At 43.0% G+C, this 57,671-nt stretch carries 48 protein-coding genes and 2 CRISPR repeat arrays (1 of these 50 running past the window's edge); of the genes, 11 read left to right on the forward strand and 37 right to left on the reverse strand.

The window, feature by feature from the left end:
* The 4 genes from FN815_RS06565 to rpsL all read right to left on the reverse strand — a co-directional run.
* Positions 1 to 197, reverse strand: a 197-nt coding sequence (locus FN815_RS06565; RefSeq protein ID WP_246075175.1) for a GTP-binding protein, incomplete at its 3' end; no start/stop codon positions are given.
* A 33-nt stretch (positions 198 to 230) separates the two neighbouring features.
* Positions 231 to 2,372, reverse strand: coding sequence for an elongation factor G (fusA, locus tag FN815_RS06570; protein ID WP_142453833.1), 2,142 nt, complete (start codon positions 2,370 to 2,372; stop codon positions 231 to 233).
* A 20-nt stretch (positions 2,373 to 2,392) separates the two neighbouring features.
* A complete protein-coding gene (gene rpsG, locus FN815_RS06575) occupies positions 2,393 to 2,860 on the reverse strand; it encodes a 30S ribosomal protein S7 (RefSeq protein WP_142453834.1) in 468 nt (155 codons plus the stop codon).
* Between the two features lie 26 nt (positions 2,861 to 2,886).
* Positions 2,887 to 3,261: a 30S ribosomal protein S12 gene (gene rpsL / locus FN815_RS06580; RefSeq protein ID WP_142453835.1), complete on the reverse strand. Its 375-nt coding sequence runs from the start codon at positions 3,259 to 3,261 to the stop codon at positions 2,887 to 2,889.
* Between the two features lie 192 nt (positions 3,262 to 3,453).
* On the opposite strand from rpsL, the gene recG reads away from it, so the two are divergent.
* The 3 genes from recG to FN815_RS06595 all read left to right on the forward strand — a co-directional run bounded on the left by recG (position 3,454) and on the right by FN815_RS06595 (position 8,808).
* On the forward strand, positions 3,454 to 5,523 hold the full coding sequence (gene recG / locus FN815_RS06585; protein WP_142453836.1) for an ATP-dependent DNA helicase RecG: 2,070 nt from the start codon (positions 3,454 to 3,456) through the stop codon (positions 5,521 to 5,523).
* A 386-nt stretch (positions 5,524 to 5,909) separates the two neighbouring features.
* Complete coding sequence (locus FN815_RS06590) at positions 5,910 to 8,558, forward strand: T9SS type A sorting domain-containing protein (RefSeq protein WP_185957199.1); 2,649 nt, start codon at positions 5,910 to 5,912, stop codon at positions 8,556 to 8,558.
* Between the two features lie 55 nt (positions 8,559 to 8,613).
* Positions 8,614 to 8,808: a PID-CTERM protein-sorting domain-containing protein gene (locus tag FN815_RS06595; RefSeq protein WP_142453838.1), complete on the forward strand. Its 195-nt coding sequence runs from the start codon at positions 8,614 to 8,616 to the stop codon at positions 8,806 to 8,808.
* Between the two features lie 70 nt (positions 8,809 to 8,878).
* On the opposite strand, the gene FN815_RS06600 is transcribed toward FN815_RS06595, so the two are convergent.
* A complete protein-coding gene (locus FN815_RS06600; RefSeq protein WP_142453839.1) occupies positions 8,879 to 10,153 on the reverse strand; it encodes a sensor histidine kinase in 1,275 nt (424 codons plus the stop codon).
* 314 nt (positions 10,154 to 10,467) lie between these two features.
* On the opposite strand from FN815_RS06600, the gene FN815_RS06605 reads away from it, so the two are divergent.
* On the forward strand, positions 10,468 to 10,929 hold the full coding sequence (locus FN815_RS06605; RefSeq protein WP_142453840.1) for a MauE/DoxX family redox-associated membrane protein: 462 nt from the start codon (positions 10,468 to 10,470) through the stop codon (positions 10,927 to 10,929).
* Between the two features lie 538 nt (positions 10,930 to 11,467).
* Here FN815_RS06605 and FN815_RS06610 read toward each other — a convergent pair.
* The 10 genes from FN815_RS06610 to FN815_RS06655 all read right to left on the reverse strand — a co-directional run bounded on the left by FN815_RS06610 (position 11,468) and on the right by FN815_RS06655 (position 19,321).
* Complete coding sequence (locus tag FN815_RS06610) at positions 11,468 to 12,499, reverse strand: dipeptide epimerase (RefSeq protein WP_142453841.1); 1,032 nt, start codon at positions 12,497 to 12,499, stop codon at positions 11,468 to 11,470.
* Positions 12,486 to 13,310 (reverse strand): phosphatidate cytidylyltransferase, encoded by an 825-nt coding sequence (locus FN815_RS06615; protein ID WP_142453842.1) that lies wholly within the window; start codon positions 13,308 to 13,310, stop codon positions 12,486 to 12,488. The genes FN815_RS06610 and FN815_RS06615 overlap by 14 nt, the downstream gene beginning before the upstream one ends.
* A gap of 1 nt (position 13,311) precedes the next feature.
* Positions 13,312 to 13,629 carry a putative signal transducing protein gene (locus FN815_RS06620; RefSeq protein WP_142453843.1) on the reverse strand — a complete coding sequence of 106 codons (318 nt, stop codon included), beginning with the start codon at positions 13,627 to 13,629 and terminating at the stop codon, positions 13,312 to 13,314.
* Positions 13,626 to 14,579 carry a CPBP family intramembrane glutamic endopeptidase gene (locus FN815_RS06625; protein ID WP_142453844.1) on the reverse strand — a complete coding sequence of 318 codons (954 nt, stop codon included), beginning with the start codon at positions 14,577 to 14,579 and terminating at the stop codon, positions 13,626 to 13,628. The genes FN815_RS06620 and FN815_RS06625 overlap by 4 nt, the downstream gene beginning before the upstream one ends.
* A 10-nt stretch (positions 14,580 to 14,589) precedes the next feature.
* Positions 14,590 to 15,141 (reverse strand): DUF4199 family protein, encoded by a 552-nt coding sequence (locus FN815_RS06630; RefSeq protein WP_185957200.1) that lies wholly within the window; start codon positions 15,139 to 15,141, stop codon positions 14,590 to 14,592.
* Positions 15,131 to 15,598 carry a DUF2085 domain-containing protein gene (locus FN815_RS06635; protein ID WP_185957201.1) on the reverse strand — a complete coding sequence of 156 codons (468 nt, stop codon included), beginning with the start codon at positions 15,596 to 15,598 and terminating at the stop codon, positions 15,131 to 15,133. Before FN815_RS06635 ends, FN815_RS06630 begins: the two co-directional genes overlap by 11 nt.
* A gap of 17 nt (positions 15,599 to 15,615) precedes the next feature.
* Positions 15,616 to 16,056, reverse strand: a complete 441-nt coding sequence (locus FN815_RS06640) for an acyl-CoA thioesterase (RefSeq protein WP_142453847.1) — start codon at positions 16,054 to 16,056, stop codon at positions 15,616 to 15,618.
* Between the two features lie 112 nt (positions 16,057 to 16,168).
* The gene (locus tag FN815_RS06645; RefSeq protein WP_142453848.1) at positions 16,169 to 17,125 is read right to left on the reverse strand and encodes an acetyl-CoA carboxylase carboxyltransferase subunit alpha; all 957 of its coding nucleotides are present in this window, start codon (positions 17,123 to 17,125) and stop codon (positions 16,169 to 16,171) included.
* 55 nt (positions 17,126 to 17,180) lie between these two features.
* Entirely contained in the window at positions 17,181 to 17,909 is a 729-nt protein-coding gene (locus FN815_RS06650; RefSeq protein WP_142453849.1) for a polyprenol monophosphomannose synthase, read from the reverse strand.
* Positions 17,910 to 17,911: 2 nt separating this feature from the next.
* On the reverse strand, positions 17,912 to 19,321 hold the full coding sequence (locus FN815_RS06655) for a sugar transferase (protein WP_142453850.1): 1,410 nt from the start codon (positions 19,319 to 19,321) through the stop codon (positions 17,912 to 17,914).
* Between the two features lie 95 nt (positions 19,322 to 19,416).
* Here FN815_RS06655 and tgt point away from each other — a divergent pair, with 95 nt between their 5' ends.
* On the forward strand, positions 19,417 to 20,544 hold the full coding sequence (gene tgt / locus FN815_RS06660; protein WP_142453851.1) for a tRNA guanosine(34) transglycosylase Tgt: 1,128 nt from the start codon (positions 19,417 to 19,419) through the stop codon (positions 20,542 to 20,544).
* A gap of 463 nt (positions 20,545 to 21,007) precedes the next feature.
* On the opposite strand, the gene FN815_RS06665 is transcribed toward tgt, so the two are convergent.
* The 4 genes from FN815_RS06665 to FN815_RS06680 form a co-directional block, all read right to left on the reverse strand.
* Positions 21,008 to 21,574 carry a hypothetical protein gene (locus FN815_RS06665; protein ID WP_142453852.1) on the reverse strand — a complete coding sequence of 189 codons (567 nt, stop codon included), beginning with the start codon at positions 21,572 to 21,574 and terminating at the stop codon, positions 21,008 to 21,010.
* Positions 21,567 to 22,481, reverse strand: a complete 915-nt coding sequence (locus tag FN815_RS06670; RefSeq protein WP_185957202.1) for a type I restriction enzyme HsdR N-terminal domain-containing protein — start codon at positions 22,479 to 22,481, stop codon at positions 21,567 to 21,569. Before FN815_RS06670 ends, FN815_RS06665 begins: the two co-directional genes overlap by 8 nt.
* A 354-nt stretch (positions 22,482 to 22,835) precedes the next feature.
* Positions 22,836 to 23,354 carry a SixA phosphatase family protein gene (locus tag FN815_RS06675; RefSeq protein WP_142453854.1) on the reverse strand — a complete coding sequence of 173 codons (519 nt, stop codon included), beginning with the start codon at positions 23,352 to 23,354 and terminating at the stop codon, positions 22,836 to 22,838.
* 31 nt (positions 23,355 to 23,385) lie between these two features.
* The gene (locus FN815_RS06680) at positions 23,386 to 24,270 is read right to left on the reverse strand and encodes a YihY/virulence factor BrkB family protein (RefSeq protein WP_142453855.1); all 885 of its coding nucleotides are present in this window, start codon (positions 24,268 to 24,270) and stop codon (positions 23,386 to 23,388) included.
* A 193-nt stretch (positions 24,271 to 24,463) separates the two neighbouring features.
* Between FN815_RS06680 and FN815_RS06685 the strand changes: the two genes are divergently transcribed.
* Positions 24,464 to 26,311 (forward strand): DUF4153 domain-containing protein, encoded by a 1,848-nt coding sequence (locus FN815_RS06685; RefSeq protein WP_142453856.1) that lies wholly within the window; start codon positions 24,464 to 24,466, stop codon positions 26,309 to 26,311.
* Positions 26,312 to 26,418: 107 nt separating this feature from the next.
* On the opposite strand, the gene FN815_RS06690 is transcribed toward FN815_RS06685, so the two are convergent.
* From FN815_RS06690 to cas6, 12 genes are all read right to left on the reverse strand, one after another.
* A complete protein-coding gene (locus FN815_RS06690; protein WP_142453857.1) occupies positions 26,419 to 27,930 on the reverse strand; it encodes a DUF7282 domain-containing protein in 1,512 nt (503 codons plus the stop codon).
* Between the two features lie 355 nt (positions 27,931 to 28,285).
* Positions 28,286 to 30,421: direct repeats of the CRISPR family, unit length 30 nt; unit sequence CTTTCAATTCCTCTAAGGTTCGATTAAAAC.
* Between the two features lie 258 nt (positions 30,422 to 30,679).
* Positions 30,680 to 30,943: a CRISPR-associated endonuclease Cas2 gene (gene cas2 / locus FN815_RS06695; RefSeq protein ID WP_142453858.1), complete on the reverse strand. Its 264-nt coding sequence runs from the start codon at positions 30,941 to 30,943 to the stop codon at positions 30,680 to 30,682.
* Between the two features lie 67 nt (positions 30,944 to 31,010).
* On the reverse strand, positions 31,011 to 32,105 hold the full coding sequence (gene cas1b / locus FN815_RS06700) for a type I-B CRISPR-associated endonuclease Cas1b (protein ID WP_142453859.1): 1,095 nt from the start codon (positions 32,103 to 32,105) through the stop codon (positions 31,011 to 31,013).
* A 48-nt stretch (positions 32,106 to 32,153) separates the two neighbouring features.
* Positions 32,154 to 32,525: a four helix bundle protein gene (locus tag FN815_RS06705; protein ID WP_142453860.1), complete on the reverse strand. Its 372-nt coding sequence runs from the start codon at positions 32,523 to 32,525 to the stop codon at positions 32,154 to 32,156.
* A gap of 65 nt (positions 32,526 to 32,590) precedes the next feature.
* On the reverse strand, positions 32,591 to 33,148 hold the full coding sequence (gene cas4, locus FN815_RS06710) for a CRISPR-associated protein Cas4 (RefSeq protein WP_142453861.1): 558 nt from the start codon (positions 33,146 to 33,148) through the stop codon (positions 32,591 to 32,593).
* 55 nt (positions 33,149 to 33,203) lie between these two features.
* Positions 33,204 to 33,836, reverse strand: a complete 633-nt coding sequence (locus FN815_RS06715) for a hypothetical protein (protein ID WP_142453862.1) — start codon at positions 33,834 to 33,836, stop codon at positions 33,204 to 33,206.
* A gap of 188 nt (positions 33,837 to 34,024) precedes the next feature.
* Entirely contained in the window at positions 34,025 to 34,471 is a 447-nt protein-coding gene (locus FN815_RS06720; protein ID WP_142453863.1) for a hypothetical protein, read from the reverse strand.
* Between the two features lie 94 nt (positions 34,472 to 34,565).
* Positions 34,566 to 36,821, reverse strand: coding sequence for a CRISPR-associated helicase Cas3' (gene cas3, locus FN815_RS06725; RefSeq protein WP_142453864.1), 2,256 nt, complete (start codon positions 36,819 to 36,821; stop codon positions 34,566 to 34,568).
* The gene (gene cas7p, locus FN815_RS06730) at positions 36,814 to 37,743 is read right to left on the reverse strand and encodes a type I-PGING CRISPR-associated protein Cas7/Csp1 (protein ID WP_142453865.1); all 930 of its coding nucleotides are present in this window, start codon (positions 37,741 to 37,743) and stop codon (positions 36,814 to 36,816) included. The genes cas3 and cas7p overlap by 8 nt, the downstream gene beginning before the upstream one ends.
* An 18-nt stretch (positions 37,744 to 37,761) precedes the next feature.
* Positions 37,762 to 39,273: a hypothetical protein gene (locus FN815_RS06735; RefSeq protein WP_142453866.1), complete on the reverse strand. Its 1,512-nt coding sequence runs from the start codon at positions 39,271 to 39,273 to the stop codon at positions 37,762 to 37,764.
* Positions 39,270 to 40,058, reverse strand: a complete 789-nt coding sequence (gene cas5p, locus FN815_RS06740) for a type I-PGING CRISPR-associated protein Cas5p (protein ID WP_142453867.1) — start codon at positions 40,056 to 40,058, stop codon at positions 39,270 to 39,272. Before cas5p ends, FN815_RS06735 begins: the two co-directional genes overlap by 4 nt.
* 14 nt (positions 40,059 to 40,072) lie before the next feature.
* The gene (gene cas6, locus FN815_RS06745; RefSeq protein ID WP_142453868.1) at positions 40,073 to 40,741 is read right to left on the reverse strand and encodes a CRISPR-associated endoribonuclease Cas6; all 669 of its coding nucleotides are present in this window, start codon (positions 40,739 to 40,741) and stop codon (positions 40,073 to 40,075) included.
* Positions 40,742 to 41,206: 465 nt separating this feature from the next.
* Here cas6 and FN815_RS06750 point away from each other — a divergent pair, with 465 nt between their 5' ends.
* Positions 41,207 to 41,905: a UPF0158 family protein gene (locus tag FN815_RS06750; RefSeq protein WP_142453869.1), complete on the forward strand. Its 699-nt coding sequence runs from the start codon at positions 41,207 to 41,209 to the stop codon at positions 41,903 to 41,905.
* A gap of 86 nt (positions 41,906 to 41,991) precedes the next feature.
* A complete protein-coding gene (locus tag FN815_RS06755) occupies positions 41,992 to 43,200 on the forward strand; it encodes a hypothetical protein (protein WP_142453870.1) in 1,209 nt (402 codons plus the stop codon).
* 74 nt (positions 43,201 to 43,274) lie between these two features.
* Positions 43,275 to 45,944: direct repeats of the CRISPR family, unit length 30 nt; unit sequence CTTTCAATTCCTCTAAGGTTCGATTAAAAC.
* 248 nt (positions 45,945 to 46,192) lie between these two features.
* Here FN815_RS06755 and FN815_RS06760 read toward each other — a convergent pair.
* The 6 genes from FN815_RS06760 to FN815_RS06785 form a co-directional block, all read right to left on the reverse strand.
* Complete coding sequence (locus FN815_RS06760) at positions 46,193 to 46,789, reverse strand: flavin reductase family protein (RefSeq protein ID WP_142453871.1); 597 nt, start codon at positions 46,787 to 46,789, stop codon at positions 46,193 to 46,195.
* A gap of 73 nt (positions 46,790 to 46,862) precedes the next feature.
* The gene (hslO, locus tag FN815_RS06765; protein ID WP_142453872.1) at positions 46,863 to 47,765 is read right to left on the reverse strand and encodes an Hsp33 family molecular chaperone HslO; all 903 of its coding nucleotides are present in this window, start codon (positions 47,763 to 47,765) and stop codon (positions 46,863 to 46,865) included.
* A 349-nt stretch (positions 47,766 to 48,114) separates the two neighbouring features.
* A complete protein-coding gene (locus tag FN815_RS06770) occupies positions 48,115 to 49,953 on the reverse strand; it encodes an ATP-binding protein (protein ID WP_142453873.1) in 1,839 nt (612 codons plus the stop codon).
* Positions 49,954 to 50,022: 69 nt separating this feature from the next.
* The gene (locus FN815_RS06775; protein ID WP_142453874.1) at positions 50,023 to 50,451 is read right to left on the reverse strand and encodes a SufE family protein; all 429 of its coding nucleotides are present in this window, start codon (positions 50,449 to 50,451) and stop codon (positions 50,023 to 50,025) included.
* Positions 50,452 to 50,574: 123 nt separating this feature from the next.
* Complete coding sequence (locus FN815_RS06780) at positions 50,575 to 51,840, reverse strand: PAS domain-containing protein (RefSeq protein WP_142453875.1); 1,266 nt, start codon at positions 51,838 to 51,840, stop codon at positions 50,575 to 50,577.
* 381 nt (positions 51,841 to 52,221) lie between these two features.
* Entirely contained in the window at positions 52,222 to 53,385 is a 1,164-nt protein-coding gene (locus FN815_RS06785) for an acyl-CoA dehydrogenase (RefSeq protein ID WP_142453876.1), read from the reverse strand.
* A 202-nt stretch (positions 53,386 to 53,587) separates the two neighbouring features.
* Here FN815_RS06785 and FN815_RS06790 point away from each other — a divergent pair, with 202 nt between their 5' ends.
* The 3 genes from FN815_RS06790 to meaB form a co-directional block, all read left to right on the forward strand.
* Entirely contained in the window at positions 53,588 to 54,964 is a 1,377-nt protein-coding gene (locus FN815_RS06790) for a methylmalonyl-CoA mutase subunit beta (RefSeq protein ID WP_142453877.1), read from the forward strand.
* A gap of 2 nt (positions 54,965 to 54,966) precedes the next feature.
* On the forward strand, positions 54,967 to 57,120 hold the full coding sequence (scpA, locus tag FN815_RS06795; protein WP_142453878.1) for a methylmalonyl-CoA mutase: 2,154 nt from the start codon (positions 54,967 to 54,969) through the stop codon (positions 57,118 to 57,120).
* A gap of 174 nt (positions 57,121 to 57,294) precedes the next feature.
* A protein-coding gene (gene meaB / locus FN815_RS06800) for a methylmalonyl Co-A mutase-associated GTPase MeaB (RefSeq protein WP_142453879.1) crosses the window boundary here: on the forward strand, positions 57,295 to 57,671 show its start. 619 nt of this gene lie beyond the right edge of the window; only the first 377 of its 996 coding nucleotides appear in the window; its start codon is at positions 57,295 to 57,297; its stop codon lies beyond the right edge, outside the window.

Here is a 57,671-nt window from a genome sequence, read left to right on the forward strand (position 1 = left end):
GCCGTGGCAATGGTGATACCGCGCTCACGCTCTTCAGGAGCGTTATCGATATCTGCAAATTGCTTGGCCACTCCACCATAGGTCTTAGCCATTACCGTAGTAATAGCTGCTGTCAAAGTAGTCTTCCCATGATCTACGTGTCCAATTGTTCCCACGTTCACGTGAGGTTTATTGCGTTGAAAGGTCTCTTTAGCCATTGTTCGTTCGTTATTTCTTAGTGTTTAATTTCTTTATGATTGCTCTTCAATAATTTCCTGAGCAAGAGTTTCAGGAACTTCAATGTAATCATGGAATTCCATGGAGTATACCGCACGCCCCTGGGTAGCTGAACGCAGATCGGTTGAATATCCGAACATTTCAGACAGAGGTACGTGAGCTTTTACAACAGAGCCCTCTTTGTTAGAGTCCATGCTCTGCATGATTCCACGGCGGCTGTTCAAGTCTCCAATAACATCACCCATATATTCTTCTGGTGTGATAATCTCAACTTTCATTACCGGTTCTAGAATTTTTGGAGAAGCTTTACGTGCAGCATTACGGAAACCGAGTTTAGCACAAAGCTCGAAACTCAACTGATCCGAATCCACATCGTGATATGAACCATCATACAGGCGGAAACCAACGTTCTCTACTGAATAGTTGGCTTGAATACCACCACTCAGTGCCTGCTGAAAGCCTTTCATTACGGATGGAATAAATTCACGAGGAATATTACCACCTACAATTTCATTAATGAAGATAAATCCTTCTTCGCGGGTAATGCGGTCTTCATTGCCATCATAATCCTCAAAGTCTTCAATAGGACCCATTTCAAAAGAAATGTCGGCAAATTTACCACGACCACCCGTTTGCTTCTTGTAGATTTCGCGGTGATCCACTTTCTTGGATACCGTTTCACGATAAGAAACCTGAGGAGCACCTACGTTAGCTTCTACTTTAAATTCACGCTTCAGGCGATCAACAATAATCTCAAGGTGAAGTTCACCCATACCGGCAATAGTAGTCTGACCGGTTTCGTGATCTGTCTTAACCTGGAAGGTCGGATCCTCTTCAGCAAGTTTTTGAAGACCTGTTGACAGCTTCTCACTATCAGCTTTGGTCTTAGGCTCTACAGCCAGCTTAATTACAGGCTCTGGGAACGTAATTTGCTCCAAAATTACCGGGTGATCAGGATCACAAAGGCTATCACCCGTGTGCACTTCCTTAATACCGATAATAGCAGCAATGTCGCCAGCCTGAATATAATCCAAATCTTTTTTGTCGTTGGCGTGCATCTCAAGGAGACGACCAACACGCTCTCTGTTTCCAGTAGAAGCGTTCAGGATGTAAGATCCTTTTTCTAATCGACCAGAGTATACGCGGGCAAACGTCAGCTTACCTACATAAGGATCGGTCATAATTTTGAAAGCCAAGGCAGAGAAAGGCGCGTTTACATCAGGAGCCTTCTTAACCTCTTCTTCTGTTTCAGGATCGATACCTTTTACCGGAGGAATGTCCAACGGATTAGGCATAAAGTCCAGCACGCGGTCGAGCAACACCTGAACACCTTTGTTCTTAAGTGCAGTACCCAACATTACCGGAGTAACATCTTTAGCAATAGTCGCCTCACGAAGAGCTTCAATAATCTCTTCTTCACTAATTTCTTCTTCCATCAGATACTTCTCCATAAGAGAATCATTCTGATCGGCAACCGCTTCAAGCATGATAGCGCGATATTCCTGGGCTTTAGCTTTCAGGTCTTCAGGAATCTCAACCACTTCGTACTTGGCACCAAGTGACTCATCATCCCAAATAATAGCCTGCATATTGATCAAATCAACAACACCCTGAAAATCGGCTTCAGCGCCGATAGGAATCTGAATAGGAATAGGATTGGCGTTGAGCTTTTCATCAAGCTCTTCTACTACATTATAGAAATCTGCTCCTACTTTATCCATCTTGTTTACGAACGCCATACAAGGCACTTCGTATTTATTAGCCTGACGCCATACGGTTTCAGACTGCGGCTGAACAGCACCAACGGAATCCAACACAAAAACAGCTCCATCAAGTACACGCAATGAACGCTCTACCTCTACGGTAAAGTCAACGTGACCAGGAGTATCAATAATGTTAATGCGGTGATCTTTCCATATACAGTGTGTAGCAGCAGATGTAATAGTAATCCCACGCTCCTGCTCTTGCTCCATCCAGTCCATAGTAGCAGCACCATCGTGCACTTCACCTAAGCGGTGACTACGACCGGTATAGAAAAGGATACGCTCGGTTACGGTTGTTTTACCGGCATCAATGTGAGCCATGATACCGATGTTCCGCGTCCGACGGATCTTATCTAAAATTTTTGGATCTGTTTTTGACTTCGTTTCAGACATAAGTATTCAAATAATATTCTTTAGAACCTAAAGTGAGCAAAAGCTTTGTTAGCGTCTGCCATGCGGTGTGTTTCATCTTTTTTACGAACAGCACCACCTTCGTTATTGGAGGCATCCATCAATTCTCGTGAAAGACGAATGGACATTGATTTATCATTCCTGGAGCGCGCAGCCTTAATCAGCCATCTCATGCCGAGAGCTGTACCACGCTCTTGCCGAACTTCAACAGGTACCTGATAAGTGGCACCACCTACTCGTCGTGATTTAACCTCAACAACGGGAGTAGAATTTTGAAGCGCATTGCGGAATACATCAATTCCGGTTTCACCGGTTTTCTCTTCAATTACTTTAAAGGCCTGATATACAATTTTGCGAGCTACATTTTTCTTACCATCTCGCATCAGGTTGTTCACAAACCGAGTTACCAGCTTATCCTCAAAAATAGGATCCGCTTGTACATCTCGTTTTTCTGCTGTCTTTCTACGCATACTCGATTAATCTTAAATTCTTAATGTTACCCTTTTGGCTTCTTGGCGCCATACAAGCTGCGGCTCTGGGTTCTACCCTCAACACCGGCTGTATCAAGCGTTCCTCTAATAATATGGTATCGAACACCCGGTAAATCTTTTACTTTACCGCCACGGATCAATACAATACTATGTTCTTGTAAGTTGTGACCCTCACCCGGAATGTAGGCCGAAACCTCAATACCGTTTGTGAGACGTACACGAGCTACTTTACGCAGAGCCGAGTTCGGCTTCTTTGGCGTAGTTGTATAAACACGAGTACAAACACCTCGCTTCTGCGGGCAATTTTGCAATGCAGGAGCGGTTGTCTTACTTACCTTACTTTTTCTACCTTTTCGTATGAGTTGTTGTATAGTTGGCACAGTTCAAAATGTTTGGTTATTGCCATCGAATCGAGAGCTGACAAATATAGGGGGGTTTGCCACACGAATGCAAAAAATTTATCCAGATTATTTCCTTTTTTCTCTAAAACACCCTAAAAGCCGTGGTTTTTTCTAAATAAACCCACCAAATCAGGGATTTATCTATTAAACCGATATATAACTTTATAACAGTTGAAGCTTACAGATATACCATATTTAAGTACCAAACGACTACAAGCTCTTAGCTCTGAAGGCATCCATTCTGTCCGTGAGCTATTGAACTTTTTCCCCCGCCGCTACCTGGATCGTAGCAACACCCAAAAAATGAAATACCTGGCTGGCTCAGGCGAAGAGGTAACCGTGGCAGGACGTGTCAGTTCTATTAATACGGCCGGTTATGGCAAAAAAAAGCGGCTTGAAGTAACCTTGAATGATGGAACAGGAACGGTAAAAGGTGTTTGGTTCAGAGGTGTGGGTTATTTCAGCAAGTTTTTTAAGGAAGGTGAAACCGTTGCTTTTTTTGGTGCAGCCAAACGCTACGGCAAAAATATCAGTATTGCCCACCCTGAAGTAGATAAGATTTCGTCCGAAGGTGATTTGGATGCGTTCTCTCGAATTGTTCCTATCTATCCGGGAAGTAAAGAATTCGGGAAAGCCCGCATTAATAGTACGCTGGTACAAAAATGGATGAAGGAGATACTGGCTCATTTACAGATAGATGAATTTCTGCCAGAAGCTGTGCGAAAGGAGTTAAACTTTCCTCTACGTTCGGAAGCCTACCGTATGATCCATTTTCCGGAAACCCATAATGAACATAAAAATGCCTTGAACAGGTTTAAGTTTGAAGAGCTGCTGCTATTTCAGCTGAGCATGGAGAAAATCCATCATACCGTCAAGGAGCGGGAAAGCGGACACGTATTTACAGAAACCGGCAATTACACGGCTCGCTTTTTCAATGAGTTGTTACCCTTCACCTTAACTGATGGACAAAAGTCTGCTTTGGCAGAGATTAAGCAGGATGTTCGATCAGGCAAGCAAATGAACCGGTTGATACAGGGAGATGTGGGCGCCGGGAAAACAATCGTTGCCATCGGAGCCATGTTAATGGCCTTGGATAATGGATTTCAGGCTGCATTTTTAGCCCCCACTGAAATTTTGGCTGAACAGCACTACCGCACCCTATCTGAACATCTCAAAAAACTGGATATCAATGTTCGCCTGCTTATTGGCTCCCAAAAGAAAGCCCTGCGCACCGACATCCTTACCGATTTAGCCGGAGGTGGAGCCCAAATTGTGGTAGGAACCCATGCCATTATCCAGGACGAAGTTCGATTTCACAATCTTGGCTTGGCCGTTATTGATGAACAGCACCGTTTTGGAGTGAAACAACGAGCCGACTTATTGAATAAAGGAAGTCACCCACATATGCTGGTAATGAGCGCCACCCCCATCCCTCGCTCGCTGGCCATGACGGTGTATGCTGATTTGGATGTCTCAGTAATTCGTGATTTGCCGGCAGGCCGAAAACCCATCCGAACCGCAATTCGATCACAAAAGAAAAGGGAAGATGTCATGCATTTTGTCCGGCAGGAAGTGGAAGATGGTGGACAAGTGTATGTGGTCTATCCATTGGTAGAAGAATCAGAAGCTTTGGATTTAAAAGATGCCACCGCCGGTTTTGAAAAATTAAAGAAACGATTCCCGGAATTTACCATTGGTCTGTTGCATGGCCGCATGAGTACCGAAGAAAAGGAAGAAGTGATGCGCCGTTTTATTGATCATGAGGTGCAAATCCTGGTTTCAACTACTGTGATTGAAGTGGGTGTGGATGTACCCAATGCATCCATCATGATTATTGAACATGCCGAGCGATTTGGGCTATCGCAACTGCACCAGCTGCGTGGACGTATTGGCCGGGGCGAACGCCAAAGCTACTGCATCCTGATGCCGGATGTGAAGGTGAGCAAAAATGGAGCAGTCCGCCTGAGAACTATGGAAAAAACTACCGACGGATTCCGGATTGCCGAAGCCGACTTGGAATTACGCGGCCCCGGGGACTTCCTGGGAACCAAACAAAGCGGCCTCCCTGACTTTAAGCATGCCGATATTCTCGAAGATCAACACCTACTTGGGCAAGCCAAACAGCAAGCCCACCGTATTCTGAGCAATGACCCTGAGTTGAAGCTTCCCGAGCATACATCCCTCAATAAAATTTTTACTCCATATTTTGAAGAAAAAGTTCGCTTTTACGGTTTAGGATAATCTAATATTAAATCTACTTCCTTCCTTGACAAGAAAAACACATTCATCTATAATTAAAGCGTACAATAAATTATAATTACAGGGTTACGGGCTTCTGTAATGGGATACAATATTTTCGCTTATATATAGCATTTAAAAAAAATATGATATGTTTTTCATTTTGGATGTTTCAGTATTACTGGGATTAATCCGCTTTGAGAAGAAAGGGTACTAAAAATACGGAGTGCAAGAGATACTGACTGCGACTGAATCCTTCTTTCCATTTGCGATAATAATGAAAATATACCCTACACAGCAGCCTTCCTAAAAATACGGGTCAAAAGATGAATAAACGTCTACTTTCATTAAGTGAAATATGCCTCACAGGTAAGATTATCAGGTACTTGATGGGCTGTATAATAGGCTTAACGCTACCTCTTTCCATCCAAGCCCAGACCACCATCAGCGGGGCGACTGGCACATACCCCACCGCTGCCACATTAGATGCAGATGCCAATATTTATACCGTACAGTATGATACAGGAGGAGATCACTATGATGTAGTAAAATACACTTCAACAAGTGGATATTCATCCTCCAGTGTCATTTATAATGGATTATACTACGATGGAGAGTATCCTACCGACATAGAAGTAGCTTCTAATGGAGATGTATATGTCGCAGATGGTTTTGATGAGCCTGCCAGTACTGGGGCTATTCTCCGGCTGGATGCTTCCAATGGCTATAGCTCAACCTCCATTCCTCTTTTGGGAAGTTATCCAACAGCTTTGGGAATCGACTGGAATGATGATATTTATGTTTCCGAATATGATGGATCAAGTACTTATCAAGTTGTAAAATATGATGTATCATCCGGTTATGCCGGCAGTGTTATTTACTCTGGATTAGGTAATGATAACATATATTCAAGAGGATTAACCATAGATCCTGATGGCAATGTGTATGTATCTACAGACTTCAGTGTTGATGGAGCTAATGGGAAAATATTAAAACTCACGGCTCCAGATTATAGCATATCTACTTTAGATCAGGGAGACTATTATGTAGGATTGGCTGCAAATGGAATCGGAGACTTATTTGCTACCGCGTACAACGCGGCTTCCGATAATTACGAAATCGTAAAATATACCGGAGGTACAGGGACACCCACATCAGTAATTACTGGGCTCACCTACACCGGATCCAATTATCCTACAGGTCTTGGCTCAAACCTTGCTTTAGGTGATATAGTGACACCTGACCGCACTTGGGCTAGTAATAACGGACGGCTACTTTACTTAGATCAACCTGAACCATTTTTCCCTCCCACTGTCTCAACTATATCCGCTTCAGGGATTGGCACCAACAGCGCCACCCTTAGCGGAGAAGTGACCGATGACGGCAACGCTTCCGTTTCTGAACACGGTATTGTCTGGTCTACTACCTCTTCCCCGGATGTGAATGACCATAAAATAAGTTTAGGCTCGGGTACCGGAACTTTTAGCACTACCCAAAACTTGTTTCCTTTTGGCACTCAAATATACTTTCGCGCCTACGCTACCAACAGCGAAGGCGCGGCTTACGGCAGTGAAGAAATGTTTACGACCAATAGTGAAATATCCCGGGATTTAACCGGAAATGCAGGATGGCGGTTACTTTCGGTTCCTGCCAATGTAAGTCTCTCTGATTTTCTAAGCCCTATTTGGACCCAAGGCATAAGTACGGGTGCAGATGCTGATTTTGGCAATCCCAATGTCTTCACCTGGGATATAAACTCAACAGGCCATTCTTCTGCTGGTTGGCAAGCCGTTGACGATCTTACGACCACTCTTTCTGCCGGTCAAGGTGTTTTGGTGTATGTGTATGAAGATGCCGACTATAACGGTCCACAATCACCGGGTTTTCCGCAAACCTTAACAATAAATAGCAGCGAGCATATTGCGCCGGTATCACCTGTCGACATGAACACCAATACAGACGGCTGGACACTTTTGGGCAATCCTTTTTCCGTTCCTGTTAGCTGGGATGCTATCAGCCGAACCGATTTAAACGACGCCATTTATGTCTGGGACCCCAATGACGATACGGGTGATGGCGGACAAGCCAATCAAAGCAGCGGAAGCTGGAAAACCAGAGTAAATGGTGTGGGAGACTTTGATGGTACTATTGCTCCCTTCCAGGGCTTTTTTGTACAGGCAGATGGCAGTGGCTCCCCCTCAATAAGTTTTGAGCAAGACGACAAAACAACCGGCAGCGCAACGTTTCTTGGAAAAAGTGGCGAACCGGATGCTTTAGTTCGCCTTGAACTTCGCGGACACTCCATGACTAACTCAACCTGGCTTAAATTTTCCAATGAGGGCAGTATGCAGAAAAACAAAGGGGATGCTTTTCAACTTGAGCCTTTCTCTGCAGATTACGCGCTACTTTCCACAAAAAAAGAAGATGGCAGCTTACTGGATATTGGCCATTACCCAACCGGGCATAATCAGATAAATATTCCACTTACCGCCTCAGCCTCTAAGTCTGGTGAGTATTCATTAACACCTACTAATTGGTCATTGCCTGACGACATGAAATTATTTTTAAATGACCGTGAAAATCAAAAGAGTATCCTCTTGAAAAAAGCTGCAAGCTACTGGTTTTCCATTGAAGCTCCCGCGACCAAGAAAACTCAAAAAATGGCTGTAAAGAACCTGACCTCATACCCGGATTCTACAGAGCGTTTTTCTCTTTCCTTTCAGCCAATATACGCAGATGCCGTTTCGAATGAGCCGAATAAAAGCATTCCTTCCAGCTTTAGTCTGCAGCAGAATTACCCCAATCCGTTTAACCCGGTAACGGAAATAAGCTATAAGCTCCCCAACCAAACTAATGTGCAATTGGAGGTTTTTGATGCCATGGGCCGAAGCGTAAACGTGCTCGTTCACAACAAGACACAAGCGGCCGGCTCCCACTCTGTAACTTTTGATGCCAGTCACCTGTCTTCGGGAGTATACCTGTACCGTCTGAAAGCCGGCGACGTTGTACTCACTAAAAAACTGACTCTCATAAAGTAGAAAGAACTTTTTGAAGCTGGCCTGAATGAAATTCAAAACTCAAATTTATTCTCTCATGAAACTTTTCTATATCACAATTCTTACCGTTATTCTCTTACTATTTACCTCCACTCTCTTACTCGCGCAGCCCCCGGGGCTCCCCGCAACTCCCGATCAGGCTCCTATCGATGGTGGCCTGGGATGGCTGGCATTGTTTGGAGGTGGATACGCCCTTAAAAAGCTAAAGGACCGCCGGAGTGTTTCAGAATGAGGGTTATATTCAATCCCCCTTATACGGGTTGAGTTTACTATATTTTGATGAGCAATCTTTATCTATCTGATTATGTAAACGTACTACTAGGCCCTCTTTGATTACTTTTCTGAAACTGCAGTTGTATGAGATTCATATTCTTATTCTTCGTGACATTTAGCACACCCTGCAGCTGGGAGCATAGCGTTTTAATGATTAACGCACCAAAAGTATCTGAGTGTTCGGGTTTAAGATACATTTCTTTCATACCTCCGCTAAACTTGACCTCAATCTGCACCTCTCGTTCATCTTCTTCAAGATTAATCCCAATTTCAGGATTGTTGCTATCTGTAAGCGACCTCACAAACACCTCCAGTAAAATTTCGTTACACAGTAAGCCCGCCGGCACCGCCTGGTTTATGTTCAGATTCACAGGAGCGACCTGCTTTTTCATTTCTAACCTTCCTATTTCATCTTTAAACGTATGATTTATAAAACTGATTAGCTCATTAAGATATTTACCGAAATCAATATGAGCGCTGTGCTCTTCGGCGGTATACGATTCGTGGATCAGCGCCAGGCATTTAACCCGCATTTGGCTGTCGTTTAATATGGTTTTTACCTTCTGATTTTCAGCAAACAAAGTCTGCAACTCAAACAGTGCTGATATCAACGCTAAATTATTACGCACCCGGTGATGAACTTCCGCCAGCAGTATATTTTTTTCGTTCAGGGATTTTTTCAGGGCAGATTCGGTCTCTTTTTTTTCTGAAATATCCTCAAGCATTATCACCATATGAGAAGGTTTTCGTTCGTGGTCAAACACCACAGACTTCGATAACATCCCGGTGAAGTAAGTACCATCTTTTCTACGACACCTCTTCTCTACCCTGTAAAAACTTTGTTTCCCCTCCATTAGCAGTTCGTCCAGATCTCTTGCGTCCTTTAAATCTTCTGGATGTATAAAATCTTTCAGCCTTAATTTCGTCAGCTCTTCTTTGCTGTATCCCAGCATATTGCAAAAGGTCCTGTTAACCTGTTCCAGCTCTTCATTCGGGGTGTAGCGTGCAATACCCATCGGAGCATATTCAAAAGTAGTTCTAAACTCATCCCTGCTTTTTTTCAGCTTATTAAAGGCTTCATTTAAAACAGTGTTATGCATATTGACCAGCAAATAGATACATGAACCGCTCAGAGCTACAAAAACCCATCCTTGATATGCTTGCACCGTTGACAGTAATTCAGGATCTTGTATGAGAGCTTTTACAGCCTTATCTGAAAATAGTATCCATAATCCCCCCGCCAGCATGTATAGTAAACTCATGACCAACGGGCTATTTTCAAGTATAGCTCTTATTCGTTTCATTTTAACCGACCTGCACGTTCTGGTATTTTAACTTTTGTTGGAGGATAGGCACATATCATCGCCTCAATGTCATGTAAGGCAGTAAGTAAAAAAAAGTATTTATCATTTCAATGATATCAACAATGCAACTTCTTGTGCCACTATTCATTGCCTGCCTTAGTCAAGAGTAACTCAAGGGCTTAATGTTACATTTTAATTTTAATCAATTTCCGCCTTCCTCTCTAAAATAAATCTGCTTCATTCCATAATTCTTGTTACTCTATTGTCGTGACTTCATTGCTTCTTAATAATAAAAAGTCATTTTTTTCGGTGTTATGAATGAAAAAATAAAACGATTTATTCCCAAACTTCCCCGCTACATTATTGGAATAACTTTTGTGCTTTCGGGAATTGGAAAAATGTTGGATCCGGAGGGTGCCAAGTATTTGGTTGAACTGATGGCCTCGGAATTCTACTGGCTGGTGGAGTGGGAAGGGGAAATAGTATTCAGTGTAATACTGGTTGAACTCCTTCTGGCCGGCTTTCTGCTTTTGGGTAAACAAAGCAGCTGGTTGTATGTAATTTCTTTTCTTTTTGTAGGGATGTTCACCTCCATCATAAGCTACTTTTTACTTGCCGGCTTTAATGTGGAATCCTGTGGTTGCTTTGGTGCCTTCGGACTTTCCGGTGGATTAGAAACCACGCTCATCCGTAATATTGTCTTGCTCATTCTGATACTCGCCGGCTTTTTGATACAAATATCACACCATTCTGAATCCAGCCCGCAGCCGGAATGATTGACGACCTAAACCTTCGTCACAGTTCACAAAATGTCGGCTGTAATCATGTACCAGTCAGACATGCATGCACATGCTATCATTTTGTTCCTTTGAATCAACACTTCCACTCATCTTTTGCTTTTGTAAGTCAGGATTGGAAATAAAAGCAACCGCCTTGGCACAGCTTTAGCCATTATTTGGCACACCTTTCAGGGGTACTTCACTTAGGTTGAGGGCGAACCTACAAACGAGTTGAGGGCGAACCTACAAACGAAGTGAATCGCTATGAATATCATGTTGTTTGATCATTCCAAAGTGGTGGCCGTTTGCTTTCTGCTATTCTTTTCGACGACAGGAAGTAGCACACACCATCACACAAAATTTAGTAAAGAAAAGACTTTCTCTTCTGCCATTCCCCCCTCAAAAGAAACTCCAGCTCCGGCCCAGAAGAGTTCCGGGCAATGGGGAAAATACACGTTCTTCGTTGTGAGTTCATAACCGGTTTGAATTGGACGGCACTCAAGCAATTTGTAACCTTAGTATCAAAGGAAGAACTCTAAGCTAATTTCTGAACCCCCAGCCCCGGATTGTCGGAAAGTAATACAGCTCCTTTTTCATTAATCCGCAAGCCGCTGAAGGGGTCGTTATTTATCAATAAATGCCCGTCCTGATCCGCATAATTTGCTTTCAAAGCCAACAAAGAGCCTGCAGCATTCGCAAGCGAACTTTCTATCATACAGCCGATCATTACTTTCAGCCCCAGTTCACGCGCTTGTTCTAACACTTTACGAGCTCGCACCAAGCTGCCTATCTTCATCAGCTTGATATTGATCACATGAAAAGCTTCCGCTATCTCTTCCAGGTTTTCATCGCCTGTAAAACTCTCGTCGGCAACCAGCGGCAAGGGCGACCATTTACTTAATTCTTTCATTTTTTCCAGGTCGGCAGCCGGCATAGGTTGTTCTATAAGCTCCACATTTTGGCTGGCTAAAAAGGCAATTTCTCTTTTGGCCTGTCCCAGTGTCACCCAGCCCTCGTTAGCATCTACCCGTAAAGGTTTGCTGGTTACTTCCCGGATAGCCGTAATAATTTCCCGGTCATCTCCACTGCCCAGTTTAATTTTGTATAAAGAATATTCCGGTGCGTCTAATATCTTCTGCTGCATCTTTTCAGGAGTATCAATCCCAATGGTAAAGGATGTGACCGGCCCTTCGGCACTACCGTAATCCCAAAGCTTCCATAAGGGCTGCTCTTGTGATTTCCCCCACCAATCCAGCCACGCCATTTCCAGCGCAACCCGTGCAGATTGTACCGGTTCGTGTTCTATATCATCAAACTTTTCAAAAAGTTCATCGGGAGTGTGTACATCCTCAAAAAAACCAGCTGGAATGGCTTCAATGTATTCCACCACTTTATCCGATGTTTCCTGGTATCGAATATTTGGCGCCGCCTCCCCGTAACCCGTATAGCCGTTTTTCGACAAGGAAATGAACACATTCCCTACTTCTGATTTTGATCCCCTTGAAATGGTAAAAAGTTCTTTTAGCTGTAATGGAATAATCTGCCAGCTAAGTTTAAAATGTGACATAACCAAACCCAATAATTATACTAATGTAAACATACACAGCCGGAGCGGCCAATATCAGTGCATCAAAACGATCAAAGAAACCGCCATGCCCCGGTAACAGTTTAGAAGAATCCTTGACCCCGGCCTTACGCTTCATTTTGCTTTCAATTAAATCTCCAATAGGCCCAAAAGTACCCACCAACAAGATGAGTGGACATAACATCACAAAAGAAAATGCGCTGTCTAAGGGGATCGCATACATTGCCAGTGCCAAACCAGCTACGCACCCCACGTAACCGCTTAGAAACCCTTCTACCGTCTTATTTGGGCTGATTAGAGGAGCCAACGGGCGCTTACCAAAAGCCTTGCCGCCGAAATACGCAAAAACATCATCCCCCCAAACCATTAAAACCGTTGCAACCGTCAGCAAAAATCCGTTTGGATGACTTCCTGTCTCCCTTATTAACATCAACGCTAACAAACCGACCGGAGCATATAATCCTGCAAAAAAGGTAGTACTCAACTTAGTGATACTATCCCCTGACTGATCAAAAGTTTGCAGGGCAACAAACAGCAACATAATGGCCAGACCTATTTCGAAGGGGAAGGGTAGCACGGGAAACAACATCACCCACAAGCCAATGGTGTAAGGAAACCATGCATCGGTTATTTGTCCCGAACCATCAAGCAACCGGATGACTTCCTGTTGTATAAAGAAGCCAATTAATATGATAAACCCCTTAAAGTACCAGCCCCCCATCCAGGTCACAAAAATGAATAAAATGGCGGCCGGCACGGCAAAAAGCACCCGTTTCGTGAGGTCGCTGGCCATATCAGTCTTCCTTTCCCTGGTCGCCCGTATCGCCGTTATTTTCCTCGTCGTAGCTAAAATCCGGCTCTTCGTGTTCCAATTTTGCTAGTGCCTTTCGGGCTTTTTTCTCAAACTCTACCGGAACATATAGATACACCAGTGCCATCTCCCCCACATTCAGGCTATAGGCAGAGTCCCGCTTGGATAAGATATTGGAAGGAATTTTGAGATTGGAAAGGTAGTTCTGGGCCATTTCCACTTCCAGGTCGGTATTGGCTTCCAGTACGCACACCCAATTATCAATGTCATTCGGGCTTGGAGATCCGGAGAAAAAACTCATGCTGATCCGTTTTCTGTTTTAAAGGTTCTTATCCAATAAAGTAAAATTACCGTTAAACCGATACTTCCAATTACAAGTAATACAGGGATATCCATATCCGGGGTAATACGTTCATCCAGCATTTCCGGATAAAAACTACTGGCTATCACCTGACCTCCATTGTTCACAAAGTGAGCTATCATGGCAGGGACCAAGCTATCTGAAATGTAGGTTACATAGGCCAGAAATACGCCAAGCGTTGCCAGGGGCAAAAAGTTGGTAACCTGCAGGTGATATGCTCCGAAAACTGCTCCGGATATCAGGATAGCGGCTGTAATACCCCAGCTTTTTTCCATGGCCCGCTGCACGTAGCCCCGGTACATAATTTCTTCGCAGATGGCGGGAACCAACCCAATATGAAAAACGCCAATCAACAGGGCGTTATCGGATTTCAGAAAGTTGGAGATCATCTCGGCCATGGTTTCCTGCATCTCGGCCATATAATCAGGAACAGGCACAAAAGAATTCAACCACCCTAAAAACATGATGGTTGGTTGTGCCACTACAAATAAAACAGCGGCCAGTGCGGCTACCTGCCAGGTATTTTTGGTTATCTTGAGCCGAAGAAAATCCTTTCGGCCTTGTTTTGCTACGTGCAGACGAACTACCAAGAAGGTAGCCAGCGCCATTATCAAAATCTGACCCGATGTGTTTGCTAAAAACAGCACATCATAGTTGGTGGAGAGCTGTTCCATCATGGCTTCCATGTTCAGCCCATCTGTAGTGGCAACAATACCTATTACTGCCACTATACCACCTACCACATTAAAAGCGACCAGGGCAACCAACACCCACACCAAGGCCATCGCCCAATGGGCAAAACCGTTACGTTCTACCCATGGTGTAGGTAAAGAACTTTGATAAATCTCGTTGTATTCCTGTCCTTCATTCGTAGAATTGTCCTGCTTCATCTATTACTTTTTATTCTTCGGATGCAAAAATTTTGGCACCGATCATTCCTGAAATTGCATTTACGATACCTAAGCCTACTAAAGAGCCAATGGCACCGTATAAAATGTTTTTCAAAGAATTGGGGTCTCCCATACTTTCAATCATTTGCTCTTTTGCTTCGTCGGGCATTTGCATAGCCTCTGTATTTTGGATATTCCAGTCCATCAGTGCTTGGGTATAACTTGGGTCAATCAAATTCCATAACTGTGTAAAAACAATCGAAAATATGGTGGCCCCTACAGCTACATAGAGTCCTAAAAGAGCCCCTTTTCCAATTTTATAAGTTACCCCGTATTCTTTTGCATAGTGCCAGTTTACAATAATACCTCCAATAGAACCTACCAAACAGCTAAGTGCTCCAGCAAACAAAAGAGGGCTAAACATCCCTCCTGAGGGTTCTGAATTTAATGTCATATAGCCACTCACTAAAGAGATAATTACCACAATAATAGCGGTGATTAATGAGGCTATAAGTACCGAATTCCAGTAACTGGGTTGTGCTTGTTCATTTTCAATATCCATATCCATACTCCGATTTGTTAAAAGTGAAAAATTCATTGGCTAAGAGCGCCATCAGGCACCAACCGAGTACCCCACCCAAAACCAATCTCAAGACGTGGGTATTCGTCCATAAACCAAAATAGTTACCCACTACATCTATCAAATTTAACAGAATAGCAGCAATTAACCAGTACTTTTCTTTAGCAGAACCCTTCTTTGCAAAAAAACCGTAAATGGGCATGGTTAACCAACCAACTAAAAAAGCCCCATAAATCCCAATACAACGGGCACAAACAGCCATTTGCACTCCGGATATATTAAATGATCGGGTCGGGTCTTGATGGCAAAGATCTTTAAAAATCATATACTGCCACTGGTTTGTGTATGCGGTATCACCAAATAAGCCCGGCCCCAAAGCTGCAATCACTGTAAAACCAGCCAATCCCAACGTAATGGCATACAGCTTTTGATTATGCATTTTGAGCAGGCCATTCATTACGCCTTAAGCCCATCTTGCATGCTTTTGATAAAGGACTCGGGTGCACGGCAAGGGCGCCGGCTTTCCCGGTCCACAAAACAGAGGCTAACTTCGCCCTGAGCATGTACTTTATCAGACGCGGCCGTAGTTACTTCGTAGTAGGTGCGCAGGCGTACCGAGGGCACTTCAAATACCATCACCTTAATAAACATCTCTTCGTCGTACAGCACGGGCACTTTGTAATCTACCTCGGCATGTACCACAGGGAGCATCACTCCGGAATCTTCCAGCTCCCGATAGGAAACGCCCATGGAACGGATCATCTCAGTCCGGGCTACTTCAAAATATTCCAGGTATCGCCCGTAATACACGTATCCCATGCGATCGGTTTCGCCATAGCGGCTACGCATTGGGTGGGTGAATTCTACTACGGGCTCTTTATCTGGGAACTTCATCATTTACTTTTGAAGTATTGCTTCTATCAAATACATCATTGGCGTTCCAACGCGGAGCGTGTGGAACGAGAGGAAATATACAGTCACTTAATTGCTTTGAGGGTAAAACTGTACGCTATTTAATGGTTTTCCACTGCCCCATGGCGGCGTACTTGTCAATACGCTGCTCAACCAGTTTTTCAGGCTTCAATTTTTTTAGCCGCTTCAAGCTTTCCTTTATTTGCTTTTTCAGGGACGAGGCTGCCTGATCGTAATCACGATGGGCACCGCCTAATGGTTCAGGGATCACGCCGTCAATTACTTTCAATTCTTTAAGGTCGGGTGCGGTAAGCTTAAGAACGGCGGCAGCTTGCTCTTTATAATCCCAGGTTTTCCAAAGAATGGAAGAACAGGATTCGGGCGAAATCACCGAGTACCAGGTATTTTCCATCATATACACTTCGTTGCCCATGCCAATACCGATAGCACCACCACTGGCCCCTTCCCCAATAACAATACTTATGAAAGGCACTTTCAGGGTCGCCATCATCTTCAGGTTTTTGGCGATGGCTTCGGCTTGTCCTCGTTCTTCGGCTTCCAGGCCGGGATAAGCGCCGGGGGTATCCAGGAAAGTGATAATGGGGATCTCAAATTTCTCAGCCAGTTTCATTAGGCGGTATGCCTTGCGGTAGCCTTCCGGGTTTGCCATCCCAAAATTGCGATATTGCCGGGCTTTGGTATCCCGCCCCTTCTGGTGACCAATAATCATCACCGATTGACCGTCAACAGAAGCCAAACCACCTACAATAGCCTTATCATCAGAATGGTACCGATCGCCGTGCAGCTCAATAAACTCATCCGTGATACGATCGATATAATCCAGCGTATAGGGGCGATCAGGGTGGCGCGCTAGTTGTACACGCTGCCAACGGGTAAGATTGGTAAAGATAGATTCACGGAGGTTATCAACCCGCTTTTTGAGGCTTTTAATTTCTTCGTCCAGCACGCCGTCACTTACATTGGAGAGATTTTTTAGTTCTTCAATCTTTCCTTCCAGATCGGCAATAGGTTGTTCAAAATCTAAATACTGCATATGTACTCTTAGTTTAAAACTCTTAGATAGATAATATAGCTAATTGCGAATTGCCCTACAGTGTTCCGAATAAACTACGAAATTTGAGTGACCAAACCCGCCAGATGGCCTCTCTCACTATGGCTTTAGACATTTTGGAAACTCCTTCTTCCCGCTCGCGGAATACGATGGATACTTCTTTGATCTTAAAACCGGCTTTCCAGGCACGGAAATGCAATTCTATTTGAAAGGCATAGCCGTTGGATTTGATACGCTGTATGGAAATGTTTTTCAATACCTTGCTATGGATGCATTTAAAGCCGGCGGTAGTGTCGGCTACGGGCAGACCGGTTACCACTCTTGCATATATATTCGCACAATAAGACAAAATTAACCTGCTTAATGGCCAATTGATGATACTAATGCCGTTGGAATAACGCGAACCAATCGCCAGGTCTGCATCGCCAGAAGCTACCTCACCCACCAAACGAACAATATCATCCGGATCGTGGGAGAAATCGGCGTCCATTTCACATACGTACTGGTATTCTTTTTCAAGGGCATATTCAAAGCCGCGAACGTAAGCGGTCCCCAATCCCAGTTTACCGGACCGCTCAATCAGTGCCACACGATCATCATATTTTTGTTGGCATTCTTTTACTTTATCGGCGGTTCCATCTGGAGAGCCATCATCAATGACCAACACATCAACCTGTGTTTTCAAGTTCATAAGACGATCGATAATACGCCCGATATTATGCGCTTCATTATAGGTAGGAACAATAACCAAAGCATCCGACATCATAATTATTGTCCCTTTCCTTTTAAGATTGTGATTACAGTGTTGATAAGTATTTTAGCGTCCATGCGGAGTGATGCATTTTCGATATAAAACAGATCGAATTTGGTTTTTTCTTTTACGTCGTCCAGTGAAGTATCGTATTTCCACTTTACCTGCGCCCAACCGGTAATACCCGGCCTTACCCGCAAGCGTCGTGTATATAACGGAATTTGCTGGCTAAATTGTTCTACAAAATGAGGACGTTCCGGCCGGGGCCCTACCAGGCTCATATCTCCTTTTAATACATTTAAGAGCTGTGGCACTTCATCAATACGCAGCTTTCGTAACCAGTAGCCAAGCCCTGTTACACGGGGATCGTCTTTGGTGGCCCAGGTTGGCCCGCTATGCCGTTCTGCATCATTCAGCATCGTTCTATATTTGTAGATGGTAAAGAGACGACCGTTCCGCCCCACCCGTTCCTGCCTGTAAATGGCCGGGCCCGGTGAACTCAGCCGTACCGCCAGTCCTATCATCACTAAAAAAGGAAACGTTAGCACCAGCACAACAGCCGATACCAAAATATCAAAAGCCCGTTTGATGGTTTTTTCCCAAAGTGGCATGGGCTCGGGAGAAATCTCCACCAGGGGCATCCCAAAAATCTGGTTGGTTTTGCTTAAGCCACTCACCAGTTGATAAAAATCCGGCAACAGTTTAAGGGAAACATCAGGAGAGTCCACTTTAGAAATCACCTCTACGAGATCCTGCCGGCGGTCTGGTTCCAGCGCCACAAGGATATCCTGAACCTGGCGGTCCTGGATAATACTTTCAATATCATTTAGGCGCCCGATTACTTCTTCCTGCTCAATACCAGAATCCGGGTCTGGCGCTTTACCGTTTACCTGTATAAATCCCAACACTTGCATCCCCAACGTTTTATTCCGATTTAAATCGTCGTAGGCCACTTTAGCCGTCTGGCCGGTTCCAACAATAATGGTGCGGTGTAATCCTTTACCTTGTTGGGCATAATATCTCTGTACGGTACGCACCACAAACCGGTTTAAAGCCAACAACATAAAGATGGTTGCCCAGTAGGCGATTATAATTACCCGCTGGTCACTGATAGATATGCGCTCATTTACATTGATAATGAAGAACAGAATCAATGACCCGAGCAAACTGGCCTTTAAAACCTTTATAAATTCATCCAGACGAGATACCAGATACAGTTTTTTGTAAGATCCCATTACCACGAAAATAACCATCCAATATAAACTAACCAGCAGGCCCCCGGATATAAAATCCAGATTAAAATCCTGCATTAGTATGTTCATTGTATTCGGGTAAAAAGAATGAAATACAAACCAACTGGCCAGTATGATCAGAAAATCCAATATACTGGTAAAAATAACTTCCCTGTATCTTTTTAACTTCAGCACGATACCCTACATTTAGGCCGTTTCGATTTCAAGATTGCCAAAATAAGCAATTTTATATAGGCTGCATAACCACAAAATCTAAAAACTTCTTCAATTTGTACACCCTAAAAAGCACTGCATCTACAACCAAAGCTCGCCTTGGACAACTTGAAACCGCTCATGGAGTTATTGAAACTCCCATTTTTATGCCTGTAGGCACTTTAGGAACCGTTAAGGGGGTTTCGCAGGATATTCTCAAAGAGCGCGTAAAAGCTCAGATTATTTTGGGGAACACCTACCACCTGTATCTGCGTCCGGGTTGCGACATTATTCGCGAGGCCGGAGGATTGCACCAATTTATGAACTGGGACCGTCCCATCTTGACAGATTCGGGTGGATATCAGGTTTTTTCACTCTCAGATAACCGCGAGCTGGATGAAGAAGGCGCGCACTTTAAAAGCCATATTGATGGCTCCAGCCATTCCTTTACCCCGGAAAATGTGGTGGAAACGCAGCGCATCCTGGGCTCCGACATCATGATGCTGCTGGATGAATGCCCACCATACCCCAGCTCCCATGAGTACGCCAAAAACTCAATGGAACTCACCCACCGGTGGGCCAAGCGCGGACGAAAAGCTTTTCTTGAAACCGAGCCACTTTACGGACACAAACAAGCGCAATTCGGGATTGTGCAGGGAGGAACCTATAAAGACCTGCGCATTGAATCGGCAAAGTTTATGGCCGATCAGGATTTTGAAGGCATTGCCATCGGGGGCTTGAGCGTGGGCGAGCCTACCGAACTGCTCTACGAATTTACCGATCTAAACACTGACTACCTCCCTAAAGACAAAGCCAGATACCTAATGGGCGTGGGAACTCCAGCCAACCTGTTGCACGGGGTCGCGCGAGGTGTTGACATGTTTGATTGCGTGATGCCCACCCGTAATGCCCGCAACGGATCCATTTTTACCCGTCATGGCAAAGTGAACATCCGAAATGCACAGTGGAAAGAGCATCATGAGCTCCTGGATCCTGATTTCCCCAGTGACCTGTGCAGCAAATACACCATGGCTTATGTGCATCACCTGATCCGCAACAATGAAATTTTTGGGCTGGTGCTGGCTTCCATCCATAACCTGACTTTTTATTTATGGTTGATGGATGAAGTGCGCCGCCGCATTGCGGATGATACTTTTGGAGACTGGTACGAGGGCATGGCCGAAAAGCTGGATGAGAAGCTTTAAGCTGCGTTCGATTGATAAGCCACCCTGCCCTGAAAGTGCAGGGGTTTAGTTTAGGACTGAAGGTCGCTGTATCCTATCCACACGGTCATCCCCGAGGATACCTCCGAAGGATCTTGCATTTTGCAGAGCATCCGAACATCATTCCTAAACCACTATTTCCAGTGATTCTTAGGGCATTTACTTTGGCCAGTTGGTAATCATTTTCTGGCTAAGGTTCTTCGGGAGTACCCTCTGAATGACCTCATAATTTTAGCTCAGATTTCTTCGGAATACTAAAGTGCAGGGTTCTAAACCCAAGACTGGGACCAATAAACTATTTCCTGATAAGTCTGATTACTCATCCCCCGTGAGACCGAAATCGAATTGTATTAGTTCTGCTACTGATTTATTGGCGACAATAAGATTCCTGCCTTCGCAGGAATGACTAGTGTAGGCTTTTGTGGGTATTTTACACGAACTCAGCTTAATTCAGTGATACTTCCTGCCAGTGGAGATCATTTTGCACAAAGGTTGAAAAAAGCAGCACGTTTTGTGCCTGCCAGTAATTTCGTATCCCCTGCATTGGATCCTGGTACGAAAAGGAGCGGGTGCTATCCCCGTTAAACACCTCAAAGCTATACACGCGCCGGGGTAACTGACCTGAGTTGGGAGCCCAGCCTTCTATTTGGTGCTGCGGTGGAATTTCATAGATATCTAAAAAATCTACAAAGGCATCAAAATCATTCCAGGTGCTGTCATTGGCGGAGACATACTTGTTTTTGATTACTTTTTCATCGTTCTCATTTAGGGTGTAGAGGGTAAGACTCCCCGTCCAAACCGTGTCACTTTTTTCAAATTCAAAATACACCGCTTCATTGATGTTCAGGGAAATGCGTTCATCGGGTTGACCGGGGACTGGAGTACTTTCCGATGTTTTTTTGGGCTGAGATGAGGCACAGGAAACCGTCCATCCCACACAAACCATCAACCCAAATAAAAAAAACAGGCGTCGTATATCGAACATTTTTGGTAACGGGGAAAGATCAAACATAATTCAAGAGTAGTTTTTGGATTGATTGTGCCAATTCAGCAGCCTGCATGTTTGTACTGAAGTCTGCTTCTTTTTTCAGATCAATGGTTTGAACACCTTTGGAAGAATGAACTTCCGCGTTGGGATGTTCGGCCTTAGTTAACAAATCGAGTGAAGCCGATACAAATGCGGTATTCGCCCCTCCCTGGTTTAAGACGCCGTTAATATGTGTAGCTCCATATGGATTTGCTGAAAAAGTCAGGGCTATTTTTGCCTGCTTTTCAAAAGCAAAAATTCGGTAGTAATGTTCCAGAGCCAATTCTGGTGAAAAACCGTCGAACGCCAGGTATTTAACCGGCTGGTGCGCATCGCCAAACATTTGGATGCAGTTCTTAACGGCGAACTTCCTTATTTCCGGTTGTAATTTTTCTCCTAAAAATACACGCTGCTGCCAGTAGTTAAAATCACAGTGCGGCTGTTTTTGTTCCTGAAAAGACGTGGGCACTTCAGGCATTGGAGTAGCTTTTTTGTCTTGATTCTGAAACCAAAAGTCGAACGTGCCGTTGCTTACCAGCAAATAAGGAGCTCCAACCTCTTGGTTATACCGGGCAATCTGGACGGCTGCTTTTTCATCCAGCTTGATATCGGGCGCTTTGCATTCTGCCAGCAGCAGCGGTTCAAAATTTTTATTGTAGCAAATCAAATCAGTCCGCGAAGTGTTGGCTGTGCTCTCTAACTTTACGGGACTTTCAAAAGCGATGCGGTGAGCAGAAACTTCACTTTTCCGGGTTAGATAATCTACTAAAGCCAATCGTACCCGCTCTTCCGGCCGGTTTACAAATGCTTTTTTTAGAATTGGATTCCACAGCTTCTTTTTGCCTTGTTCAAACCGAAATTGTGGATACTGAGCGAGTGCTTTACTAAGCAATTTCTTTTGGTTGATGTTTGTTGGCTGCAACAGTTTAAAAGTACGGTATGTAGCAAAAAAGCCCTAATAGAATAGGTTAACAATTTGGCCCTATTAACTAAGGTGAGTTCGAGATAAGAATGATGTAAAAATAGGCTGGTCATCGCGAGGAGCCCACTTTTTTGGAATTAGCTGTTTTTTCTTCCGACGAAGCGATCTCCCGAACAAAGCTCAGAGGCATTATCCAGGAGATTGCCACGGTATTTGCTCCCCTTCGGTCGCTGAATACCTCGCAATGACGAGTTTTATATCGAACTGACGTTAACTAAATCACCCTATACTAAAAGTAGCCCCGGGCTGGGACAAGTTAGTCTGCTACCATTCTTTCTGCAACTTCCTGGCTACTTTTGGAATCATCATCCATTTAAGCTGGCAACTGCCCTGCGATATTGCCGACCAGCTATCGGCAAAACTTTGCAGGCAAACCAGGGCGGCCGTTGGCATTCGTATGGCTGCCCGTGCGCCACCGTCGCAAAGCCTGGTGGCAGTGCTTTCCATCAATGGATTATGCCCCACCAACATCACCCGCTCAATATCGTCATCTGCCTCACGGATCGCATCGAGATAATCTTCCCCGCCCCCATAATACAGGTTGCTATTCCAGAGTATCTTATCACCAATCTGAGCGCTTTCACTTACTAACTCAGCCGTTTGGCGTGCCCTTTCGGCCGTTGAGGAAATAATGATAGCCGGTTTGTAGCCGGCTGCCCGAATAAATTTTCCCATCACTGGCGCATCATCCTGCCCTCTCTGTGCCAAAGGGCGATCAAAATCTTCCAAGCCCGGGTTTTCCCAGCTTGATTTAGCATGGCGCATCAAAAGTATTTGTTTCACTATCCTTTCCCTCTACAATTGTTCATGTTATTTAAAAATCTACCATTTTTATTCGTTTGGCATATTTCCCAGCTCTGATCTCTCCTTCCCAGCGTTCTGCCAATACCTTCACCAATTCCATCCCAAAAAAGAGAAAACTGCTGGAATAGTATACCCATAACATCAAAATAATAACAGAAGAAGAAGCACCGGTAAGATCGTTTAAGGCACTATTTCCTATTAACAAGCCAACTACAAATTTCCCGATTACCAGCATCAATGTAGTGACAAAACTGCCCACTACCAACGGGCGCCTTTTTAATTTCACATCCGGGAGAATGGCAAACATCAACAACAAGGCAAAATAGATGATGAGCAGGCTTAATAAGTTGCTACCCAAGCCTGCATAAATAATCTCAATGGCATTCACGCGCTCAGCAAGTAGTGTTAGCAGCGAATCAAGAACGAGCGAGAGTACCATTACGGCACCAAGCAACAATATCATTCCAAAGGAAATCACACGATCCAGCAAAACTTTTAGAAAGCCGGTTTCGGGGCGTACCGTAACTTTGAATATCTGGTTGAAGGAATCCTTGAATTGAACGAAGACCGTAGTGGCTGAAAAAATCAGAAAGAATACACTTATTGCAAGATACAGCACATTTTTGTTGTTGGTGTTGATGGTTTCTACCAGCATAAGCATGGCCCGGCTGCCTTCTTGCCCAAATGATTCATCCAAAAAACCGGAGAGAGAGGAAAGCACTTGTTCGTTACCCACAAAAAAGCCTGCAGCAAATACCGTAATGATGACAATAGGAGCCAACGAAAATAATGTGTAAAACGAAACAGCCGCACTATACTGAAAACACCGGTCTTCAATAAATTCATTTACCGTCTTGGTGATTATTTTTGCAACACTCTTAAAAAGTCTGATCATTGAAGTAATCTTGTGATCCTGATACTGATAATTTTGAATCTATCTTTTGGTACTAACTACAACTAAATTTATGCCTGACATCATTTCGAATAATAGCAATACTTGCTCAAACGTATATATAATGCTTTTTAAATAACGATATTCCAATAACAGATAACATGTCGTTTTCATCCCTTTACTACCCGGTAGTGCTATGAAGATCCGTTTTCCATCTCTTTCTGATTTTTTGATCCGCAGTCATCAAACCGTAAAACGCTTTCCTTTTGTGCTTGCGGCAGCCATCATTGGCTCTTTTTCGGTAGTCTGGCTTATCGATATACAAGAAGGAGCTGCAGAGTTCCAGCATTTAATGCGCCTGGGATGGGTAAGTGCCTTAAGTATCCCCTCATTTTTAGCCGCTGCTATCTTTGCCGAAAGCCGAAACTGGTCCTTGCTCCGAAGTGTGCTTTTAAAATCCGCGCTATCGGCCTTACTGATATTCTACTACTTGCAGCTTCCTTCCGATTTCCCGCAGGAAAACTCCCAGCCCTTATACCGGTTCTTACTTTTTGCCATCGCGGCCCATCTTTTGGTTTCTTTCTCCCCCTATTTTAATCCCACCAACAAAGACAACCATTCATTTTGGGCTTATAACAAGAGCTTATTTTTACGGATCATCATGTCGGGTTTATACACCATGGTGCTTTTTGCCGGCTTGGCCATCGCCCTTCTATCCATTGAAAACCTGTTGGAGTTTGAATTGGATAGCAAGCGATACGGCCAGCTGTTTGTAATGCTGATTGGGATTTTCAATACCTGGTTCTTCTTGGCCGGTGTTCCCAAACCACTTCAACTAACAAAGAAAGAGCGAGCCTATCCCAGCGGACTAAAAGTATTTGTGCAATACATTCTAATTCCCCTGGTGGTTATTTACATCCTGATTTTATATCTCTACACGGGAAAAATAATCCTGCAATGGGCCTGGCCCGATGGCTGGGTAGCCAACCTGGTACTGAGTTTTTCTATTGCCGGAATATTAGCCTTACTTCTGCTCTACCCGATCCGAGACCAGGACAAAAACCGGTGGATTCACTTATTTTCTAAAGGATATTATTTAGCCCTGATTCCCCTTATCATACTGCTAATCCTTTCCATTTGGGTGCGAATTGATGAGTATGGAGTCACCGTGAACCGTTATTTCGTGGCCACGCTGGCTGTATGGCTCACCGGCCATGTGCTGTATTTTTTATGGAAACAAGAAGTCCAGATCAAAGTCATTCCCATATCATTGTGTGTAGTAGCACTGATCGTTTCATTTGGTCCCTGGGGAGCTTTCCAGGTATCCGAACGCAGCCAGCTGAACCGTTTTGAGCATCTGCTGCAGACACACGAAATGCTATCGCCACAAAATACCGTCATCCCCAGCCAAACCGCATTACCCCTGGATGACCGCAAGCAATTCAGCTCCATTGTGCGGTATCTGTTGGAATTGGAAGGCCCCGAAACTTTGCAGCCCTACTTTGAGGAAAACCTGACTAAAGTTTTAGAACAGCAACCTGACAGTACCAGTTATGATCCCAGCGACAGCAGAAAAATCACCAAACTAATGGGAATTGAATATGCATCGGAGTGGGAACAACCCAATACCCGAAATCCTGAGGATACTAACTTCCGGTTTTCCCTGGAGGAGAACACAAGCATCCCGGTAACCGGTTATCAGTATTATCTGGGGACCTTTCACTTTGGGGATCAAAAAAACGAACCGATTCAGGTTTCACTGAGTGATGGGTCTACTTGGAATATCAGATATAATGAAAACTCTCAAAGCCTCTCCTTGTATTCCACCGCAACTACTGAGCCGGATTCGATTAGCCTGAACTTACTTCCATTAATTGAGCGCCTCCAAAGCTACGAAACCACTCTAATACCGCTAGAAACCATGACCCTTGAGAGCCACAATGAGTCGCTTAGAATAAAGGCCGTGATACAAACTCTAAATGGGAGTTCAGATCCGGAGGTAAGAGTGAATTTTATCACCGTTGCGCTTTTTGCTGATTTGTAATGAGATATTTTAGAATGCAAATCATCATCGCATAGAATTCATAAACATAAAAAAGGCCACCGGAAACCCGGCAGCCTTCTGAGCTATCAACCTAACAACGATGTATATTACTGAATGGTAAATTGTACCATTACAATATCGTCGAAGGCATCAAAAACGGGGGGATCGTCTGAGCCTTCAGAACCATCGAAATCATAAGAGCCGATCGTTCCGTTGTCGATATGTAGCATAGCCCACACCTTATCGCCGGTTTCAAGCGTCTCTCCATCATTAAGTTCAATCATGAGGTCAGTATTTTGACCTGTATACACTTGTCCATGACCGATGCTTGCTGGTACTACCGGAGTATCCTCACCGGTATCGCGGTGCAGCACTACAAAACCAATCTGGCTGGTCATCGCTTCATCAATCGTGATCATGCCATTCTCAACCATTTGGTCACTTACCATTACGGAAGGTGCTGCTGAGCCGCTTACGGTAATATTGGTCATCAGAATACCATCGGCGGTAATAACGGGTTGATCATGCGGGTTAACGCCGTCAAATTCATAGGCACCCATTTCGCCGGTATCATAATGTACCATTGGCCAGAGTTGTTCGCCGTCTTCCACTACTTCGCCTTCTGCAAAGGTAATCTCTACATCAGTATTCATTCCTTCCTGAATAGGTGCTTTTCCGATAATCTCAGGAATCTGCGGACCGTTTCCTTCCGCATTTGAACGGTGAACCACGACCCAACCATCGGTATTTGAATTCACATCTACGGTGATGGAATTGTTCTCCACTACCTGGTCTTCAGCCATTAGCGTAGAGGTATTTGGTTGTACCTCAAAGGACTCCAGTACGATGTTTCCTTCAAACATTACCGGTAGGTCTAAGCCATTTTCACCGTCAAATTCGTAAGCACCTGTTTCGCCTGTATCATAGTGAAGCATAGGGAAGAGGTTATCTCCTGCGGATACTTCAGCATCTTCATTCAGCACAATTTCCACATTTTGGTTGGAACCTGCGGTTACAGGAGCTTTGCCAATGATCTCGGGAATTTGCGGACCGTCGTTACTGGCATTGGGCCCGTGAATTACAATCCAGCCATCTTCTGCAGCATCTACAGAAACGGTGAAGATGTTGCCTTTATTAACCTGATCCATCGCCATGATTACAGGATCGGTCTGCGTGATCATGAAAGAGGACATCACAATTTCTTCCTCGAAGGTCACGGGGAGGTCCAGGTCGTTCTGGCCGTCAAATTCATATTCTCCGGCTGTCCCGGTATCCTCGTGGAGCATGGCCCACAACGTTTCATCGTTGGCCACGCCTTCCTCCAGCTGAATGGTTACATCGGAATTGGAACCTGCATCCACCATGGCTTTGCCAATGATCTCTGGCACTTGCGGGCCATTGACTTCAGCATTAGAGCGGTGAATAACAATCCATCCGTCTTCAGGAGACTCCACTGATGAAATGGTCACCTGATTACCATCCATGGTCCCCTGTGTATTGGTTTCCACAGTGGGCATAAACGGATCTTCGTCATCCATCGGGCTATTACTGTTTGAGCTGCAGGCTGCAAAAGTGGTTGCAACCATCGTGATCAGAAATATTTTTCTAAATAACTTCATAATGTACTACTGTTGTTTTTTTTATTTGCTGTTCAACAGTTAGTACGAAGGCTAGAGATTACCGGATGGGGAAAAATTTGGATTAATTCTGGTGGGATTTGAAATCCTAAAAAGGTTGTACGATAAAGCGAGCGACAATCCCAGATTGCACGGATTGCACTGATAGGTTTTTCAATTCCTTTGAGGTCGTGATTGATTATTTTCGATTGTTGATTGCTGATTTGTTGTCAATTCTTCTAAGGTTCTCGCGAAGTGATACCTGCGGGAAATTATTCTGATGGTTATTTTAACACTATCAACAAAGGCCCTCTGCCCATACCAAAAAAATATCCATAATTTCAGCCTCCAGCCTGTTGGGACAATTCCTCTAAGGTGCGATTAAAACTCCAAATTGATCTCGCAGGTAGACCAGGTTGTAGTTCTTTCAATTCCTCTAAGGTTCGATTAAAACCTGAACAAGCAAAATGTATTAGAAGTAGATACAAGCTTTCAATTCCTCTAAGGTTCGATTAAAACCGCCCTTGTAGGGGATGATATAGGCAAAGCCAAGGTCTTTCAATTCCTCTAAGGTTCGATTAAAACGATGATTCAAGCCGTTCAAAGCGGGCAATATATGCCTTTCAATTCCTCTAAGGTTCGATTAAAACCAATTGTTAACGGGCAACGAAGTGAGTTTCGGCAGGCTTTCAATTCCTCTAAGGTTCGATTAAAACTCCAGTCCAGGATTATAACGGAGAGGGTAAAGCCCCTTTCAATTCCTCTAAGGTTCGATTAAAACTAGCAGAAATGGGCTATCCTCAATTTTCAAAAATGAGCTTTCAATTCCTCTAAGGTTCGATTAAAACAAGGCGATTGTTCATTTGCGATTAGCTCATCAATCACTTTCAATTCCTCTAAGGTTCGATTAAAACCACAGGAAGATAAAAATATGTTGATTGGTTTAGCTGCTTTCAATTCCTCTAAGGTTCGATTAAAACTCGCCAGTAACGTGCCTTTCTTCAATATGATTTAAGCTTTCAATTCCTCTAAGGTTCGATTAAAACACTCTATAATTGGCCTGTACTGCGTCAAACTGGTAACTTTCAATTCCTCTAAGGTTCGATTAAAACTTGAACTTCATTAATTTTTAAATCACTAAAAACTTTCTTTCAATTCCTCTAAGGTTCGATTAAAACAAGGATGCACCAAAGGCAATGTTTCTGCTAACGTGCTTTCAATTCCTCTAAGGTTCGATTAAAACCGGGCTTAATACCTGCTGCAATGTCTTTCAGTGTGTCTTTCAATTCCTCTAAGGTTCGATTAAAACTGTGAATAACACGAGAATGATGAATGTTAATAGATTCTTTCAATTCCTCTAAGGTTCGATTAAAACTAGCAGAAATGGGCTATCCTCAATTTTCAAAAATGAGCTTTCAATTCCTCTAAGGTTCGATTAAAACGATTTACCCAAACTTCAGTAGGAATTTGTGTCAAACTTTCAATTCCTCTAAGGTTCGATTAAAACGAGGAAATGGCTACCTATCCGGCAAAGTGGAGCGTCTTTCAATTCCTCTAAGGTTCGATTAAAACGCTGTTTGCTGAGATATCATTGCCTTGGCTGTCTTTCTTTCAATTCCTCTAAGGTTCGATTAAAACTTACCCCGTTAAAAAAATATACAATGAATGATAACCTTTCAATTCCTCTAAGGTTCGATTAAAACTTGAAGTACCTAAAGTGTTCATCCTGGTAGTTTTCCCTTTCAATTCCTCTAAGGTTCGATTAAAACCAGGCTATCACATAAACTTCATTTTTGATTTTTCCACTTTCAATTCCTCTAAGGTTCGATTAAAACCCGTGCATCGCAATATTACTGCCTTGGGCGATATTCTTTCAATTCCTCTAAGGTTCGATTAAAACGAAAAAATTTGGATGGACAGTCGGTGCGGTTATCGCTTTCAATTCCTCTAAGGTTCGATTAAAACGGGCTACTCGATGAATGTAAATGTAAGTGAGGTTATCTTTCAATTCCTCTAAGGTTCGATTAAAACCAGGATAAATATGGAGCAAATGATTCACCAACGATACTTTCAATTCCTCTAAGGTTCGATTAAAACTATGATTAAGATTCCGACGTACAGCCCGAATAATCCCTTTCAATTCCTCTAAGGTTCGATTAAAACGAAAAGAAAATGCGGCCGCAAACATCGATATTCCCCCTTTCAATTCCTCTGAGGTTCGATTAAAACCCGCCCGTCAATACCGGGCCACTCCCGGATATTTACTTTCAATTCCTCTGAGGTTCGATTAAAACGAAGCAGTGGAAGCCCGGTTCATCTTAGGATGATTCCTTTCAATTCCTCTGAGGTTCGATTAAAACATTGAAGGCGGAAAGGTTTGTGTCCCTGAATACCTACTTTCAATTCCTCTGAGGTTCGATTAAAACTAACAACTTCCTGACCCTTGAGCCTGAACCGGATTATTCTTTCAATTCCTCTGAGGTTCGATTAAAACACGTTGGAAAATCAACGTCTGTTGGCTGTAAATACTATTTTTTTGGAAAAAATGATACTGTTCTGTCGTCTGGTGGAGAAACCGTAATATAGGCGCGGGGCTGACGATCGCCCAAAAAGGCCTCCATAACTCTTCTGACCTAGGTTTTTAAAATTGAGGCATATTTTCACCCAAACGACTGCTCTAAACTTTCAGGGGCGACGAGTTTTTATTGAGTGATTGGTTCACTGAATCATTGAGTCAATTGGTCAATGAGTACTAAACAAAATTGTCTACGTCGTTTTTCTCTACGCCCAGTACTTCGCGGTTGCTCCAGCGCTTGCTACCTACGCAGTAGATGATGATGGAGTCTTCTTGTTTATTCATCAGTTCCGTGATCTTGTATTTTAACTCTTCGAGTTGGGCATCGGTGAGTTCACCTTCAAACACGGAATTCTGCACATGGTTCATATATTCGCGCACCAGCTTCAGCATTTTGGCTACGCGTTTCACGTTGACGTCGTATACGAGGATGTAGTACATATGTATTCTTTTTAGTAGAAGACCTGTCTGGTTTTAAAAACCTGACAGGTCTATTAATTCTATACATTCACCACCAAGCCTTAAACGGCTCGTAGGCCTCAGCATCAGTGATGTGCTTTACCAGCTTGTAGCATTCCAGCCGAATGAGCCGCCGATAGGATACTTTGCGGTTCAGCTTGCGGTGCATGATGGTGGTTTGGAGTTTTTCTTCAAAAGCTTTCACAAAGGCCTTGCGTCCTTTTTTGCTTAAATGGCAGAAATTAAGGTCTTCTTCAAAATCAGAATGTTTGATGCGGCCTTGGTTCAGGCAGGTAAAAATCACGCGGTCTGCCAGCAGCGGTTTAAAGATCTCGGCTAAATCCAGGGCCAGCGAATAGCGGCGGTCGCCCGGTTCATGCAAAAAAGAAACGAGCGGCGATAATTGCGTGCGGTAGATTTCAGTAAGGCAAGTAGTGTACACCATGGCATTGCCAAACGAAATGAGTGCATTTACGGCATTATCCGGTGGATTTTTGACACGTTTTTCAAAATCATACTTTTCTCCTAAAATAGTTGGAAAAGCCGCATAATAGCTTTGGCGGATGTTGCCTTCCAGTCCCATGAGTTGCTGAATATCTTCTGCCAGCGGCACTTCATCCATGTGCTTTTCAATCTTGGTGATATGCTCGGTCAAATCCCCGGCTCGTCCGTTATAATATTTCAAATTCCGGAGCATATTATATCCCGATCCCATCACCAACTGCAAAGCCAGCCGTATACGTTTTAGCCGACTTTTATAATGCTCTACCTGGTTCACCAATAAAAAACCACTCAGCAAATATTCCCGCGGATAGTAGCTGCCACTGTAATGGCCATAGTAATTGAACAGGTGCGCCGGAATGTTGTTTTTGGAAAGGAAGCGTAGCATCCGAGCATTGAAATTGATTTCACTGAATATCATCAGCGAGTCAACATCGTCGATGGGAATCACCCGCTTGTTTAGCGACTCAAAGTCTTTTTTAAATTCCCCGGCTTCGGTGATGAGCTCCCACTCGGTAAAACTCTTTTCTTCCACTTTGGTTGCTTCCAGCAATTCTTCCTCTTCTTTATAAGGCAAAAAGAACAGGGTATTTTGCTTTCGCATTAATTTTCCAGAGGTAAATATGTAGTAGGGGCGTTTCATGAATTGAGTGATTTAATGATTGAGTGATTGAGTCAATGAATCAATAGTTCAATGAGCCAATCCTTCGCCGGCGGTGTGCTTCGACTTTGCCACAATAGCCAGGATTTCTTCTCCTTCCGACATTAAAGAATCAACAACTCTTTCCGCAGCCAGTTTTGCATCTTGGATCATTTCCAGCCAAAAAACCGTCTCATCAGCTTCCTCAACTACAATACATATTTTGGCATAAAACTCTTTTGCCGACCGTCCCCTGCAGGCAGCCCGATAATTCGCTGCTACGGATGTCGCCGATTTTATAATTTGATAACTGATCACATTTGCTTCCCTGCTCTTAGGCAATTTCCGAGATAACTCTATGACAGCTAAAGCAAATGCCTTGGTTCTTTTTTGCATCTTTTGGGCCAAATCAAGCTTATTCATAGTTTTTTATTTAATGATAGGTTTTTTTATTGAGTGATTGAATCAATGAGTCAATCACTCAATTCTCAGCTATAACACAGCTCATTATAAGAGCAGCTTTTGCAGATTTCCCACTCTACGGTTTTGGGTGGTTTGTCGCGGTTTTTGATTTTTCGGATGTTAGGTAGAATTTTGTTTTCCAGCTCTTCGCGATCGGCTTTGGATAGCACAATCCGTTCCGTTTGGCGGAGTTTGGGATAATTCAGCTCACCGATATAACCCCGTTTTTCGGGTTGATCCGGGTAGTTTTCCATTGATCCCTCATCGGCAATGTGCATGCCCTTTTGCTCCAGGTACCACATATAATACTTCAGCTGCCAGGTATGCGCCTTATCCATGCTGGCCGATTTTTTTACTTCGTGAATGATCTTCTCCTCATGATCCATCCAATCCACCACGATCACCCCGTCGATGGACACTTCTTTCTTTTCACGCTTGTAGCTGGTTTCATGGATATGCTTGCCCAGGCGTACGGCATCACTTTCCTGCTCGCACTGTATGTTATGTGCAAAAAACCACAGCTTGCGGGCGCAGATAAAATAGTAGGCCACTTCGGTTCCGGTGATGGGGGATGGTTGGTTCATGGTTTTCCTTTATAAACCTCCAAGGTTTCCAAAACCTTGGAGGTTTATATTTTGTTCAAGATTCAAATAAGGTGATTGATTTCCCAAAATTCATTTCACTGTGGATACCCTTAAAATTCTCCATAGTCCCAAACCACTGCATCGCTTCAGCTTTACTCACATTGGTTAATTTATCTAACACATATGCATTCCAGCTGCTGTATGGCCAATCGTTCAGGTTTTTAGTAAAACCGTGGTGGATGGGGTTGTTGTGGATATAGGCAATGAGTTGGGTGAAATATTGGTTGGAGTTGATGAGTTTGCGGTTGAAGTTTGGCATAAACAGGCTGCCTTTACGATTGTATTTTTTGTTGTAAGCTTTTGTATAAGCGTTAAAAAGATTGGAAAATTGTTGACTTACTAAACCTCCAAGGTTTTTGAAACCTTGGAGGTTTTCCCCTTCGGCTCCATTTTTCTTCTTTAAAAACTCTACTAAATGCTCCTCATTTTTCACCCGCACCATCAAATGCAAGTGATTCGGCATCAGGCAATACGCAAAAGTATCAACCACTGGGTAGACGTGATGCAAATATCTTTCCAAGAAATAATTATAGTTCTCCTCGCTGCGGAACAAGTTTTCATCGCCATTGGCGTGTGTCCAAATATGGTAGGTGTACCCCGGTTGTAATGGAATGCGTTTTTGTGGCATGGTTAAGAATTTATTTGTCGTTCTTTACCAACCCTTCCGGGGTTTGGAACCCTGGAAGGGTTCATACAGGTTGAACTGTACTTGTATTAGTAAGAGCGCCGAAAACCCAATTCCTTACAAAAATTTTTTAGTCGTGGGCTAACCTCCAAGGTTTTTAAAACCTTGGAGGTTTAATGTATAAGCGATAATCACACATCCCCTTCCCAAATTTTGAGGCATGGACAGTACTCCTTCAGTTTGCAGCCCGGGGCGTAGCCGGTGCAGAAATCGAATACAAACATGCCGGTATGTACCGGGGTGCATTCATGATCCAGCAAGCCCACCATCAGTTGATACTTTCTGTGCAGGGGTAGCTCATCAGGCAAATCCACATGAAAGCCCCAGGAGTTGAGCATGGCCGTAAAGGCATCGCATATTTTCTGAATCTCCTCCTCAGTGAGTTGGTCATGCGGGGGAAAGGCCGCTGCTTTCAGGCCGCAATGGTAACTTAACGTATGCTCGGCATCGCCGGAAAGCCACCGCTCAACTTCCCTGAAATGCTCTTCGAGCGAGTCAGACTCCAACTCTTCTTCCGGAGAATTTACCCGGTGGGCAGCCTGGATGTCAGCCAGTAAGTGGGAGAGGTATAAGGGCATGGTTTAAAGAAATTATGATTTTGAAAGTAACCCTTCCAGGGTTTGGAACCCTGGAAGGGTTAGTCTTTGCGAGCAATTTTAGCTTGTGATTTTTTTAAACAAAACTATCTTCTTGCGGTTTTTCCCTTTTTAGGTTCAGAATTAAACCTTCAGTGGGTGAATAAATACTTGTATAGGGCAGAGTAATTTCCTCATCATCTACAGAAAACTTTATTTCCTGAGCACGACTTAGTTGTTTTCCTTTTTCAATTTGCCATATCGGACATGAAATTCCATGTTCTAATTCAAAATCTCTGTACTCTCCATATGTATTAAAATCATATGGTTTTTGAGTGAGTACTATACGTTGAGGAGGAATATCCCGACTTAACCATTCAGAAGTTTCAAAATCATCATCTTTAGATTCAGCTTTTGGTAAAATCAGCCAATTCATCGAGAGGTGCTCATTCAGAGCCATTTTATTTAAGGATGCTTTATCACTAAAAGGTTTCTGTTCAGGGTATAAATAGTTTACAGCATCAACAAAATCTTGGGCTGAATATGCTTTTTCTTCCAAAATTTCTTCTGTTTTAACAAAAGCCTCAGCCGGAACCCAGTTTTTCTCATCCCGATCAAAACTCCCATATGGTGCTGAGTAAACTGCTCCATCTTTGGTAGGTGTAATTATATGTACATCTCCTGTGGCCATTCCTTCAAACCTGCTGAGTCTTCCTACTCTTTGAGTTAATCGGTCCATAGGACATAGATCGCTAATCATGAAGGGAGCACTGATATTTAAACTCATTTCTCCAATCTGCGTTAATATTGCAACTCCACTTGCATCGTTACTTTCCCAAGCTTTTTTGCCCAAAGCATCAATTAAGTCTCCTTCAATCCTTTTTTTGTCATATTCAGTAAAACGTGAATGATATAGAATCGGACTAATACCCTTGCCTTTGAACCAATCCAAATATTTGAGCGCTCGGTTTACCGTATTTGCATAGATAATTGCTCGCGGAATAGGTTCTTCAAGAATTGACAGTAAGACACCTTCTATGTCTTCAAGATTTTCAATATTTCCCTCAATCTTTATTCTACACCTCTTGCGGTTAGCTTCCTCACGAGCTTTACTATTTTTTTTCGCTTGTTTTGAGGTATAGGGATCTATTACATTTTGAATGCCATAAAGATCTTTAGCAGATTCTGGAACCGTGGCACTCATGATCATTACCCTGATATCAAATACACGAAGTACTTCTAACAGTTTTGTGATGTTGGCTTGAATAAATTCATCATAAAAATCAGCCTCATCAATTACTACGCACGAATGCATTAAACTAAAAAAGATACTATGATGGTCTTCCCGGGTTCCTGTTAGAGCCATTAATAAATGATCAATAGTAGTGACTGTAGCTGGCATTAAAAGTAGACGAGCAGCTTCAATTATATCTTTTACTCCTTCATTATTTCCTGCTTTTTTATAGCGGGCATACCAAGCGCTTGAATGGTAAAGGCCGGTAGCACTTATGTCTTTAGATATATCTAAATCCAATGAGGTTGATGTAAACCGAGTAGGCATGGCGATTACGAGCCTATCGGCAAACCCATTTTCTATTTGTTCCTTAGCCCATAATAAAGCTGCATCTGTTTTCCCGCTTCCTGTTGGAGCTCGTAAAATAATCTCCTGTTTATCGCTGTGTTCTAATACCGCTTGTTGAACGGGCCTTTTGCTGGCATATTTAAATTCATAGTCAAAACTATAATTAAGAGGAGCCAATTCAATCCCAGCTTCTCTTTTACTGGCTCGGTGATCAGCAAGCTGTAACAAACTACGCACTCCAGCAACTTGATACCTCTTTAAAAGAGCTTCTTTGGGTAATTGCTGTCTAAGCAGATCCGTGTTATAAACTTCCCGGCAAAACTCTTCCCAAAAGTCAATAAATGCTCCATTATCATCATTTTCCCACCTATGTTGATGCTTAAAACTTAGCTTTCTGTGGTGTGCTGCTATAGCTGCTTTTTCGGCAAGAGTTATTGGAATATTCTGTTTATCAAGCCACCATAATGAAGCAAATTCATGGCGAATCCCAGAATTTCTTAGGTTTTTAGATTGCTCTTTTCCAGTTTCAAGATAGAATTGGCGATCTTTTTGACAAGCTCGTTGCCAAGTATCATGCGCTTTTCCCTTATCATGATATTTGGCCGCATTTATGAGCTGCCCTCCTAAATCAGTGCCTGTAATACGTTTATACTTTACAGACCAATAAGGAAAAGTATCAAGTAACGTTTTGGCTTCATCAATTACATGCTGAGTATGATCTTCGAGTGTAATAGGATTTCTACCAAATGGCTTTGCAAGTATCCTATTCATCTACTTGTTCTGCAAACTGTTCAAAGGGTATTGGGTCCGCTCCATCTGTTGGATCGACAAGAGATTCTAAGCTTTCAGCAGCTTTTTCGTAGGCTTCAAAAACTGTCAACCCATCTTCTGTTGTATCATCTCCAACAAAATATTGGGCTTCTCGGGCGTCTAATTCCTTTTGGAAGTTATTCTTCTCAATCTCTGTCATTTCAAAGAAACGAGCTCCTTTTCGAGATAGTCGATTATCCAATACTATCAAAACTTTTTGGGGTTCACCGGTTGTCGCATTCCGGGCTTGGTTTGCATAATCGGTTAAGTAGCGGGTTCCTTCTAAAAATAATTTTGCTCTTCTTTTTCTTTCATCATCGTCAACATGTTTAACATATTCTGTTTTTACATGTCTTTCGTCTTCATATTTAAACCCTTTGCTAATTGAAAGTGCCGAAGCATCGAGATGGAAGCTCATTTGCATGGTGTCAGACTGACTAAACTCATTGGTAGCAAGAGCCTGTTTTTGTTCCGAGTCAGCATTTGGGTCTTGTTTTAGTCGAATTAACAAATCCCGACCAATATCACTTTCATCAAGAGATACAGCCATTGTTGCACTAACAGGAGCTGTTCGTCGTCCAGAATAATCTCCTTGGGATGGATGCATAAAACCGCCCATATCAGCCCGCAAATCTTTTTCAATTATATTGGTAGTACCATCACCATTGCTTACATACGTATTGCCCCGTTCAGAACTTTCAAGATTTAAACGTTCGATTGCGCTGAACAATGCTTGTCGCTGCATTTGTCCAGAAATATACACTCTGCCATCCGGCCGGCGTTTTATAGAGGAAGCATTTCCCAAAAGCTTTTCCCCTCCGTTTGCAATATGGTTGTCCATTTTAGCTAATATGGTTACCGAAATTCCTTTTACGTTTTCCATAATTTTCTCTTATAAAGTTTAGTTAGTTGTGAATGTTTTTCCCTCTGCAGTAGAAGCCTCATCTTCCGATTTAGCCGATTTTTTACCTTTAAGCCTCATATAGGCTAAGATTAGCTGCTTTGCGGTATCAATAGATATTTTACCTGTGTTGGTTGCTTCCATAAATGCAGAGGCACCTCCCGGCACATCTCTATTTGACATACGACCAGCTTGCACATTTAAGCGAGCAAATAATTCAGTAGATGTCTTGCAGCTCATTGCGGTGCTTTCCAATTGAGCTAATACCCTTGCCTTAGCTTCAAATTCATTCTTGCCGGTTTGTTTATTCTCAGCTTCATTCTTGCCAATTAAATAGGCAACTAAATTTAGATATGAACCATAAACTCTTGCGGATTCTATGATTTCTTTTGAGATGTTTGCTTCATTCATAAAATAATCCTCCAGGATTGGTGAAAATGAGTGTGGATATTGAAGGCGAAAAGCCAAAAAATCTTTAAACGCCGATTTGGAGTAGAGTTGAAGGAATCGACTTGACATATCCAAAAATAGTAATCGTGTCGGATTGTCTCTTCTGTTATGCTCTGGATTATAAAAATCTGCATAGTACAATCCATTAATAGCTTGAGGTAGATTCTGTTCCTTGGCTAATCTTGCTATATGGTGCCCTAAATGGATTTGTTTAAATAGACTAGCTTCGTAGCTAACCAAATAAATAGGGTTATTTACCAGCTTAGCAATAACCTCATCCATTTGATCAAGAATATTTACCTTCTTAGCCCAAACGCCCATCGCGCCAGCTAATCCCACAGGACCGAAAACCGGGGTGTTTGGTGCATTTGGATAGTTACCATTAAAAAGAGGTGGACGATAATTTTTATTTCCTGCTTTTAACTCCCGCACTTTGAGATTTTCTGTTTCCCATGACCTCATCTTATTAAAAAGATCGATAAATAAGAGAAGGTCATTTAGTGGTAGATCAGGAATTATTACCTGATTTTTAAAATCTAACTGTGCTGCTGGTTTATATTGAGTTAGAGTAGCCGCCATTGTAAAACCAGCTTGTAGCAATGTAGCTTTCGGATTGCTTAGAGTTTTTGAGCCTTCATTAATTTTTGTGGTAAATGGTGAAAAAGACCTTTTCAGTTGAACTGTTTTATCTAAACCTTTTCCTTTAGAAAGCTTTTTAACCATTTTTTTCGCTTCCCCAATGAGCCTATTTGCACTGGTATCGCCGGTTGCAATGTGGGGAGCTAAATAATATAAGTTTGAGGAGTCCTGTCCAGCAGACTTCTTTGTTGCTAATTCATCAGCTTCAAGATACCTGTACCGTAACTCGGTGTCTGCATTATCAAGGGGCTTATCTTCAGTATGTAGTCGATATGTATGAAGAGCATCATTTATAAACTTTCCAGCTAAGTCAGCCAATTCTTCTTTTCTTGGAATTGTGTTAGGTGTAACGGTTTTTATTTCCGCATGATATAAAACTGATGCTAAGCCATAGCGAGGATATGGATGGTCAAAATAAATCATACTAAATCCTCCCAACTTGCTTCAACCCATCCGTCATTCGTACCCAAATAAATGGGTGAATTCGGATTGTTCAAAGCAAGTTCAATTTTATCTTTTAGCAGCTTTGTAGTTTTTACTGAGAAAACATACTCACCTTTTGGAATAACATACTCTCGTGGAGTTGGACTTGTATAATATTGCGGAAAGTGAGGGCGAATAGCATTGAAGTGAACCTTGTCATCATCTGATACCCCAACAAGTTCTTTGGGATCTCGAATATTATGCTTTGCTGAATCCCCAAAACTTATAAGGTTCAGTTTTTCCATATTTACTATTCTTTCTAAAGAGACATCATAATTTCTACTTCCACCAGGAAAAGTAGCTCCACTGCCTCTAACGTGACGAGCCCACAAATCATCAAAGTGTATAGTTTCAGGTTCAATATGTGGGCCAACAAATTTTAAGTGATGCTGTAGAATACTTTTAAAACCTACTCCAGACTCATCATCTTCTTTTCCGGTAATCCACTGTGATTTTTTTAACGGGTCACTCCGGTCTAATTTTTTCTTTGCAGCCTTTCTGATTTCCTTTAAAATCGTTGTCCGATCTTTTGGCCCAAAATGCCACCCCAATGCATTTTCAAGCATACCGTAAAGCATATTAACGGTTGGAGCTGACTGACTTCTGTAATACGTTCCCGGTTGGGTAGTAGTCATTGAAAGAGGTGATAAAGCCTCGATTACAATTTTACCCTTTTCGGTTAATTCAGGTGGTTCCAGGAAAAAGTTTAAATCTATGTTCTTCATACTTAGTACTCCTTTTAATCTATAGCCCCAAAACCACTTCCGGTTAATTCTCCAACTCCAACATTCCAGGCAAACTTTACCGCTTCTGGAGAGCCTTCAATTTTAACGGGGCATACACTGGCTCTTAATTTGGTTCCTTTTATGTCGACTAATTTTGTTTGAGGATTAGGATAGCTTCTGTCAAAAGAAATGCTGATATCAGACTCCTTTTCGTTGAAGTTGGCTGCCTCCAATTTTGCCTTCATGCGTCTTGTTAAAATTTCATCAGATTCTTTCTCACCGTATAGCAAATGCTTACGAGAACCATCATCTTGATTGGAACGAACCAACACCGGACTTGCTACTTTGAATCTGTAATCCTTCCCAAATTCAGGAATAGCTTGTTCTTTTACTTTATCAACGTTCATTCCAAAAATCACTTCCGGTTTCTTTAGAATCCCATTTTTCAGTTTCTCTGTATGCTCATCTTCCCAAAAACTAATAAACCACCTTGCCCCATTTGGGAAATTCAACCCGCCATCCACACGCTCAACCTTCCCCCGCAGCCACGAAAAAGAATACAGCGAAATTTTATCGTGCAACTCATTTTCCCCCAGCCATTTGTGAAGCACCCCGGTTAATTGATGTTGATAGTTGAATGGTACCGGCTGCGTATTCGGTGTAAGTGTAAGATGTAGTCTCATAAACAAAAATTTCCCTTTAAGTGAAGTGCATTATAATCCCCAACAGTGACAAAACCCGTCACCCCAAAAACAAAAAAATCCCAAAATCTTTTCATCAAAACGCATGGAACATTAATATTAATTGAGTTCATGATTTTTTGAGTTATTGATTAGCTGAATGAAACCAACAAATCAAAAATCAACCATCAACAATCACATGTCCTTCCATGCTGCTAATACGCAGGTAAGCTAACTTTTTTCGAAAACCAACATTGCTTTTTCAGGCGTTTTCGCCTCTCCTTGAATTAAGTTTATTTTGAACTTAGTTGCAAGTTTTACTAATGGATTTAGTTAATGAATCAATGAGCTAATTACTAAATCACTTAATTAAGCAGCCTTGTATATGTTTTTTATTTCTATTAGAATTTATTCATCCCACTATCACTTATTGAATAGAATCTTCATAGCATCACAAATCTTTTTGTTATGGCCAATTCGTCAAGATTATCTCTCAGCGACCTTTTCCTTCAGGAACTTGAATCAGCCTATAACGAAAGCAGCTACATGATGCACTGGTACATCGACCTACAGCAAAACTCCGTCACCTTTATCTCCGAAGATTATAGTGAAGATGAAGACTTGGTTGACCTGATTGAAAACGATGTGGACCAGGAACGCTTCATCCCCATACCCCGCTGCAACTCCAGGGAGGGCTACCGGCAGATGGAGCGGTTTATTGAGGCGCTGGATGATGCCCACAAACAAGAAGTGCTGTACTCCGCCATTGACGGTAAAGACTCCTTCCACCGGTTTAAAGATGCCGTGTACCGAGTGGGACTGTCAGACCAGTGGCACGAATTCAAGAATCGTGAGGATCGCGCCGACGTGCTTCAGTGGCTCCACGGGGAAGGTTTGATTGAAGAAGCCGACATTGAAAAAGGCTCACAGATGTACGAGAAGAACCTGGCCTCCCGCAAACGCCGGGAAGCGAACCTCCAGAAAATGGTGAAAGGCGCTACGGTAATTTGCTCCGGGAATTCCGGACATGTTGAACAAGTTACCCCAGGGAAAACCTATGAAGTACTGGACGAACAGCAACAACAGCTAAACATCCGCATCAGGGACGATCGCGACCGCCTCATTTGGATACCCAAAGCGCATTTTGAGTTAGTGACTGAAGCTTAAAGATGATACTTTATCCTTTGCTTCCCAAAAGGGAATCGTAGTAAATCTATCTTCTAACATCTTCTCTTCACCAAATATCCCTCGCAGTGCCTGCAAAATTTCAAGACATTAAACAAAGCTGTTTACGCAATCAGGAGCTCACCCGCCGGCTTATTGATGAGTTTTTGCTCTATTATGCGGCCGACCGCTTTAACATAGACCGGGAAGTACACAAGCAATTTGCCCGATACCGGCATTTTATTAAAGATGCACCAGAGCGGTGGATCAATATGATGAAGGCTCAATATATCGCGCATCGTATCTTTAAAGAAGACGGGTTAATTAACCGGATTATCAACCATCGCACATTATCTCATTTGGAAGAAGAGGAAGTAGCCTTTTTACGCCAAAACCAGCGCAATCCCTGGCGATTTTCTTTCAGTCTGATTATAGATACTCCCGCTAAAGATTTTTTTGAGATGGAGGATGTGTTTACGGGCGATCGTTTTTTGCTGTATTCTCCCGGAACCTCCAAGGGCCGCCAAAACCGGGAACCTCTGCTTTGGTTCAACCTGATTAATTTTAATGGAAAATGTTGGGAAACCTACGGGGTCATCAACCCCTTTCATGGCTTTGAGCCGGAAGACATGCTATTTTATGCGTCACAGCTTCATCCCCATACATGGATAGAAGATTTCGACGAATTCACGCAGCTGGTAGAAACGGATCCGGTTCCTTTTATGCTTTTATTTTTAAAGTCGGATCTTCCTTTGATTGTGAACGATACGGATCAATTTGTGCAAAATACTGCGGAGTTTTTGGATGACACGTTTAACAGTTCCGCCCTTAAGCCCTCCTTTACCATAGAATATGCCCATGATGTGTACCGGCTGTCATTGAAAGACTGGAGCTCGTTCCCTCATTTTAGTATAGCTTATTATGATGAGAAGGAGCAGCTGCTCTTTTTATCGGCTACATCCGACCGTGGATACAACACGTTAGTGGATGCGCTGAATGACTGTGGCTATGAGCTGCCACACAATCCAGACTTCAGGGTAAATATGGGGATGCTGGCAACCGTACAGGAAATTCTCAGGAAAGATATTAGGCTGAACCCATATGAAGCCATTTTTGACGATGTTGCGGAGGATGAATCGGGGCGAATGGATAACGTTAATAACATGCTGTCTGCCATCATTCCAGACATCAATGCCGGCAAAAAACCGGATGCTGAAAAGTTAGCTCAGCAATACGATGTAGATGTGGAAACGGCCCGAAAAATCATCAACGAAATTTGGAAGAAATATGGCAGATAAACCAACAGCTTGCTGGTGTAATTTCTCTAGTGTACTACTAAAATGGTTCAATGACTTAGTCACCCAATGAACCATTGATAATTCCTGTAAGGTTCGATTAAAACTTTATAGCAGAGGTGAATGAACCGGACATAGAGCCCGCTTTCAATTCCTCTAAGGTTCGATTAAAACCATTGCAACGAGCTGATAAAAGAAAGCTACGACGCCTTTCAATTCCTCTAAGGTTCGATTAAAACTCCCTTGCTGTCTTGAAAACCGATATTGGCGTACATCTTTCAATTCCTCTAAGGTTCGATTAAAACTGCTATTGGTGGCGATAAGGGCAACCGCATAGACACTTTCAATTCCTCTAAGGTTCGATTAAAACTTCCCTGTCAGCATCCACTCCATGTACTTTTCGTATCTTTCAATTCCTCTAAGGTTCGATTAAAACGAAGCCAAGCGCCGCGCCGCCAAACTCGAAACCAAGCTTTCAATTCCTCTAAGGTTCGATTAAAACGTATACTGCGTTCTCGGGTGCATAATGAATAATGTCTTTCAATTCCTCTAAGGTTCGATTAAAACCTGGCATGCAATACGGTTTGTACCTGTGGGCAACCGGCTTTCAATTCCTCTAAGGTTCGATTAAAACGTAGCTTTTGTGGAATTCTTTGGTTTGAAATTCTTCCTTTCAATTCCTCTAAGGTTCGATTAAAACGTATGGAACCTGATCAGCTACATGCCGCTTCTGATTGCTTTCAATTCCTCTAAGGTTCGATTAAAACACTGGGTGTATTTCTGGACGCGACATCCAAAGCAGCTTTCAATTCCTCTAAGGTTCGATTAAAACTAATGAAGATGGCGGAATGCTTCTACTTGTGGTTACAGCTTTCAATTCCTCTAAGGTTCGATTAAAACTACATCACACACCGCACGGCTTCATCCTATATCTTCTTTCAATTCCTCTAAGGTTCGATTAAAACCAATATCATCCCATCGTGCCGGTTGTTTTAACCGACTTTCAATTCCTCTAAGGTTCGATTAAAACATCTGCCTGTAGCTGGTCCACATCGTCCCAGGGCAGCTTTCAATTCCTCTAAGGTTCGATTAAAACTATCACTCATTATGTGGGTACGGCTACAGGGGTTACTTTCAATTCCTCTAAGGTTCGATTAAAACTTAATGGCGCTTCCAAAAGCAGTTACCGCTTCATATCTTTCAATTCCTCTAAGGTTCGATTAAAACCGTCCAGGCCGCCGGTTTGTCCAGTATCATTCGTGCCTTTCAATTCCTCTAAGGTTCGATTAAAACTCGGAAAAAGCAGCCTACGCAGAGCAATACGAGATGCTTTCAATTCCTCTAAGGTTCGATTAAAACCAAATGGCAGATACAAGGTTACATGTGGCTACTTGATCTTTCAATTCCTCTAAGGTTCGATTAAAACGGCGCCTGGTCTTGGTAAAGTTAAACCTGAAGGGCCTTTCAATTCCTCTAAGGTTCGATTAAAACCTGGCATGCAATACGGTTTGTACCTGTGGGCAACCGGCTTTCAATTCCTCTAAGGTTCGATTAAAACTTTTTTTATTTGCCCTGGTGTAATTTTCCCAGGTATCTTTCAATTCCTCTAAGGTTCGATTAAAACTTTACCCCGTTAAAAAAATATACAATGAATGATAACCTTTCAATTCCTCTAAGGTTCGATTAAAACGGAATTAAAGGAATTATACAAAGCCGGTTTGGACCGCTTTCAATTCCTCTAAGGTTCGATTAAAACGCAGTTGATAAGTTTCCATGATCGTTATTTTTCTTAACTTTCAATTCCTCTAAGGTTCGATTAAAACGGATTTACCCAAACTTCAGTAGGAATTTGTGTCAAACTTTCAATTCCTCTAAGGTTCGATTAAAACCCAGCATCTTCATTTTGATTATCCCGCAAGGTGCGCCTTTCAATTCCTCTAAGGTTCGATTAAAACTGCACACCGAACGTATAAAAAAGCATTAAAGAAATACTTTCAATTCCTCTAAGGTTCGATTAAAACTCAAACTGGTTCAAACGGTGAAACCGTTGAGACTGGCTTTCAATTCCTCTAAGGTTCGATTAAAACAATTGTAACCCAATCATTGAAGATGCGGGGGTAGGACTTTCAATTCCTCTAAGGTTCGATTAAAACCTCGGTTGATGCTGATTCTTCCTGGAAAGGTTATTCCTTTCAATTCCTCTAAGGTTCGATTAAAACAAAGCCGTGAAAAAAAATATCATTGTCGCGAATCTACCTTTCAATTCCTCTAAGGTTCGATTAAAACCCCGCTCGTTTTATCAATACTTAGCCGGTAAGCATTCTTTCAATTCCTCTAAGGTTCGATTAAAACTGCAAAGGATATATTTATCACCCAAGGTCGGGTCGGCCTTTCAATTCCTCTAAGGTTCGATTAAAACGTACTCACAAGGCGAGGCGACCATCAAGGAAATAACTTTCAATTCCTCTAAGGTTCGATTAAAACCTTTTGTTTATGCTCGGCCCGTACTGCATAACCCCGCTTTCAATTCCTCTAAGGTTCGATTAAAACCGGCTTTGCATTTCAGCCCTTCAAAGGAAAGCTTTTCTTTCAATTCCTCTAAGGTTCGATTAAAACCGCGTCCAATGTTACCTGAATGGCTTGGTGAGGGACTTTCAATTCCTCTAAGGTTCGATTAAAACCGGCTTGAAGAAGTGCGGGGCCATAATGAGGAACTCCTTTCAATTCCTCTAAGGTTCGATTAAAACACGTGAGATAATCCACGTTGAGAGCCATTAAATACACTTTTTGCTGGGTAAATGTCAACTTTTTCTCGTCTACCTTTAATTCTGTGATTACCCCACTTGGCCGACGACCTGAGATTTCGGCGTCTAGAGTTACCTGAGGAGGTATTCTTCTGATGGTCTACATTTCAAGTAGATCACTATTTCCTAATACGGCACCCCGACGATTTATTGGATATCTGATTATCAATTCAACAAATCAGTAAATCTCATCACTCCCCCGGAAAAAACAAATCTCTCACATAAGTATAGTTAGCAGCAAGACGTCCGATGGGATCGTATTCGTCGTAGTTCACTTTTTCCCCGGCCAGGTATACTTCATCTTTGATGTGATAGCATACCAGTTCTCCAATCACCTGGTTAAAATCTCCCAGCTGCATCACCCGCTCCAATTTACATTCCATGCTGATGAGTGCTTCGTCTACCCTGGGGGCTGAGACCAACCGGCTATCCACTGGCGTAAGTCCTGCTCTTTCAAATTCACTCTCTTCTTTAGGATAGATGGAGCTGGATATCTGCATCTGCTCGGCCTGTTTAGCCGATACCATGTTGATCACAAAGTCACCGCTCTCTTTAATATTGGCCAGGGTATCCTTGTCTCCGTCTTTCCCAACCTTATAGCCCTGCCCGATAGCAATCATAAACAATACAGGGTCGTGTGAAATCACATTGAAATAGCTAAAGGGAGCAAGATTCGGTACACCGGTTTTCCCCTGAGAAGAGATCCATGCAATAGGACGCGGAACTACCGTACCCTTTACAAGTTTCGCAATTTCACGTTCAGAGAATTCAGATTGTTCTATAATCACGGCTGTTTTTTTGGGTTGATCCTGGACGCCGGAATGGCATTCTTTTTTTCCTCAGTTATGTTTACCCAACCGGTTAATTCATTTTGGCCTGGGCATCCATGATTATTTTTTCTACTTCTTCCTTAGAGATTTTCTCTTTCCGGTTGCAATATTGGCAAACCACTTCCTGTCCTTCGCCTTCCATATCTTTCAAATCATCCAGGTTCAGCATGCTCAATGCATTGATGAAACGTTTGCGGGAGCAACGGCAGAAGAAATCCACCGGCTGGCGGTTGAGTTCTTTTACTTCCAGCGGAGAAATAGCCTTTTTCATGATTTCGTCGATATACTGCCCGTCAGCCAAAAGCTGATCAATGGGAGCAAAAGAACCAAGCCGTTCCTGAAGCATATCAATTTGCCCGTCTGGTGCATCTGGCAAGCGTTGTATTAAAAGTCCGCCGGCTTCGGTTACATTGCCGTCTTCATCTATCCCAACATCCACAAGCATGGCAGATGGAATTTGTTCTGACTGTGCCAGGTAATGGGCTACGTTGCTGGTTACATCACCGTTAATAAGCTGTATGGTGCTCACTCTTGGTTCTGCTTCATTATACAACACTTTGGATAACCTCAGCACTCCTAAACCGATACCATCGCCGAGGGTTACATCGTCCCGGGAATAATCAAGTTCGGCATTGGGGTTGTTCACATACCCCCGGATTTCGCCTACTGAATTTGCTTCAGCTACCACGGCGCCAATGGGACCGTCACCATCCATCCGTAATTGAATGCGCTCCTCTCCTTTCAGCTCGGAAGCAAGCAGCATCGTAGCCGTAAGGGCTTTACCCAGCACCACGGTATTTAAAAGGGATAGCTGATGTTTTTCTCGGGCTGTTTTTACTACTTCGGTGGTCTTTACCACAGAAATCTTAAAATGTCCGTCTTTGGTAATTCCTTTTATCAGACGATCTTTAAATTGGTAATCTTCGAGATTCATGGATATACAATCTTATTAAATTCGCTCTTTCTTAATTAGCTTGAGTTCGGGCTAAACCTAACGACATCTTCGCAGTACTTTTTCAAGTTACCGGGCCGTATAACCTCTTGGTGAATGACCTCAGGATTGCTTATTTGTGCTATTTCAAAAAGTCCTTATATCGAACTCAGGGTATTTATCTTGTCAATTGGAAAACATCAAAGATACGGAGAAAATTTACGCTTTTAAGCATTCACTGTACTAAATTTTATCGTCTTTGTTTATCAGAGAATAAGTATAGCTCAATAATGAGTAGTGTTAAACAACCTGTGTTTTCAATGTGATGAGCTAAAGCCAACCAGAACGTCTTTTATTTTTTCAGAATCTCGGTGAGCTTGCGCTCCAGATCGGCTGGGTTGAAAGGTTTGGTAACAAAAGCGCTCATTCCCGCGGCAAAAACTTTCTCTCTCACTTCTTTAAGCGCAGCAGCCGTCAAGGCAATAATAGGTATTTTCCGTTTGTAGGGATCATCAAGTTTACGAATAGTTTCTGTTGCCTCGTAACCATCCATTTCGGGCATTTGAAGATCCATCAGAATTAAATCATACATTTCCTCATCCAGGGCTTCAATGGCCTGCCGCCCATTATCCACCACCTTCATATCCACGCCCCAGCGTTCTAAAAAGCGAATCATCACTTTCTGGTTTACCAGGTTATCTTCAGCTAAAAGAATACGAACGCCATTTAACTCACTTTCTTTTTGGGCATTTTTGACCAGCCTCAGTGGTTCTTCCCGGACATCCGCTTTTTCAAAATCCAATTCGACCGTAAAAGTGCTGCCTTCTCCGGGCTCACTTTCCACAGCTATGGAGCCACCCTGCAACTCTATCAATTGTTTACTGATGGTTAGCCCCAAACCTGTACCCCCAAACAAACGCTTGGTATTATGTTTGGCCTGGGTGAAGCTGTCAAAAATGGAATCCATTCGTTCTTTCTTTATGCCTATACCGGTGTCAGAAATAGCAAACTGCAGGCGCACTTTATCATCTTGTTCAGGAAGCGGTAACTGCCTCACCTCAAGTTTAACGGAACCTTCCTCCGTAAATTTAAGCGCATTGCTTACCAGGTTATTCAAAATCTGCGTCAGGCGCGCCGGATCTCCTTTTAGCTTTTTGGAAACATTATCGTTGATTTCTGAGCTCAGCTCAATGCCTTTGTTTTTAGCCGTTACTTTAAAGCTATCCATGATCACATCCACCAGCTTATACACTCTGAACTCCACCGTCTCGAACTCTATCTTACCGGCTTCTATCTTGGAAAAATCAAGGATATCATCAATAAGACCCAACAATGTTTTACCTGAAAAATCGAGAATATTGATGGGTTCGATCTGATCTTTGCGGGGGTTATCTTGCTTAAGCAGATGGGTCATCCCCAAAATAGCATTCATGGGGGTACGAATTTCGTGACTCATGGTAGCCAGAAACTCTGATTTAGCCCGTGCACTTTTTGATAATTCGTTGCTGGTATCTTCTAACTGGCTGATGTACTCTTCCAGCTTTTCTTGCTTATTGCTGAGTTCCCGGTTTAACTCTTGCTCTTTTTTTAGCAGTTCCAGGGTTTGATGCTCGGCATCTTCCTTAAATTCAGAAAAGGTGTTAAAAATGAGCCAGGTAGTTACAAAAGCTCCGGAAAGCATACTCCACCGGATGAGAGAATAGCCGTCTTCTGTCATACTGATACGATCAAAAATGATATAGTCTAGTATGAAGAAAGAAACCACCGATAGCATAATGCCCAGGTTTCTCAGCCTCAGCTCATTTTTATCAAATAACAGAATCGATAAACCTACGGCTGGTACAAAAAAGGCTTGTATCATGGCTTCATCCCCAAAAACCGAACTTAAAATAATGATACCTATGTCAGCGTAAGCAATTAGCAAGAATTTGGAGGTTTTCTCAAAACCCTGTCTGGCCAATAAGGGGATCAGTAAAAATGCGACGGCTTCGGATAGAAAAAACCAGGTAAGAGAAACCGATTCGTTAATTTGAAAAGCAATCAAAAAAAGCACACTTACGCCTGCCAGAAAAAACGAAACAGAATTCAGCACCGTAAGACTGTCCCTTTTACCAGCCACAGCATGCTCCTGCCTGAGATCTTTTCCCAAAGCAATGTCGGAGAGGCCGGTTAAGGAGAATTTGGAACTCATATTTTAACTATCTATACGTAGCCCTTTGTTACAGGAATTAAACGATTTATTTGATGGCGTACAATTAAATTACGATAACGTTGCCTTGCTCTTAAAGGCCATCGCATATATTTTCATTTGCTTCACCATAGAGGCCAGTCCATTGGCCCTTGTGGGGGACAAATGCTTCGCCATTCCAATTTTTTCGATAAAGTCAGGAGAGGTATTTAAAATCACATCGGGTTCACGCCCGGAATAGAATCGTACCATAAGAGCCACTAAACCCTTTGTGATGGCAGCATCACTGTCTGCCTTAAATACTACTTTATCGTCATCGAGTTCCGCTGTTAACCAAACCTGGCTTTGGCATCCTTTTACCAGATTCTCCTCCACCCGGTCTTCTTCGGGCAAGGGTTCCAACTTTGTGCCTAATTTTATAATGTACTTATAGCGTTCGGGCCAGTCTTGCAACAGCTCAAATTCTCGTACTATTCGGTCTTGTGTTTCCTGAATATCCATATTTTTAATCTAAATATACGGGTTCCGGCAGTTGGTATAAAGAAAAAAGCCCGTACAATAACGGGCTTTAAAATTAACAAGATCAATCTTGTTTAGATATCGTCTTCTGTTGAAGCTGATGAATCAGTCTTCAACCTCCATTTCAATCATTGCCACACTTTTAACGCTTTTCACCGTTTCATTATCGGCAGCTAAATCCGGCTTGAATGATTGAATAACAGAAATATATTCGCCTTCCGAAGTCTTATACTTACAGTTTACACTCGACGTTTCACCGTTAAAGGCCTTCTCAAGGGCTTTTTCAACCTCTTCCAGATTATCGGAATGGATCACTTCAGCGAGATCTTTATCCAATACAATATCTGGATTCAATCCGGTGATATTGGTAAAGTTATCGGAAACAAACTTGCAACCGGCTCTACCTTCTTCGTCTACTACAAAGCGTAGTGTGAACTCATCTTTCTTTCCGACAATCTCATTAAAGTTCTGCTTCTTCTTTTTGAGCGTCTCAATAATGCGGTTTCGGAGCGTAAGATTATCAAAGTGTATTCGAATAATGGTTTCTTCGTTACTTACAAAGTAACTGATATCCGCTTCCAGCTCTACAATTTCATCATCCTTCTGGATAAAATCCCATTTATAAGGGTGATCTTCAATATTCTTTGAATCAAAGTCTTCGAACAAATCCTTCAGTTCAGGTTTATGCTCGTCCGTTACCAAATCCCAGATTTTCACCGTCTTCAACTCATCGGCATCATATCCCATTAAACTTTTAAAAGAGTTATTGGAAGAGATAATGTTACCTTGCACATCCAAGTCAATGTATGTCTTCTTCGATTCTTCCACTAAGTTGTCAAAGTCGAGATTGGAATCGAATACCAACTTACTGCTTTCCTTGCGTTCGGTGATATCACGCTGGTAGGATACCCAATGCGTTATTTCACCTTTTTTATTGGTAAGCGGGTGTATATCCCATTGATTGATAAATTCCGAGCCATCTTTTCTGTAGTTCACGGTATGGCCAAAAAAGGCTTGCCCTTCAATAAGTCGTTTTTTTAGCCGGTCAAGCACATGCCGATCTGTTTTTTCTCCCTGAAGCATGCGTGGCGTGTTGCCAATTGCTTCTTCTTTGGTATAACCGGTCATGCGGGTAAAGCCCTCATTTACATATACAATTTTGGGACCGGGCTTCTCTAGATTCAGGTCGGTAATTAAAATAGAGTCATAATCATGCTTGATCGCCTGTTCGAGAAGTGAAAGCTGTTTCTTAACATTATTAAATCGCTGATATAGCTCTCCGACCAATTCCTCCAATTTAGAATATGAGGCTTCATCTTTGCTACACTGTTTAAGCTGATCTAATAGCTTGGAGTCTAAATTCTGTTCCATTCTTTACCTTTGAACTACAATTATGTCAAATTTCTGCACAACTAAAACTCTGTATAGTTTCTCATCATTCCATTTTTGTCAAAAAAGTTTAATTTATTGAACAAGATAGCACCTGAGGCGGTAATGAGTTGTTACTGAAAAACTTACCGCTTTATCAAATTCAAAAACAGATGGCAGTATCTAAAAATTTGTCTCCTTTTTTAAAATAAATTCCCCAAATGTTTCTCTTTTTCTCCCTAACTGTGCTTGAACCACCTGTTAACCACTTAGTTCCATTTTTAAACCAGATGGTATAATAGAGGTATTGAGATTAGCATAACATCAGCACAAAAAATAACCCAAAATAAAAAGGGGGACCGAAGCCCCCCTTTTCTCACTCACTCATCGAAGTAGCAACTTAGCAATAGTGCTGAGTTGCATATTCGTCGTTCCCTCGTAGATTTTACCGATTTTGGAGTCGCGGTAATATTTCTCTACAGGGTATTCTTTCACATATCCATATCCACCAAATAAATCTACAGCCATAGAACTCACTCTCTCGGCAACTTCTGAGGAATAGAATTTCGCCATGGCCGCCTCTTTTAAAAATGTTTGTCCGGCCATTTTCATACGGGCTGCATTATACACTAGTAATCGGGCAGTTTCAATATCTGTTGCCATTCTGGCCAATTGGAACTGAATGCCCTGAAATTCGCTAATAGCTTTACCAAACTGCTTTCTTTCCTTCACATAACCCAAAGCCGCGTCAAAAGCTCCCTGGGCAATGCCGATCATTTGTGCGCCAATTCCAATCCGGCCTTCATTCAACGTTTCAATAGCTACTTTATAGCCTTTGCCAATTTCTCCCAGTACATTTTCTTTGGGAACCCGGCAATCTTCCAGTAAAATTTCGCAGGTAGAACTGGCTCGGATACCTAATTTGTTTTCCTTTTTGGAAACAGAGAAACCTTCCATCTCCCGCTCTACCACAAAAGCTGTAATACCTTTATATCCTTTATCAGGATTGATAGTAGCGAATACAAGAAAAATATCTGCTTCATTGGCATTGGTGATCCAAAGCTTGGTACCGTTTAATACAAAATGGTCGCCTTCTTCTTTGGCTGTGGTTTTAAGAGCAAAGGCATCACTACCCGAGCCCGCCTCAGAAAGACAATAGGCACCTACCTTCTTTGTAGCCAGTTGGGGCAAATATGCTTCCTTAAGATGATCGGATGCAAAATTCACAAAGGTATTATTAACCAATGTGTTCTGCACATCCATAAAAACACCGGCTGATGCATCTACTTTTGATATTTGCTCAATAGCCAGCACAGACATCATAAACGTACCACCACCTCCGGCGTATCGCTCGGGAATATCAATGCCCATAAGGCCCATCTCAAAAAATTCCTTAATCAGGCCGGGGTCCAGTTTTGCATTTTCATCCATTTCTTCCACTAAGGGTTTTAGTGAAGCTTGGGCAAAATCGGCAGCAGCATCTCGAAGCATTTGCTCATCTTCAGTAAGCTGCGTTAACGGCGGAATACGTTCTTCAACTTGATCCATCTAATAAAAAAAAGAAGTAAGTATTTTGTGTTCGTTTAAAATCGGGACTGAATATACAAATTGAAAGCGCTTTTTTGCTAATTAAAACCTTATTTTTTACATAACATTCAATCAGTACCTTCAACGACGGTAATTTCATCAATTATTCATGAAGATTTTGTCAATTTATTAAAAACAAAATCCCTTAATCCCCCTTGTAATCATGGATTTTAATAGCACACTGCATTTTAACGAGTTCCCTCCCATATCTACCGAAGAATGGGAAGAGGTCATTCAAAAAGATCTAAAAGGCAAAAATTATAAAGAAGTACTCCCTTGGAAATCTCCGGAAGGAGTTGATATTCTGCCCTTTTACCGGCGCGAGGATGTAAAAAATTTATCCCATCAGCCAAATCCTGTGCTTAAAAAGGGGGAATGGCGCATACTTCAGTATATTGAAACGTCGGACCTTAAAGAGGCCAATCGCCTGGCATTGGAAGCACTTGAAAACGGGGCCTCGGGACTATTTTTTGATCAGCCCAAAGTGGCTTCCCGGCAAGAGCTTGAAAAGCTACTGGATGGAATACAGCTTGACATCATTACCCTGAAGTTTGGACCCGCACTTTCTACGCCCAAAGTAGCTGAATGGCTGGCAGAAATCACAGAGAGCCAAAATATCAATGTTGCTGAGCTTGAAGTCTTTTATTCGTTTGATCCGCTTAGCTACTCCCTTCTATCCGGAAAACTTCCCGCTAAAGAGAGCTTGAGCAAACTTCCCGGCGCCATTTCACCTGCTGTACAGGCTGTGGTGTTTGGTAATGCAGGCGCCAATATTCCGCAACAGCTGGCTTTTGCCTTAGCTGCAGCAAATGAATATTTAGGATTGAACCCTGATTTTGCGCGTTCCTTGCACTTTAATTTTATCGCCGGCACTTCCTATTTCCCTGAGATAGCAAAATTCAGGGCCTTCCGTCTGCTTTGGGACAGAGTACTCAAAGAATATAAAGCAGAAGATGCTCCCGTTCGTCTTTTTGCTGAAACCGCACTTTGGAATAAATCCCAAACCGACGCGCATAACAATATGCTGCGGGTAACCACCGAAGCCATGTCTGCCGCTTTGGGAGGATGCGAAGCCATTACGGTGCACCGATATGACGAACATTTTGCAGAAAGCTCCGGTTTTGCCCAGCGCATAGCCCGCAATACTCAGTTGCTTCTACAAGAAGAAGCCTACCTGAATAAAGTAGCCGATCCCGGAAGCGGATCCTATTATATAGAGACGCTCACAGACAAACTGGCTGAAGAAGCATGGAACTTATTCCAAACTATCGAAAGTAAAGGCGGCTTTTATACAGCTATTAAAAACGGTTTTATTCAGGAAAAAATCAGGAAAGCCCGCGACCAAAAAATAGACGCCTATCGTGAAAAGAAAGAAGTAATGGTTGGTGTGAATAAGTACCAGCCCGAGAAAATCGTTGAAGACCCGGCGTCTAAAATACAACCCAAGAGCCCCCCGGTTTTTGATGAATTTGATCTAATTGAAATTGAATCTATCGAGCCATTAAACATGGAAGTTGAACTGCAAAAGGGAGATGCGTAACCATGAAGAAAGATTTTTCAAGCGTTGAACTTAACCTTAAAGAACTAACAGAAACTAAAAACGCCGAAAGCAGCGCCCCTGAGGCCTGGCATACTCCCGAACAGATCCCTGTTAAACCACGGTTTAGCGCCAAGGATCTTGAAAAGCTGGAGCACTTGGATTATGCAGCTGGCATTCCTCCTTACCTGCGCGGCCCCTATTCTACCATGTATGCGGTGCGTCCGTGGACTATCCGACAGTATGCAGGTTTTTCCACCGCCGAAGAGTCTAATGCGTTTTACCGGCGAAACCTGGCTGCCGGTCAGCGCGGTCTCTCGGTTGCTTTTGACCTGGCCACCCACCGTGGCTATGATTCCGACCATCCCCGCGTTTCCGGTGATGTAGGTAAAGCCGGGGTTGCCATTGATTCGGTAGAAGACATGAAAGTTCTCTTCGACCAAATCCCCCTCGATAAGATGTCGGTATCCATGACCATGAATGGTGCCGTAATCCCCGTAATGGCCTTTTACATTGTTGCGGCTGAAGAGCAAGGAGTAAAACCTGAGCAACTGGCTGGAACCATCCAAAATGACATCCTGAAGGAATTCATGGTACGGAACACGTACATCTATCCGCCCGAGCCTTCTATGAAGATTATTGGTGATATTTTTGAGTACACGTCTCAAAATATGCCACGATTTAATTCTATCTCTGTAAGTGGTTACCACATGCAGGAAGCCGGTGCTACTTCAGATATTGAGCTGGCCTACACATTGGCCGACGGACTCGAGTACCTCCGACGTGGCATCAAAGCCGGGATGGACATTGATGAGTTTGCTCCCCGCATCTCCTTTTTCTGGGCCATTGGCATGAACCACTTTATGGAAATTGCCAAGATGAGAGCCGCACGGTTGCTATGGGCCAAAATTGTGAAGTCCTTCAACCCAAAAAACCCCAAATCGCTTTCACTGAGAACGCACTCTCAGACTTCCGGCTGGAGCTTAACGGAGCAAGACCCGTTCAACAACGTAGCCCGAACCACTATTGAAGCGATGGCTGCTGCACTGGGTCACACGCAGTCGCTGCATACCAACGCGCTGGATGAAGCTATTGCACTGCCTACTGATTTTTCTGCGCGTATTGCTCGTAACACGCAGATTTTCTTACAAGAAGAAACCGGTATCACCAAGGCTGTTGATCCATGGGCCGGCTCCTATTATGTGGAATATCTCACTGATAAAATTGCGCGTCGCGCATGGTCGCTGATTGGCGAAGTGGAGGAACTGGGTGGCATGGCTAAAGCTATTGAAACCGGTATCCCCAAAATGCGCATAGAAGAAGCTGCGGCCAAAAAACAGGCCCGCATCGACTCTGGCAAGGACACCATCGTTGGCATCAACAAATATCAAACCGACGAGAAATCCGAGATTGAGATACTGGAAGTCGACAACGAAAAGGTTCGCAAGTCTCAGATTGAACGGATCAACAAGATGAAGGCCGATCGCAACGATGATGACGTGCAACAGGCTCTCGCTGCTATCACAAAATGTGCTGAAAGTGGTGACGGAAATTTATTAGCTTATGCCGTGGACGCCGCCCGCAAACGTGCCACCCTTGGCGAGATTTCTGACGCCATGGAAAAATCGTTTGGGCGCTATAAAGCAACCATTAAATCCATATCCGGCGTGTATTCTTCTGAATTAAAAGATGACGATCACTTTAAAGCCGCACTGAAGCGTGCCGATGAGTTTGCGGAACTGGACGGCCGGCGTCCCCGCATCATGGTCGCCAAAATGGGACAAGACGGACACGATCGTGGAGCTAAGGTAATTTCTACCAGCTTTGCCGATCTCGGATTCGATGTGGATATCGGTCCGCTTTTCCAAACTCCGGAAGAAGCGGCCCGCCAGGCTGTTGAAAACGACGTTCACGTGCTGGGCGTATCCAGCCTCGCTGCCGGGCATAAGACCCTAGTGCCACAAGTAATCGAAGAGCTCAAAAAATTGGGCCGGGAAGACATTATTGTGATTGCCGGCGGAGTTATACCTCAGCAGGATTATCAATTCTTGTATGATGCCGGAGTAACTGCCGTATTTGGTCCCGGAACCGTTATTCCCCGCGCCGCCAAGCAAATTCTGGATGTTTTGATTGAAAACTATTCGGATGTATTGGACTGATCTATTGTCGTATGATTTACAACCTCTCTGCTCCCACGCCATGCACAGGGGCGAGAGGTTTTTTGATTGGATAGAAAAAAGCTGTACCTGGATTTTCAAGAATTCTTTGCTCTGCACAGCAATTAACATACTTTGCGTTCTTCGCGTCTTTGCGGTTAAAAAGTGGAGCTTTACATGAGTCGCAATCTCCCCTCAAAACAAGAATTTATCGACGGCATCCTTTCTGGCAGCCGTATGCTGTTAAGCCGGGCCATCACCCTGATCGAAAGCACCAAAGAAGCCCACCAGGATTTGGCGCAAGAGATTATTGAAGGCTGTCTTCCCCATTCAGGACAGTCCGTTCGGATTGGCGTTACCGGGGTGCCCGGTGTGGGAAAAAGCACTTTTATTGAAGCTTTTGGCAACCACGTAATTGAGGAACAAAACCGGAAGCTGGCCGTGTTGGCCGTGGATCCTTCCAGTTCGAAAACCAGGGGAAGTATTCTGGGTGATAAGACCCGGATGGAAACGCTGGCCAATAATCCCAATGCTTACATTCGACCTACCCCTAC

The organism is Gracilimonas mengyeensis (assembly GCF_900182705.1).
GTDB lineage: Bacteria > Bacteroidota > Rhodothermia > Balneolales > Balneolaceae > Gracilimonas > Gracilimonas mengyeensis.

Bases quoted from the DNA above. Each gene is read 5' to 3' on its own strand.
- scpA (WP_142453878.1), top strand. From the start codon at position 54,967: ATGAAGAAAGATTTTTCAAGCGTTGAACTTAACCTTAAAGAACTAACA.
- FN815_RS06685 (WP_142453856.1), top strand. From the start codon at position 24,464: ATGAAGATCCGTTTTCCATCTCTTTCTGATTTTTTGATCCGCAGTCAT.
- cas6 (WP_142453868.1), bottom strand. From the start codon at position 40,741: ATGAGACTACATCTTACACTTACACCGAATACGCAGCCGGTACCATTC.
- FN815_RS06620 (WP_142453843.1), bottom strand. From the start codon at position 13,629: ATGAGTTTTTTCTCCGGATCTCCAAGCCCGAATGACATTGATAATTGG.
- FN815_RS06595 (WP_142453838.1), top strand. From the start codon at position 8,614: ATGAAACTTTTCTATATCACAATTCTTACCGTTATTCTCTTACTATTT.
- FN815_RS06635 (WP_185957201.1), bottom strand. From the start codon at position 15,598: ATGCATAATCAAAAGCTGTATGCCATTACGTTGGGATTGGCTGGTTTT.
- hslO (WP_142453872.1), bottom strand. From the start codon at position 47,765: ATGAATCTCGAAGATTACCAATTTAAAGATCGTCTGATAAAAGGAATT.
- fusA (WP_142453833.1), bottom strand. From the start codon at position 2,372: ATGTCTGAAACGAAGTCAAAAACAGATCCAAAAATTTTAGATAAGATC.
- FN815_RS06770 (WP_142453873.1), bottom strand. From the start codon at position 49,953: ATGAGTTCCAAATTCTCCTTAACCGGCCTCTCCGACATTGCTTTGGGA.
- FN815_RS06735 (WP_142453866.1), bottom strand. From the start codon at position 39,273: ATGATTTATTTTGACCATCCATATCCTCGCTATGGCTTAGCATCAGTT.
- FN815_RS06625 (WP_142453844.1), bottom strand. From the start codon at position 14,579: ATGAAGCAGGACAATTCTACGAATGAAGGACAGGAATACAACGAGATT.
- FN815_RS06610 (WP_142453841.1), bottom strand. From the start codon at position 12,499: ATGTCACATTTTAAACTTAGCTGGCAGATTATTCCATTACAGCTAAAA.
- cas2 (WP_142453858.1), bottom strand. From the start codon at position 30,943: ATGTACTACATCCTCGTATACGACGTCAACGTGAAACGCGTAGCCAAA.
- FN815_RS06645 (WP_142453848.1), bottom strand. From the start codon at position 17,125: ATGCAGTATTTAGATTTTGAACAACCTATTGCCGATCTGGAAGGAAAG.
- cas1b (WP_142453859.1), bottom strand. From the start codon at position 32,105: ATGAAACGCCCCTACTACATATTTACCTCTGGAAAATTAATGCGAAAG.
- rpsG (WP_142453834.1), bottom strand. From the start codon at position 2,860: ATGCGTAGAAAGACAGCAGAAAAACGAGATGTACAAGCGGATCCTATT.
- cas3 (WP_142453864.1), bottom strand. From the start codon at position 36,821: ATGAATAGGATACTTGCAAAGCCATTTGGTAGAAATCCTATTACACTC.
- FN815_RS06615 (WP_142453842.1), bottom strand. From the start codon at position 13,310: ATGGCCAGCGACCTCACGAAACGGGTGCTTTTTGCCGTGCCGGCCGCC.
- FN815_RS06715 (WP_142453862.1), bottom strand. From the start codon at position 33,836: ATGCCACAAAAACGCATTCCATTACAACCGGGGTACACCTACCATATT.
- FN815_RS06790 (WP_142453877.1), top strand. From the start codon at position 53,588: ATGGATTTTAATAGCACACTGCATTTTAACGAGTTCCCTCCCATATCT.
- FN815_RS06650 (WP_142453849.1), bottom strand. From the start codon at position 17,909: ATGATGTCGGATGCTTTGGTTATTGTTCCTACCTATAATGAAGCGCAT.
- FN815_RS06705 (WP_142453860.1), bottom strand. From the start codon at position 32,525: ATGAATAAGCTTGATTTGGCCCAAAAGATGCAAAAAAGAACCAAGGCA.
- cas4 (WP_142453861.1), bottom strand. From the start codon at position 33,148: ATGAACCAACCATCCCCCATCACCGGAACCGAAGTGGCCTACTATTTT.
- FN815_RS06690 (WP_142453857.1), bottom strand. From the start codon at position 27,930: ATGAAGTTATTTAGAAAAATATTTCTGATCACGATGGTTGCAACCACT.
- FN815_RS06680 (WP_142453855.1), bottom strand. From the start codon at position 24,270: ATGATCAGACTTTTTAAGAGTGTTGCAAAAATAATCACCAAGACGGTA.
- cas7p (WP_142453865.1), bottom strand. From the start codon at position 37,743: ATGGAAAACGTAAAAGGAATTTCGGTAACCATATTAGCTAAAATGGAC.
- FN815_RS06640 (WP_142453847.1), bottom strand. From the start codon at position 16,056: ATGATGAAGTTCCCAGATAAAGAGCCCGTAGTAGAATTCACCCACCCA.
- FN815_RS06785 (WP_142453876.1), bottom strand. From the start codon at position 53,385: ATGGATCAAGTTGAAGAACGTATTCCGCCGTTAACGCAGCTTACTGAA.
- FN815_RS06630 (WP_185957200.1), bottom strand. From the start codon at position 15,141: ATGGATATTGAAAATGAACAAGCACAACCCAGTTACTGGAATTCGGTA.
- FN815_RS06780 (WP_142453875.1), bottom strand. From the start codon at position 51,840: ATGGAACAGAATTTAGACTCCAAGCTATTAGATCAGCTTAAACAGTGT.
- FN815_RS06750 (WP_142453869.1), top strand. From the start codon at position 41,207: ATGGCCAATTCGTCAAGATTATCTCTCAGCGACCTTTTCCTTCAGGAA.
- cas5p (WP_142453867.1), bottom strand. From the start codon at position 40,058: ATGAAGAACATAGATTTAAACTTTTTCCTGGAACCACCTGAATTAACC.
- FN815_RS06720 (WP_142453863.1), bottom strand. From the start codon at position 34,471: ATGCCCTTATACCTCTCCCACTTACTGGCTGACATCCAGGCTGCCCAC.
- FN815_RS06590 (WP_185957199.1), top strand. From the start codon at position 5,910: ATGGGCTGTATAATAGGCTTAACGCTACCTCTTTCCATCCAAGCCCAG.
- FN815_RS06665 (WP_142453852.1), bottom strand. From the start codon at position 21,574: ATGTTTGATCTTTCCCCGTTACCAAAAATGTTCGATATACGACGCCTG.
- FN815_RS06605 (WP_142453840.1), top strand. From the start codon at position 10,468: ATGAATGAAAAAATAAAACGATTTATTCCCAAACTTCCCCGCTACATT.
- FN815_RS06775 (WP_142453874.1), bottom strand. From the start codon at position 50,451: ATGGATATTCAGGAAACACAAGACCGAATAGTACGAGAATTTGAGCTG.
- FN815_RS06600 (WP_142453839.1), bottom strand. From the start codon at position 10,153: ATGAAACGAATAAGAGCTATACTTGAAAATAGCCCGTTGGTCATGAGT.